Annotated in this window: 40 protein-coding genes, 1 tRNA gene and 1 pseudogene; 29 read left to right on the top strand and 13 right to left on the bottom strand. The window is 57.7% G+C overall.

The annotated features are described in order from the left end of the window. Positions 1 to 212: 212 nt before the first annotated feature. From ACTQXI_RS07745 to metK, 6 genes are all read right to left on the bottom strand, one after another. Complete coding sequence (locus tag ACTQXI_RS07745) at positions 213 to 1427, bottom strand: ABC transporter permease (protein ID WP_441537478.1); 1215 nt, start codon at positions 1425 to 1427, stop codon at positions 213 to 215. Continuing rightward, positions 1424 to 2197, bottom strand: coding sequence for an ABC transporter ATP-binding protein (locus tag ACTQXI_RS07740; RefSeq protein ID WP_427717357.1), 774 nt, complete (start codon positions 2195 to 2197; stop codon positions 1424 to 1426). Before ACTQXI_RS07740 ends, ACTQXI_RS07745 begins: the two co-directional genes overlap by 4 nt. Continuing rightward, entirely contained in the window at positions 2197 to 3630 is a 1434-nt protein-coding gene (locus ACTQXI_RS07735; RefSeq protein WP_441548483.1) for an efflux RND transporter periplasmic adaptor subunit, read from the bottom strand. Before ACTQXI_RS07735 ends, ACTQXI_RS07740 begins: the two co-directional genes overlap by 1 nt. A 129-nt stretch (positions 3631 to 3759) precedes the next feature. After that, entirely contained in the window at positions 3760 to 5217 is a 1458-nt protein-coding gene (locus tag ACTQXI_RS07730; RefSeq protein WP_441548482.1) for a L,D-transpeptidase, read from the bottom strand. Between the two features lie 416 nt (positions 5218 to 5633). Then, positions 5634 to 7241: an L-serine ammonia-lyase, iron-sulfur-dependent, subunit alpha gene (gene sdaAA, locus ACTQXI_RS07725; RefSeq protein WP_441548481.1), complete on the bottom strand. Its 1608-nt coding sequence runs from the start codon at positions 7239 to 7241 to the stop codon at positions 5634 to 5636. Between the two features lie 311 nt (positions 7242 to 7552). Continuing rightward, on the bottom strand, positions 7553 to 8833 hold the full coding sequence (gene metK / locus ACTQXI_RS07720; protein ID WP_427747377.1) for a methionine adenosyltransferase: 1281 nt from the start codon (positions 8831 to 8833) through the stop codon (positions 7553 to 7555). Between the two features lie 326 nt (positions 8834 to 9159). On the opposite strand from metK, the gene gltX reads away from it, so the two are divergent. From gltX to ACTQXI_RS07695, 5 genes are all read left to right on the top strand, one after another. Beyond that, complete coding sequence (gene gltX, locus ACTQXI_RS07715; protein WP_441048458.1) at positions 9160 to 10635, top strand: glutamate--tRNA ligase; 1476 nt, start codon at positions 9160 to 9162, stop codon at positions 10633 to 10635. An 88-nt stretch (positions 10636 to 10723) separates the two neighbouring features. Next, complete coding sequence (gene priA / locus ACTQXI_RS07710; protein ID WP_441548480.1) at positions 10724 to 13177, top strand: replication restart helicase PriA; 2454 nt, start codon at positions 10724 to 10726, stop codon at positions 13175 to 13177. A gap of 18 nt (positions 13178 to 13195) precedes the next feature. Beyond that, on the top strand, positions 13196 to 13732 hold the full coding sequence (gene def, locus ACTQXI_RS07705; protein WP_441048456.1) for a peptide deformylase: 537 nt from the start codon (positions 13196 to 13198) through the stop codon (positions 13730 to 13732). Positions 13733 to 14094: 362 nt separating this feature from the next. After that, entirely contained in the window at positions 14095 to 15015 is a 921-nt protein-coding gene (gene fmt, locus ACTQXI_RS07700; protein WP_441048455.1) for a methionyl-tRNA formyltransferase, read from the top strand. Continuing rightward, positions 15012 to 16412, top strand: coding sequence for an RsmB/NOP family class I SAM-dependent RNA methyltransferase (locus ACTQXI_RS07695; RefSeq protein WP_441048454.1), 1401 nt, complete (start codon positions 15012 to 15014; stop codon positions 16410 to 16412). The genes fmt and ACTQXI_RS07695 overlap by 4 nt, the downstream gene beginning before the upstream one ends. A gap of 460 nt (positions 16413 to 16872) precedes the next feature. Here the strand turns inward: ACTQXI_RS07695 and ACTQXI_RS07690 are convergent, their stop codons facing one another. The 7 genes from ACTQXI_RS07690 to glgB form a co-directional block, all read right to left on the bottom strand. Beyond that, positions 16873 to 17109 (bottom strand): FmdB family zinc ribbon protein, encoded by a 237-nt coding sequence (locus tag ACTQXI_RS07690; RefSeq protein WP_154518065.1) that lies wholly within the window; start codon positions 17107 to 17109, stop codon positions 16873 to 16875. An 88-nt stretch (positions 17110 to 17197) separates the two neighbouring features. Beyond that, positions 17198 to 20494, bottom strand: a complete 3297-nt coding sequence (locus ACTQXI_RS07685) for a 4-alpha-glucanotransferase (protein WP_441548479.1) — start codon at positions 20492 to 20494, stop codon at positions 17198 to 17200. Positions 20495 to 20713: 219 nt separating this feature from the next. Beyond that, positions 20714 to 23095, bottom strand: a complete 2382-nt coding sequence (gene glgA / locus ACTQXI_RS07680; RefSeq protein WP_441548478.1) for a glycogen synthase GlgA — start codon at positions 23093 to 23095, stop codon at positions 20714 to 20716. A gap of 90 nt (positions 23096 to 23185) precedes the next feature. Next, a complete protein-coding gene (gene glgD / locus ACTQXI_RS07675) occupies positions 23186 to 24313 on the bottom strand; it encodes a glucose-1-phosphate adenylyltransferase subunit GlgD (RefSeq protein ID WP_441548477.1) in 1128 nt (375 codons plus the stop codon). A gap of 4 nt (positions 24314 to 24317) precedes the next feature. Next, positions 24318 to 25466, bottom strand: coding sequence for a glucose-1-phosphate adenylyltransferase (locus ACTQXI_RS07670; RefSeq protein ID WP_154518056.1), 1149 nt, complete (start codon positions 25464 to 25466; stop codon positions 24318 to 24320). A 105-nt stretch (positions 25467 to 25571) separates the two neighbouring features. Then, positions 25572 to 27998, bottom strand: coding sequence for a glycogen/starch/alpha-glucan phosphorylase (locus tag ACTQXI_RS07665; RefSeq protein ID WP_441048450.1), 2427 nt, complete (start codon positions 27996 to 27998; stop codon positions 25572 to 25574). A 94-nt stretch (positions 27999 to 28092) separates the two neighbouring features. Beyond that, entirely contained in the window at positions 28093 to 30372 is a 2280-nt protein-coding gene (gene glgB, locus ACTQXI_RS07660) for a 1,4-alpha-glucan branching protein GlgB (RefSeq protein WP_441548476.1), read from the bottom strand. Positions 30373 to 30704: 332 nt separating this feature from the next. On the opposite strand from glgB, the gene ACTQXI_RS07655 reads away from it, so the two are divergent. The 24 genes and pseudogenes from ACTQXI_RS07655 (at position 30705) to ACTQXI_RS07540 (ending at position 54501) form a co-directional block, all read left to right on the top strand. Then, a complete protein-coding gene (locus tag ACTQXI_RS07655) occupies positions 30705 to 31394 on the top strand; it encodes an HAD family hydrolase (RefSeq protein WP_441548475.1) in 690 nt (229 codons plus the stop codon). A 9-nt stretch (positions 31395 to 31403) separates the two neighbouring features. Continuing rightward, positions 31404 to 32045: a thiamine diphosphokinase gene (locus ACTQXI_RS07650; RefSeq protein WP_441548474.1), complete on the top strand. Its 642-nt coding sequence runs from the start codon at positions 31404 to 31406 to the stop codon at positions 32043 to 32045. Between the two features lie 166 nt (positions 32046 to 32211). Next, positions 32212 to 32287 (top strand) — tRNA-Ala (locus ACTQXI_RS07645). A 788-nt stretch (positions 32288 to 33075) separates the two neighbouring features. Then, entirely contained in the window at positions 33076 to 33621 is a 546-nt protein-coding gene (gene loaP, locus ACTQXI_RS07640; protein ID WP_441548473.1) for an antiterminator LoaP, read from the top strand. A gap of 73 nt (positions 33622 to 33694) precedes the next feature. Beyond that, on the top strand, positions 33695 to 36142 hold the full coding sequence (locus ACTQXI_RS07635; protein WP_441548472.1) for a glycosyltransferase: 2448 nt from the start codon (positions 33695 to 33697) through the stop codon (positions 36140 to 36142). Continuing rightward, the gene (locus ACTQXI_RS07630; protein WP_441548471.1) at positions 36126 to 37196 is read left to right on the top strand and encodes a polysaccharide biosynthesis protein; all 1071 of its coding nucleotides are present in this window, start codon (positions 36126 to 36128) and stop codon (positions 37194 to 37196) included. The genes ACTQXI_RS07635 and ACTQXI_RS07630 overlap by 17 nt, the downstream gene beginning before the upstream one ends. A gap of 1 nt (position 37197) precedes the next feature. Then, positions 37198 to 38415: a polysaccharide biosynthesis C-terminal domain-containing protein gene (locus ACTQXI_RS07625; protein ID WP_441548470.1), complete on the top strand. Its 1218-nt coding sequence runs from the start codon at positions 37198 to 37200 to the stop codon at positions 38413 to 38415. A 4-nt stretch (positions 38416 to 38419) separates the two neighbouring features. Then, positions 38420 to 39604, top strand: coding sequence for a non-hydrolyzing UDP-N-acetylglucosamine 2-epimerase (gene wecB / locus ACTQXI_RS07620; protein ID WP_441548469.1), 1185 nt, complete (start codon positions 38420 to 38422; stop codon positions 39602 to 39604). Further along, on the top strand, positions 39586 to 40737 hold the full coding sequence (locus ACTQXI_RS07615) for a glycosyltransferase (protein WP_441548468.1): 1152 nt from the start codon (positions 39586 to 39588) through the stop codon (positions 40735 to 40737). The genes wecB (ACTQXI_RS07620) and ACTQXI_RS07615 overlap by 19 nt, the downstream gene beginning before the upstream one ends. Next, complete coding sequence (locus ACTQXI_RS07610) at positions 40724 to 41959, top strand: hypothetical protein (RefSeq protein WP_441548467.1); 1236 nt, start codon at positions 40724 to 40726, stop codon at positions 41957 to 41959. The genes ACTQXI_RS07615 and ACTQXI_RS07610 overlap by 14 nt, the downstream gene beginning before the upstream one ends. After that, on the top strand, positions 41910 to 42416 hold the full coding sequence (locus ACTQXI_RS07605) for an acyltransferase (protein WP_441548466.1): 507 nt from the start codon (positions 41910 to 41912) through the stop codon (positions 42414 to 42416). The genes ACTQXI_RS07610 and ACTQXI_RS07605 overlap by 50 nt, the downstream gene beginning before the upstream one ends. Position 42417: 1 nt before the next feature. Next, positions 42418 to 43581 carry a glycosyltransferase family 4 protein gene (locus tag ACTQXI_RS07600; protein WP_441548465.1) on the top strand — a complete coding sequence of 388 codons (1164 nt, stop codon included), beginning with the start codon at positions 42418 to 42420 and terminating at the stop codon, positions 43579 to 43581. Then, complete coding sequence (locus ACTQXI_RS07595; RefSeq protein WP_441548464.1) at positions 43568 to 44704, top strand: glycosyltransferase family 4 protein; 1137 nt, start codon at positions 43568 to 43570, stop codon at positions 44702 to 44704. Before ACTQXI_RS07600 ends, ACTQXI_RS07595 begins: the two co-directional genes overlap by 14 nt. An 11-nt stretch (positions 44705 to 44715) precedes the next feature. Continuing rightward, the gene (locus ACTQXI_RS07590) at positions 44716 to 45816 is read left to right on the top strand and encodes a polysaccharide pyruvyl transferase family protein (RefSeq protein ID WP_441548463.1); all 1101 of its coding nucleotides are present in this window, start codon (positions 44716 to 44718) and stop codon (positions 45814 to 45816) included. Next, positions 45813 to 45965 (top strand): annotated as a pseudogene (locus ACTQXI_RS07585) (NADH-quinone oxidoreductase subunit I); the annotation flags it as partial. The gene ACTQXI_RS07590 and the pseudogene ACTQXI_RS07585, both read left to right, overlap by 4 nt. Before the next feature lie 144 nt (positions 45966 to 46109). Then, positions 46110 to 47024 carry a Coenzyme F420 hydrogenase/dehydrogenase, beta subunit C-terminal domain gene (locus ACTQXI_RS07580; RefSeq protein ID WP_441548485.1) on the top strand — a complete coding sequence of 305 codons (915 nt, stop codon included), beginning with the start codon at positions 46110 to 46112 and terminating at the stop codon, positions 47022 to 47024. Beyond that, the gene (locus ACTQXI_RS07575) at positions 47024 to 48466 is read left to right on the top strand and encodes a lipopolysaccharide biosynthesis protein (protein WP_441548462.1); all 1443 of its coding nucleotides are present in this window, start codon (positions 47024 to 47026) and stop codon (positions 48464 to 48466) included. Before ACTQXI_RS07580 ends, ACTQXI_RS07575 begins: the two co-directional genes overlap by 1 nt. Before the next feature lie 193 nt (positions 48467 to 48659). After that, the gene (locus ACTQXI_RS07570; RefSeq protein WP_441548484.1) at positions 48660 to 49721 is read left to right on the top strand and encodes an acyltransferase family protein; all 1062 of its coding nucleotides are present in this window, start codon (positions 48660 to 48662) and stop codon (positions 49719 to 49721) included. Positions 49722 to 49761: 40 nt separating this feature from the next. Further along, on the top strand, positions 49762 to 50868 hold the full coding sequence (gene wecB, locus ACTQXI_RS07565; protein ID WP_441548461.1) for a non-hydrolyzing UDP-N-acetylglucosamine 2-epimerase: 1107 nt from the start codon (positions 49762 to 49764) through the stop codon (positions 50866 to 50868). Positions 50869 to 50946: 78 nt separating this feature from the next. Continuing rightward, on the top strand, positions 50947 to 51672 hold the full coding sequence (locus tag ACTQXI_RS07560) for a hypothetical protein (protein ID WP_441548460.1): 726 nt from the start codon (positions 50947 to 50949) through the stop codon (positions 51670 to 51672). Between the two features lie 10 nt (positions 51673 to 51682). Further along, positions 51683 to 52240, top strand: a complete 558-nt coding sequence (locus tag ACTQXI_RS07555) for a hypothetical protein (RefSeq protein ID WP_441548459.1) — start codon at positions 51683 to 51685, stop codon at positions 52238 to 52240. A gap of 241 nt (positions 52241 to 52481) precedes the next feature. Beyond that, positions 52482 to 52949, top strand: a complete 468-nt coding sequence (locus tag ACTQXI_RS07550; protein WP_441548458.1) for a hypothetical protein — start codon at positions 52482 to 52484, stop codon at positions 52947 to 52949. Between the two features lie 95 nt (positions 52950 to 53044). Continuing rightward, a complete protein-coding gene (locus tag ACTQXI_RS07545) occupies positions 53045 to 53947 on the top strand; it encodes a hypothetical protein (RefSeq protein WP_441548457.1) in 903 nt (300 codons plus the stop codon). A gap of 20 nt (positions 53948 to 53967) precedes the next feature. After that, positions 53968 to 54501 (top strand): hypothetical protein, encoded by a 534-nt coding sequence (locus tag ACTQXI_RS07540; protein WP_441548456.1) that lies wholly within the window; start codon positions 53968 to 53970, stop codon positions 54499 to 54501. Positions 54502 to 54805 lie beyond the last annotated feature (304 nt).

Genomic DNA, 54805 nt, shown 5'->3' with positions numbered 1-54805 from the left:
TCGAGCTTGCGGACAGGGTCGAGGCGGCATAGGATATCAACCGTATTCCAGATTCTGGGACGCCGGGCCGACTCGCTTCGGATCGGGCACTACACCAACTTTCTCGACACTGCCGCCTTATCCCCTCCGAGTTGCGGTGAAATAAGGACTGAATAGGCCTTTTAACGGCTAAAACACTCCCTATTTCACCGCAACTCAGGGGGGGGATTGCATTACTGGTAGCGCAGGCACTCCACGGGGTCGAGTTTTGCGGCCCGGCGGGCGGGGTAGAAGCCAAAGATTACGCCGATGCCGACGGAGACCGCAAAGGCCAGCAGCACCGTGGCGATCGAAAAACTCGGCGTTATGGTACCGCTGGCACCGAGTTCGCCAAGCACGCCGGAACCCGCGGCGAACATCGCTAGGCCCCAGGCAAGCAGGTAGCCAATCAGGACACCTAGCAGACCGCCGGTGATGCACAGCGCCGAAGACTCGGCCAAAAACTGTGCGGTGATATCGCGACGGCTGGCACCCAAGGCTCGACGAATACCGATCTCGCGGATGCGTTCGGTCACATTGGTGAGCATCATGTTCATGATGCCGATACCGCCCACGAGCAGCGAAATGCTGGCAACGGCGCCCATGATGAGCGAAAACGCGCCCATAAAGGAGTTGAGGGCGTCGATGGCGCTTTTCATTGAGGTCGCCGACACGCTGTCATATTCGTCGTCATCCGCGATGTCCTTCATGCTGCGCACCTTGGATTCAATCATCTTGCACAGCTCATCCATGTCCGTACCCTCGGCGGCGAGCGCCGTTACGCTGGGAAAAGACGGGTTCTCGTCGCCAAAGAGGCCCGAGATGGTCTCGCGCGGCATGTAGAGCGTGAGTGAGCCCATGGAGTCGCTGCCGCCGTCGATAACGCCGATAATCTGCACCTCGCCGTTCGACACCTTGATGGTCTTGCCGAGCGCGTCCTGTTCGTTGCCGTACAGCTGGTCCGCGCCGCCGCGGCTGATGAGCGCCACGCGTGCGCCAGATTGGGACTCAGCCTGGGTATAGGTGCGCCCCGCGACGAGCTTGCTGGCTCCCACTGCGTCGAGCATGTCGCTATCGACGCCCTGCGCCATGACGTTATAGCTTTTGTCACCGGCCTTGTACTCGGTATAGGCACTGTCCACGATACCGATCTGCTCGATCTGCGGCACCATCTTGCGAAGCTTCTCAACGTCCGACTCGGTGAGCTCTTGCGACGAATAAATCTGCACCATACGCGCGGCGTTGAGGCCCAGGCTGTTGACCAGGCTGTTTTGGATGCCGCCGATAAGCGAGGTCATGGCAATGACGGAGGCGATGCCAATAACAATGCCCAGGATGGTGAGTAGGCTGCGTCCCTTGTTGGCCTCGAGGGAGTGAAGGGCTTCTTGGATAAGGTCGCACGTGCTCATGCCTTCACTCCTTTCGTCGGATTGGCGTGTGCGGAAATCATGGGCAGGTTATCAATGGCGCCGTGCAGGGTCTGCGGTGCGTGCGCGATGTACGCGCCGTCGTGGATTCGGCCGTCGCGAATGGTTACGGCACGGTCGGCCTCGGCGGCGATACCGGGATCATGCGTGATGAGCACAATGGTCTTGCCACGTTCCTGGAGTTTGTGGAAGGTCTCCATCACGAGCGCTCCGGTGGCGGAGTCCAGGTTTCCCGTCGGCTCGTCCGCCAGGATGATGGGCGGGTCGTTGACGAGGGCGCGCGCGATGGCAACCCTCTGCATCTGTCCGCCTGAGAGCTCGGAGATGCGGTGGTCCCAGTGGTCGACCGGCAGCGTGACGGCTTGCAGCGCATGAACGGCGCGCATCTCACGCTGAGCCCGCGGCACGTTGGTGTACGACAGCGGCAGCATGACGTTTTCGATGACCGATAGGCGCGGCAGCAGGTTAAAGCTCTGAAAGACAAAGCCGATGCTCAGGGCGCGGACTTCGGTGAGCTCGTCATCGTCGAGCTCCGCCACGTTGAGGCCCTGCAGGTAATAATCGCCTGCCGTTGGCTTGTCCAGGCAGCCCAGGATGTTCATGAGCGTTGACTTGCCCGAGCCAGAAGGGCCGGTAATGGCCACGAATTCGCCGGGATTCACTGCCAGGCTCACGTTATGCAGGATATGGGCGCAGCCGGCCTCGCTCTCAAAAATGCGATGCACGTTGCGGATGTTGATGACGGGACGCATTACAAGCCCTCGTCGGCAGACATGCTGCCAGAGTCGTCGCCGTCGGCCGTCATGCCTGCGCCGGTGTCCACGATGAGGGTGTCGCCGTCGCGCAGCTTGGTAACCGGTACGTCTGCGTTGATCTCATTGCCCTGGTCGTCGCGCTTGACCTGCGTCTTGCCGACCACGGCGTCGTTTTCGTTTTGCGTCACAATGGTCACCTTCACGCGGCGCATCTCCTTGCCTTCACCGTCGGTTGCCACGTTGACGTAATAGTGCTCGCCATCCTCGGTCATGAGCGCCATGGTCGGCACCATCACCACATCGTCGAGCTGCTCGGTTACCACCGAGACCTCGGCGGTCATGCCCGGCTTGAGGCGCGCGTCGGGCGCGTCAATCAAAATATCGACGTTATAGGTCACGCTACCGCCGCCACCGTAGGTGGAGTCGGAGTTTGCCACCGAAGCGATTGTCGTGACCGTTCCCTGGCTCACGATATCGGGAAAGGCCGGATAGGTAACGTTGGCGCTCTGGCCCACTGCGATCTTGGCGATATCCTTTTCGCCCACCTGAACGGTGACCTTCGTCTTGGAGAGGTCAGCGATCTGCATGCACTGCTTGCCGCCGGTCGTATCGCCTTCGCCCATAATCATGCCGCCCGTCACCGTGGCGCCGACCTTGGCGTTGAGCTCGACGATGCTGCCCGAGCTGGGCGCGGTCACAGTGCGCTCGGCGGCTTTGGCGTTGGCCTGGTCCAGGGTCGCCTGGGCCGAGGCCAGGTTACGTTGGGCGCTCGAGATGGCGCTCGTGTCGGCACTCGTGCCGGTGCTACCGCTGGCGCCACTTGCGCCTGCCGCATCTGTGTCAGTCGCCGGAGCGGCTTGGGCGGCAGCTACCGCTTTCTGCGCGTTGGCGAGGTCTTCCTGTGCCGCCGCCACCGCGCGCTGCGCCTCGGCAACGTTGCGATCGAGCTCGTCATTTTTAATGGTCATGAGCACATCGCCCTCGTTAACGGACTGGCCGGCTGATACGTTGATCGATGCCACCGTGCCGTCGACAGAAGGGGAGACCACCGAAGCCGAGATAGGCTTGAGCTGGCCTTTAGCCTCGACGGTGGTCGTAAATGTACCCTCGGTGACCATGTCGGTCACCGGCCCGTTGGTACCTGCGGGCCGTGCGTTAATGACGAAGGTTACGACAACGGCGATGAGCACAATGGCGGCCACGACGCCGGCCGCAATGCCGCGTCGGATGAGCTTTTTGCGCCGACGCTCGGCACGCTTCGCCTTGAGCTTGGCGTAGGCCTCTTCGTCAGAAATCTCGGTTGCATCGCTTGTGCTGCCGTTTTGCTGTGTGGCGCGCATGTTTGTTATGAGGGGAAGCGTTTCGGTGGCACCCTCGGGCGCTCGCTCGGTATCATTCGGTCCCGGGGTGATGGTGGGGACATTCGACATGGCGTCTCCTTTATAGAAAGTTCTTCGATAAGTATATGCGCCCGTCGCGAGAAGCGGGTGCATATGGCGGATTCTTTCGGAACTGTTAGATTGGAGCGTCAGTTCCCCGTTGTGCGAAGGCGTGTTTCCCTACGAGTGCACGACCACGCATAGGCCTACGTTGATGCAATCGTGGAGTGCCTTGGCATCGGCCAGACGCAAGTTGATGCAACCGTGGCTGCCGCACCATTTGTACGAATTTGGGTCGTCAAAGCTCTGATCGTTTTGCCATGTTGCATCATGGAAACCAACCATGTTGCCTTCAAACGGCATCCAATATGACACGGGGCTTTCGTATTTTGGTTTTCCGGTCTTTGGGTCTTTGGCACCGATGAGCTTGCTTGCGCCGTCATTGCTATTGATCTGCCAAACGCCCTCGGGGGTGGCATCCTCTCCCGGTTTGCCCGAGATAAAGTTGGCCTCCCAAACGATATTACCGTTCTCGTCATAGTAGCGCGCGTGCTGCTCGGACAGGTCGACGTCGATATACGCCTTCCAGTCGGGCTCTCCCTTTGCGGTATAGGTGTCGGCCTTCTGGGAGTACTTAATCTCGATTTCGCCGGTCTGCTTGTTGTTAATGGCGTCCTCGACCTGCTTGGCGAGTGCGTCGCTATCGACGGACCAGCCAAAGTCACCGCCCTCGACGGCACATTCTTTGCCGTCGGCACGCGTCCACCAGCGGGTGGTGCCCACGGTATTAAAGCCGTTGGCGAGCTCGGCTGCCCAGCTACCGATCTGCGACGTATCGAGTGTGGGGTTGGCCGGATCGGCAAAGCTGATCCACTGCAACACGGAGCTGCCGTCGACCTTGCCGGCATCCTCGCCGTTGAGCTTGAGGGTCACGTTGACGCCCAAGAAGTTGTTGGCGGCATCGCATGCGGCCTGAATCTGATCATTGGTCAGCGTTCCGTTGAGCGGCTCATAGGCATCGTTGCCGAGCTTGGAAAGATCTACGGTCTCGGCCAGCGAGGCAAGCTCGAGCTCGGCATACTTAATGACATGCTCGCGGTTGAGTTTTTCGTTGGAGCGCGCCTTCTCGACGGTAAACTTGCCGGCTTGCTCGTCATAGGAGCTATTGGCCTCGAACGTACCCGAACGGCCCTCGTTAAACTCGTCAATGGCGGCGCCCAGATCCTCCTCAAACTTCTTTTGGTCAAAGGTGTCAGAGAGCATGGACAGGTCGACGTCTTGTTCAAGATCGACTTCGTTGGAGGTGGCGGTTGTTTTGGTCTTGCCGCTTAAGGATTCCACAAGGCGGACCGGCCATATAAAGGCTTCGTTGCGGCTGATGATTTCTTTTGCGGCAGCTTCGCCGTCGACGATGGGTTCATCGGACTCGGGCTGATAGCTCCAGTTAAAGTCATCGCCTGTCACCGTGAGTTTATAGTGCTTCCATGCCGAGTTGACCTTAGTGGCAGCAGACGAAGCGTTGGAGAACGAGACGTCGACGCCGGCAATGGTGGTGTTGGGGTAGGCTACCTGCGAAAATGCGACAACGCCAACAATGTAAACGACAACAATGAGGCCCAGAGCAACGAAAAGGGTCATTTTGGCCCCGGATTTTTTCCCGTTGGCGTGGTTCTCTGACCCACGGGGGCCCTTATGATGGTTTTGCGTGTGTGAAGGCGCGTGCTTAGTCGCTTTATTGCTCTGACGCTGCTGATATGCATGGGGGTTCTGGCGCTGTGAGGTGTTTCCCGAACCATGCTTTGTGCTACGCGTTGGCGTAATGGGGCGCGGCGACTGGACGCCGCCGGTGTGCCTGCTCGGCTGCTGCGGATCGGGAATCAGTTGGGTGCGGTCGTTTTGCGACATCGTATGCATATCCTTCGAATTTCGCCTTGCGGCTCATCGTGTTTTTACTGGGCTTGCATTATAGCGATTACCTAGTTGTTTGTGGTATTGAAACGGTGGCATTGGCAAGAGGTTGGACATTTGTCCCACCTCTTGTTTTGGACTGGTCTTTATCCGCACACGCCGCATTTAGCGCAAGCCGAAAGCGCGGCCGGAGCCTGCGCGATGCCGCCCTTTGCCGTCTCGCGCAGCGTGGCCGGCAACGCGTGGCCCACCGAGAGCATGACGTGTGCCATCTGGTCAAACGGCACCAGGCTCTTAATGCCGGCAAGGGCGAGCTGCGCCGAGCTAAATGCGGCCGCCACGCCGATCGCGTTGCGGTTTTGGCATGGCACTTCGACAAGGCCGCCCACGGGATCGCATACAAGACCAAGCAGATTGCTCAGTGCGATAGAGCTAGCGTCGAGTGCCTGCTCGGGCGTGCCGCCCAGCATCTGGACTAGCGCGGCAGCGGCCATGGCGGCGGCGCTGCCCACCTCAGCCTGACATCCGCCTTCGGCACCGGCGACGCAGGCACTTGTGGTGAGGTTGAGACCAATCGCGGCAGAGCAGTAGAGTGCGTCCATGACCTGTTCGTCATCGAGCTGTAGATGGTCGGCGAGCGCCAACACGCAGCCGGGCACGACGCCCGCAGAGCCGGCCGTGGGGGCGGCGACGATGACGCCCATGGCGGCAGAGCGCTCAAGCACGGCCATGGCGCGGGCTACGGCTTCGGTTTGGACGGCGCCCATCAGGTTTGTGCTCAGATCGTTGCGGCATGTGGCGTCGACGAGTTTTGCCTCGCCGCCGATAAGCCCGCCGAGCGAGCGCTGCGGTGCGGCGATGGGCGCCGTTGTCTCCTCGCGCATGACCTCGAGTACGCGGCGCATGGCGGCGACGGCGTGCTGCTCGCCGGTCAGGCGGGCTTCGCGTACGGCCATGACGGCGCCAATGTTGAGGCCCAGCTCGGCGCAGGCGTCGAGGAGCTGTTCGCCATCGTCGAAGATTTCCTTGGCGGAAACGCCGGGGGAGAGCGATGAGGCCGAGCCGGGAAGCTCAATGAAGGTGGCGTAATCGACATTGTCGAGCATGCGTAGCATGGGAACGACGATGTCATCGGGGGTGCCGTCGGTCTCAAAGACGGAATAAGCTTGGCCGCCTACCTCGGTTCGGTAGGTGCGGCAGAAGGCAATGTTTACGTGTGCGTAGGCGAGCTGGTTTGTGAGCGCGGCGAGAACGCCGGGGACATCCTGGTGCGCCACAAACAGGGTGGAATACATGCCCGAGATATCGACGCCGACGCCGTTGATGCGGCTGATGCGCATCTTGCCGCCGCCAAGGCTCTCGCCGCGGACCTGCGCCGTGGCGCCCGTGTCATCGACCATGTCGATGTCGACGGTGTTGGGGTGGATGGAGGCGTCGTCGCCCTTAATGTCAAAGTGATAGCTGAGGCCCCGCTCGCGCGCGAGGTCAAAGGCCTGCTTGATGTTTTCGTCGTCGGTATCGAGGCCCAAGATGCCCGCGACGAGTGCGCGGTCGGTGCCATGGCCGCGGTAGGTGTGGGCAAAGGAGTTCCACAGGCCAAAGGTGACCTTGGTGATGCGGCCTTCCAGCAGGCTGGCGGCAACCTGGGCGCAACGCAGGGCGCCGGCGGTGTGCGATGAGCTGGGGCCGACCATGATGGGGCCCAAGATCTCGAATGCCGAGGTCGTAGCTAGTGTTTGCGGCTTTCCTGCCATGGCTGCTCCTTTGCCTTGTCTCGTCGTCCCGAGGAGCGGGGCATAAGGTCGCCTGCTCGGACAGTCCTGCTCGCACGGAGAGCACATTAAGTGCTCTCCGGCTCGTGCGGAACTCGCGATCGACCTTATGCCCCGCCCCTCGGGACTAAGGATACATGGTTGGAGCTGCTAGATGGCAAAATTCATTAGCTAGGGATGTGTCTTACCTTGCGTATCGACACATCTTCACCACCGTGTAAATAAAAAGGTACCGGTTGTTCCGGTACCTCTTTTTGGTGCGTTTTTATTTGGCTGTGGCTTTTCTCGTTAGCTTACAGGCCGCAGGCTGCTTTGAGTTCGTCGATGCGGTCCGTTTTCTCCCAGGTAAAGTCGGCGTCTTCGCGGCCAAAGTGACCGTAGGCTGCCGTCTTTTCATAGATGGGGCGACGCAGGTCCAGGTCGCGGATGATTGCGCCCGGGCGTAGGTCAAAGGTCTTCTCCACGGCCTCGACGATCTTGTCCTCGGCAACATGCGCGGTGCCAAAGGTGTCGACCATGATCGACAGCGGCTTGGACACGCCGATGGCGTAGGCCAGCTCGACCTCGCAGCGATCGGCCAGGCCGGCGGCGACTACGTTCTTGGCGACCCAGCGAGCGGCGTACGCGGCAGAGCGGTCGACCTTGGTGCAGTCCTTGCCGCTAAAGGCGCCGCCGCCGTGACGGCCGTAGCCGCCGTAGGTGTCGACGATGATCTTGCGGCCGGTCAGGCCCGTGTCGCCCATGGGGCCGCCCACGACAAAGCGGCCGGTGGGGTTCACATAGATATCGGCGCCATCCCACGGCATGTTCTCGGCATCCATGACGGGTGCGATGACATGCTCGATGAGGTCGGCCTTGATCTTGCCCATGTCCTCAACTTCGGCAGCGTGCTGCGTGGAGATGACGATGGTTGTGACCTCCACGGGCTTTCCGTCCTCGTAGCGCACGGTGACCTGGGTCTTGCCGTCGGGGCGCAGATAGGGCAGGGTGCCGTCGTGGCGCACGGCGGACAGGCGTTCCGCCAGGCGGCTTGCCAGGTAGTGCGGCATGGGCATGAGGGTCTTGGTCTCGTTGGAGGCGTAGCCAAACATCATGCCCTGGTCGCCGGCACCGATCAGGTCGATCGGGTCGGTGGTAGCGCCGGTCTGGGTCTCAAATGACTCGTCGACGCCCTGGGCGATATCGGGGGACTGCTCGTGGATGAGGCTCATGACGCCGCAGGTATCGCAGTCAAAGCCAAACTTGGCGCGGTTGTAGCCGATGCGGCGGATGACGCCACGGGCGATTTCCTGCACGTCGACGTATGCTTGGGTGCGAATCTCTCCGGCGACGATGACGGTGCCGGTGGTCACGAGGGTCTCGCAGGCGCAGCGGACGTTTTCCACATTGGCGGGCACGCCGTTGGGCGCAATATAGCCCTGCTCCTGCAGCTCTATTTCTTTGGCGAGGATTGCGTCGAGGACGGCATCGCTGATCTGGTCGGCGATCTTATCGGGATGGCCTTCGGTCACCGACTCCGACGTAAACACAAAAGACCCCTGCTGGGGCGGGATGGAACGAAGCTCTTCTGACATGATTGTCCTTTCGAATAACGTGTCCCAGCGACCGTTACCATTCCGCTGGGCTCTGTATGCAGGGGCACATCATAGCGCGTAAATCCAACATTCACACCCTTTCCGCACCTACTCATTAGGTAGCTAATTTGGGACGGGGCTTTTTTAGCTACCCCGGCTGATTGTTTGCTGGTTTAGCCGATAGCCTGCCGGGGCAGCTAAAAAAGCCCCGTCCCAAATTAGCTACCCGGCTTCGATGACTGGGTCGGTGCCCTTTGTGCGGAGGTGGGCATTGTTGCTTTATACTGGTGCGGTTAGACATCCATCCTGCAATCGAGGAGATTTCCATGGCATCAGACGTTCGCGTCCGCTTTGCACCCTCACCGACGGGCAAGCTGCATATCGGCGGCGCCCGCACCGCTATCTATAACTGGGCTTTTGCCCGCGCAAACGGCGGCACGTTCATCCTGCGCATCGACGACACCGATCCCACCCGCTCTACCGACGAGAACACGCAGATCATTCTGCGCGCTATGCGTTGGCTGGGCCTGGACTGGGACGAGGGCCCCGAGGTTGGCGGCGACTTTGGCCCCTATGCCCAGACCGAGCGCCTGGACCTGTACAAGCAGGCCGCCCAGAAGCTTTGGGACGAGGGCAAGGCCTATCCCTGCTTCTGCACCAAGGAGCAGCTCGAGGCCGACCGTAAGGCCGCTCAGGAGCGTAAAGACCCCTTCCAGGGCTATCAGCGCCGCTGTCGCGATCTCGATCCCGAGGAGGCACGCCACCGCATCGAGGCCGGCGAGCCCTACGTCCTTCGCATCAAGGTGCCCGAGGACCGCGGCGATGTCGTCATCCACGACGCCGTCCACGGCGAGGTGACCTTCGACGCCAAGGAGCTCGACGACTTCGTCATCTTCCGCTCCGATGGCACGCCCACCTATAACTTCGCGACCGTCGTCGACGACGCCATGATGAAGATCACCCATGTCATCCGCGGCGACGACCATCTGTCCAACACCCCGCGCCAGGTCATGGTTTACGAGGCCCTCGGCGCGCCCGTTCCCACGTTCGCCCACATCTCCATGATCTTGGGTGCCGACGGCAAGAAGCTCTCTAAACGCCACGGCGCCACCTCGGTGGAGGAGTACCGCGACGCCGGCTACCTGTCCGACGCGTTCGTTAACTACCTGGCGCTGCTCGGCTGGTCGCTCGACGGCGAGACCACGATCATCCCGCGCGATGTCCTGGCCAGCAAGTTCTCGCTCGACCGCATCTCCAAGAACCCCGCGACCTTCGACCCCAAAAAGCTCGACTGGGTCAATGCCGAGTACATCAACAACATGTCCGACGCCCAGTTTGCCGACGAGGTCATGATCCCCGAGCTGCACGAGGCCGGCATGATCGAGGGTAACATCGAGTACGGCGAGGACTGGATCGACGCGCTTGCCGCCATCGTCAAGCCGCGCACCAAGATGCCGGTCGACGCCGTGACCGTCGCCGCCCCCATCTTTGCCACGGCCGAGACGCTCGAGTATGACGAGAAGTCTGTCAACAAGGGTTTGGCCAAGGAAGGCATGGGCGCCATTCTGGATGCCGCCAAGGCCGCGCTCGAGGGCGTGGATGAGTGGACGGCTGCCAACATCGACGCCGCGCTTGAGCCGCTGCCCGAGCAGATGGACCTCAAGAAGCGCGTGGTGTTCCAGGCTGTGCGCGTCGCCGTCTGCGGTAACATGGTGAGCCCCCCGCTGGGCGAGACCATGGCGCTCGTCGGCCGCGACGACTGCTTGGCGCGCATCGACCGCGCCCGCACGATGGCGCTGTAGCAGCTGCGTAAACGCATGTTTCTGAGCCCCGTTCACCCGAGCGGGGCTCTTGTTTCTAAAGACGTATGGGATGGGAGGTACAGAGACCATGGCCGAGCAACTGTCGCTGTTTGGTTCGCCGGAACCGGATGAAGCTCCGAGGTCCGCGGTCCCTGCCGCCGCCCCGGCGCAGCCCGAGCTCGCACCCGAACCCGTCTCCGCCTACGCGAGCGTGGTCCTCGACATCCCGACCCGTGCGCTCTCCGAGCCCTTCGACTACGGCATCCCGCAGTCCTTTGCCAACGATGCCCAGATCGGGTCCACGGTCCTGGTCCACTTTGGCAACCGTGCGGCCGCGGGCTATATCGTCGATATCGCGCCCGGGCTGGGCGACCTGCAAGGCAACGACACTCTCGACCCCTTGCGCATCAAGCCCATCGAGGCCATCCTCAGCAAGCCGCTCTTTACCGCCGAGGCTGCACGCATTGCGCGCTGGATGAGCCACGAGTACGTCGCGACGCTTTCCGAGTGCCTGCGTCTGTTCTTGCCTCCGGGAGGCAGCCCGCGTGTCGTGAAAGGCGATGACGGCGTGTGGGCCGTTGAGCGCCCCGCCGTAAAACCCATCCAAAACCGTTGGGTCATGCTCACGCCCGAGGGATTCGACTACACGCCGCCCAAGGCAGCGGTCCGTCAGCGTCAGCTCATCGACGCGCTCCAATGCGGCCCGGTCACGACGCGCGACCTCAACCTGCTCTACAACAGCATGTCGGCGACCATTAAAGCGCTTGAAAAACGCGGCGTCGTGGTGGTGGAGGAGCGCCGCGCCTGGCGTGGGTGTAGCGAGCAGACCACGTTGTCCTCGGCAAGCGGCAAGGCGCCGGTCTCTCTCACCAACGGCCAGCAGCAGGCGCTCGCCCAGATTGAACGCGCCCGCCTTGATGCCCATGGCGACGTGGTCCTTGTCGATGGCGTCACCGGTTCCGGCAAAACCGAGGTTTACCTCTCGGCGATTGAGCGCGTGCTGGCGGCCGGCCGTTCGGCCTGCGTGCTCGTGCCCGAGATCTCGCTGACGGCCCAGACCGTCGGCCGCTTCCGCTCGCGCTTTGGCGAGTCGGTCGCGGTCTTCCACTCGCGTCTTTCGGCCGGCGAGCGTCTGGACCAGTGGGATATGGTTGCCAGCGGTGCCGCGCGCGTGGTCGTGGGCGCCCGCTCGGCGCTCTTTTGCCCGCTCAGCGATCTTGGCCTCATCATCATCGACGAGGAGCACGAGACCAGCTACAAGCAGGGCTCCAGCCCGCGCTACCATGCGCGCGAGGTGGCTGCCGAGATGGCGCGCCGCTATCGGTGCCCGCTCGTGTTGGGCTCCGCCACGCCCTCGGCCGAGGCCCTCGACCGCTGTCGCCGCGGTATGTACAACGGTGCCACCTGGACGCGTGTCGAGATGCCCGAGCGCCCGGGACACGCCGTGCTGCCCACGGTCCGCATTGCCGATCTGCGCCGCGAGTTCGCGCACGGCAGCCGCTCCATGTTCTCAAAACCGCTGATGGAGGGCTTGGAGCGTGTGATCGAGCGCCGCGAGAAGGCCGTACTGCTGCACAACCGCCGCGGTTTTGCGCCGTTTTTGATGTGCCGTGAGTGCGGCTGCGTCCCCACCTGCAACCACTGTTCTACCGCGCTCACGTACCACGAGCGCACGCACACACTGCAGTGCCACACCTGCGGATCGTCCTGGCGCGTGCAGCCCTATCCGGCGCCCACGAGTCGTTGTCCCAAGTGCGGCAGCCGCTACCTGGCAAAAATGGGGCTGGGTACGCAGCAGATCGAGGACGCCCTACACCAGATGATGCCCGACGATGTCGCCATCATTCGCATGGACGCCGATTCCACACGCGGCAAGGATGCGCACAAAAAACTACTCGAGCAGTTCGATGCCGCCGATTGCGCGGTGCTGCTGGGTACCCAGATGATTGCCAAGGGCCTCGATTTTCCCGAGGTCACGCTCGTGGGCGTGGTCAATGCCGACTTTGCGTTAAAGCTGCCCGATTTTAGGGCAGGGGAGCGCGCCTACGATTTGCTGGAACAGGTCGCCGGTCGCGCCGGTCGCGGCGATCGTCCCGGCGAGGTTATCATCCAGACATATCTGCCCGAGGACCCGGTCATTCGCGCCGTCGCCGAGCACGATCGTTCGATCTTTACCGACTACGACCTGGACCAGCGCCGCGACGCCCTGTACCCGCCTTTCGTGCGTCTTGTCAACATTTTGGTGTGGTCGGCGAATCGTGATAATGCGCAGGACTACATTGGGCGCATCGCAAAGCTCCTCAAGCGCCGCTGGCATGCCGCCGCGCCCGACTTTTTGCGAGCGGGGAGCGCCGTGCCCCAGGTGCTGGGCCCCGCTTCGTGTGTAATCGAGAGAGCCAAAGACCGTTATCGCTTCCATCTGCTTGTAAAGTCGCCGGTAGGGTACCATGTCTCTGATGATATCGACGCCTGCCTCAAAGAGGTGGGCTCCGTGCGCGGCGTGAGCGTGAGCGTTGACGTCGACGCCTATGATTTGATGTAACAACCCGAAAGGATGGCCATGGAAGCCAACGGAATCGTATTGTCGCCTGACCCTCGTTTGCGCCAGGAGTGCGCCGTCATCGATGAGATCACCCCGGCGATTGAGGCGCTTGCCGAGAAGATGAAGAAGATGATGTTCGACAACGGCGGTTGCGGCCTGGCTGCCCCGCAGATCGGCGAGCTCATCCAGCTCGTCACCATCGACTGCGACTACACCGACAAGAACGACTATGACCCGTACGTGCTCATCAACCCTGTCATTGTTGAGCAGAGTGACCATCTGGTGCCGTTTAGCGAGGGCTGCCTTTCCATCCCTGGCATTAGCTGCGAGATCGAGCGTCCCGACCATGTCGTTGTCGAGGCATACGATCTGGATGCCAACCTGATTCGCTATGAGGCCTCGGGCGACCTATTCTGCGTGTGCCTGCAGCACGAGATCGATCACCTGCACGGCAACACCATGTTCGAGCGACTCAAGCCGATGCAGCGCATCAAGGCCGTCAAGGAGTACCAGGACGCCCTGGCCCGCGGCGCTCGACCGGGCGAGACGGAGTAGGTCCCACCGTCCCCTTCCGCCGCAGGGCTTAGGTTTTGCTCCATGCTCAAACAGTCCTGCTCGCACGAAGAGCACATTAAGTGCTCTTCGGCTCGTGCGGAACTGCGCGTGGAGCAACAACCTAAGCCCTGCGGCGGAAGGGGACTGCGTTTTCGTGCTCCTTTTCGCTCGGGTGCCGTCGGGCCAGGGAGGGGCGTCTTCGCTGATAATTGCTTTGTCGGAAGAGCTGCTTTTATTGCGGCTCTTTCTTTGGTTTTGGGTATATTTGTTCTTGTTGAATTGTTATTGCGGATGGGCTGGCGACTTGGCTTTCCGCTGTTATTTGTAGCCGTCTCGGTTTTGTTTGAGGGGAGACGTTCTTTATGCGTATTGTGTTTATGGGTACGCCCGATTTCGCGGTGCCGTCACTTACTTCGCTTGTTGAGGCTGGGAATGAAATTACGCTGGTAATTACGCGTCCCGATGCTGTTCGCGGGCGTGGTAAAAAGCTGGAGCCGTCTCCTGTTAAGGCCAAGGCGCTTGAGCTTGGTCTGCCCGTTGTTGAGGCAAATCGTATGACGCCGGATGTTATTGATCGGCTTAAGGCTGCTGATGCCGATATTTTCTGTGTGGCTGCCTATGGCTGCATTTTGCCCGATGAGGTGCTGCATATGGCGCCGCTCGGTATTGTGAATGTTCATGCTTCGCTGCTGCCCCGTTGGCGTGGCGCTGCTCCCATTCAGCGTGCCATTCTTGCTGGTGACGAGGTTGCCGGCGTTTCCATTATGCGCATTGGGCATGGCGTGGATACGGGCGCTTATTGCGCGCAGGTGTCGACCTCGGTTGCCGGTAAACATGCCGAGGCGCTCACGATGGAGCTTGGTGAGCTGGGCGGCAGGCTGCTGGCCGATACGCTTCCCTCGCTTGCCGATGGCTCGGCTGTTTGGACTGAGCAGGATGAATCACTCGTCACGCATGCTGCCAAGATTTCCAAGCAGGAGATGCGTCTGGATCCGCAGATGGGGGCACTTGATTGCGTGCGTCATGTGCTTGCCTCTTCCGACACCGCTCCCGCTCGCTGCGTGATTGCCGGCAAGACCGTGCGCGTGCTCGATGCCGCGCCGGCAGATGTATCGCTTGGCGAGGGGCTCGTCGCTGTTCAGGCCAAGCGCGTCTACCTGGGCCTGTCCGATGGCGCGGTCGAACTGCTCGAGGTTAAGCCCGATGGTAAGCGTGCTATGGCTGCTTCTGCCTGGGCTGCCGGCCTGCAGGGTGCGGATCTTTCGTGGGGTGTTTTGTCATGAGTAAGCTTTCCCCCGCGCGCAAGCTCGCGCTTGATGTTTTGATGGAGGCCGATCGCCGCGGCATGTACGCGCGCGACGTGCTCTCGTCCCGCGCCTCGGCCAAGGCCATCGACCAGCGCGATTCTGCTTTCGCTGCTCGTTTGGCACTGGGCGTTGCAGCCACCCAGGGCATTTTGGATGAGCTGCTCGACCAGTTTCTCGATAAGCCCAAAAAGGTTGCGCCTCGTGTGCGCATGGCACTTCGCATCTCGGCCTTCGAGATGCTCTACCTGCATACCCCGGGTCGCGTTGCGGTGAGTCAGGGCGTTGAGCTCGTGCGCAGCGGTGCTAAGTCTGCCGCCGGTCTGGCGAACGCCGTGCTGCATAAGGTTGCGAACAACGTCGAGGACTTTGCCACTGCGGCGGATGCCGATGAGTCCGAGCGTCGTTTGGTTCGCCTATCTCGCCTGATGGGCATGCCGCGCTGGCTGTGCGCTCGCATTATGGCGTCGTTCGATACACCCGAGGGCGCGCTCGGCTTTGCCGGCAATCTGGCGCCCGCGCCGCTGGCTTTGCACGAGAATGCCTTTGCAGCCAAACCCGATCCGTACATTTCGCAGCTTGTGGCACCCGTGTTCCCGGGTTGCCATGCGCCGGTCGACGCGCAGGCCACGGTTGCGTCGGGTGTGTTTGAGCGCGCAGCCGCCGTGGCCTCGGACCTTAACGCCCAGCTCATCGCTACCGCGGCGACGCGTCCCGGGCGTTGTCTAGAGATTGGCGCCGGTCGTGGCACCAAGACCTATGTGATGATGTGCCAGGCCAAACGTGCCGGTTACGACCGTCAGCACACCGCACTCGATTTGCACGACCGCAAGTGCGACCAGAATCTCGCACGTCTGCATAAGGCGGGTATTACGGGTGTTCGTACGGTGTCGGGCGATGCCTGCGAGCTCAATGAGGTGCTCACGTCCTTTGACGCGATGCTTGGCGAGCCTGCCCTGTTCGACACGGTGTTTATCGATGCTCCGTGCTCGGGCACCGGCACCATGCGCCGTCATCCCGAGATACCGTGGCGCCTTGCCGAGGGCGACATTACGACTGAGTTGCCCCGCCTGCAGCTGACGATGCTCAAGGAAGCAGCCGCGCGCGTGGCTGCCGGCGGTGAGCTTATCTATGCCACCTGCTCGGTCTTCGACGAGGAGAACACGCAGGTCGTTGATGCCTTCCTAGCCTCTCCCGAGGGCGCCGGCTTTAGCGTGGCACCGCTTTCCGAAGCCCAGATTCTGCAGCTCCCCGAGTACGACCATGCCAAGAGCCTCGTCACCCTGCGCCAAAACGCTCGAGGCCTCTTCCAAAGTGTGCCCGTTAATGCGGACTCCTACGACGGCCACTTCTGCGCCAGACTGGTCCGCAAGTAAAACGGATTCCAAGGGTAGCTAATTTGGGACGGGGCTTTTTTAGCTGCCCTGGCCGTCAGTCGGCCAAACATTTGCGCCATCAGCTGGGGCAGCTAAAAAAGCCCCGTCCCAAATTAGCTAAAGAGTGGGAAAAATAGCCCCTTTTCATACTTGCTGCTATCAAAAGTAGAGCGGATTACGGGGCAAGATTGGTGATGCCTGACCACAGCAAAAATGGCCTAAATAAAACCGCAGGTAGATGGTTTGTTGAAATTTGCAAATTACCGGAATGGATAGAGGTTGCCAATTCGGCCCCGTAATCCGGCAGGGTTTTGAAATGTTACAAACTTAGCATCAGCCCGAAATCCGATCTAAAGAAAAGTTGCGGTGAAATGGATCCTGTTTGGCCGTTGAAAGGGCTGATTCAGGAACTATTTCACCGCAACTCATCAGGAAGCCTGGGTGTCGGGACCGCTTGTCGCTAGTGGTTATGTGGGCAGTCGGCGCAGCAACCGCTTGTGGCGCTGGTGCTGGACCCGCCACTGCGCTGGTCGGTGTTGTAGAAACCGCTGCCGTCGAACTTAATGCCGCTGGCCGAGAACGTCTTGGATGCCGGGGCGCCGCAGCTGGGGCATACGACCTCGGGAGTCTCGGACATGGGGTGCTCAACCTCAAAAACGTTGCCGCAGCTCGTGCACTTATATTCGTAGCGCGCCATAATACTTCCTTTTCAGCACAAAGCGGGCAGATCGCTCTGCCCGCAAAAATTCAAACAGCTGTAACTGTACCCCATATCGGGGGTTTTATCACGCTTCGCCCCAGAATCTATGGGTGCTGCGCAGGAGCTTCGCAGTTTTCTCTTCGGCCTCCGCAACGTCTGCCTCTTGTGCCTGCCACGTCCAGTTGCCTGTGGCTACACCCGGCACGTTCATACGTGCGTCGTCCCCCAGCCCAAGCACATCCTGCAGCGGCATCATCACCAGGGGGGCGTCGCTTGCGAGCGCGTCGCCCATCAGCTTGGCCGCCATCTCAACACCGCTCGGCTCGTCGCCGCCTGCAAAGGAGCGCGTGCACCAGCCAGCGAGCGTCGAAGTGTCGTGCGTCGAGGTGTACAGGATTTTGCCCGGCGTGGGATGAATTCGGCAGCGAACGTCGTAGTCACTAAACTCCAGTACGTCCATGCCGGGAAAACCGCAGGTCGAAGCCATAGCGCGAACGCCAGGCGTCAGATAGCCCAGATCCTCGGCAATAAAATTGAGCGGACCCAGCTCGTCGTAGGCGGTCTGGAACAGATCCTTGCCCGGACCAGCAAGCCAGCGGCCGTCGGCACAGGCTTTGCCAGCGGGAATGCTAAAGTAGTTGTGGAAGCCCAGGAAGTGGTCCAGGCGCACGCGGTCGTAGAGCGCGAACGCTCGGCGCAGGCGATCGAGCCACCAGCGATAGCCGCTCTCCTTCATGTGATCCCAGCGGAAGGTGGGGTTGCCCCACACCTGACCTTCGGGCGCAAAGTTGTCGGGCGGCGCACCGGAGATCTCGATTGCCTTGCCGGTATCGGACAGCCAGAAGTTCTCGGGCTCGCTCCACGCATCTGCCGAATCGTCCGATACATACATCGGGATATCGCCGATGACCTCGATGCCCTTCTTGTGCGCATAGTTCATGAGCTCGCACCAAGCCAGGTCAAAGCGGTACTGCATGTAGGCCTGAAGCTCGGCCTCGTCGTGGAAGCGCTTGTCGTCGATCAGATGCTCGTTGTAGCGCGCGACATCTGCCGGCCAATCGTGGCGCGACTCGCCCTCAAAGTATTTCTTAACGGCCATGTAGACGCAGTACTTCTCGAGCCAATCGGCATTGCGATGTTTAAACGCGGTGTACAGCGGGTCGGCATCTTCGCCACCGTGGGCCTTCCAAGAAGCGAAGTCGGCGGCCAGCTCCTCGTGACTCTCGGGCAGCAGGTCGATGTTACCCGCAAAAGCCGAGGGTCCGGCATAGGGGGAGCGGAAGAAATCCGTCGGGTTGACGGGCAGGACCTGCCAGTAGCGCATGCCCATGGCGGCCAGGTGGTCGATAAAGCGGCGCGTGGGTGCGCCGATCGTACCCGGCTTGCCATCGTCAGTCGGAACCGAGGTGATGTGGCACACGACGCCCGCGCCATGATCGAGCGGCTCTTGCAGGCGCCTCTCGGCATGGTGATAGATGATCGAAGAGCCCAGCGGGTACAGATCGAGCGTGACCGTACCGTTGTGGATCTCGCACTCGTGGCCGCTGATCACGTCGCTCGCACATTCACCGAGCGCCGGAATCGTCACGCGGTGCGAATTGCGCAGGCTGCGGTTGGTGATAACAGTCGCAGCCTCGCCGTCTTTGCCCGTGCGGGTGTAGGCTAGGACGTCGTCGTTAAGCGCGAAGGCCTTGATCTCGCCGTCAACCATAAAAGGCAACGCGCGGCGCAGGGCGGATGCGTTCTTCACGATGGCCAACGTATCGAAATCGTGGAGCTGGTCCTTTGTCGGCAGGGTACGGCGGTTGCCCGGATCGGTGAGGCCCTCCAGGCCGTACTCATCGCCATAATAGATCGAGGGCACGCCGGGGAAGGTCATCTGCATGAGCGTCGCCAACCAAAAGCGCCTCTTGGCCAGGTCCATGGAGTTCTCGTCCAAGCGCCATTTGCTACGCTCGCTCTCGGGTAGCTGCGACTCGTCGGGACCACCGCCGAGCACCGAGATAATGCGCGGACGGTCGTGGCTCGAAAGCAGATTGAGCGCGCAGGCCAGTGCCTCGCGCGGGTAGTTCTCGCGCAGTGTCTCGATGTCCTCGGCAGCCTGATAGGCATCTCTGTAGCCCATCAAAAAGCCGATGACCATGTCGCGGAAGGGGTAGTCCATGGCGGAATCGAGTTCGGAGCCCTGCAGATAACGGCGCAGATGGCCATAGCTGATCTTGTTGGAGGCGTCCTCCCAGACTTCGCCGAGCAGCAGCGCATCGGGCTTCTCTTCGAGCACGGCGGCCTTGATATCGGCCAGGAAGTCATCGGAAAGCTCGTCGGCCACATCGAGTCGCCAGCCGTGGGCACCGGCGCGCAGCCACTTGCGAATGACGCCGTCCTTGCCCAGAAGCTTTTTACGCACGAGCTCGGAATTCTCGTTGAGGGCGGGCATATTGCGCACGCCCCACCAGCAGTCATACGTGCCGTCCTCGTGGAAGGTAAACGCATCGCGCCACGGGGAGTCCTCGCTCTGCCACGCGCCGACGCCGGGATAGTTGCCGTAGCGGTTAAAGTAGATCGAGTCGTCGCCCGTATGGTTGAAGACGCCGTCCAGGATGATGGAAATGCCGAGCTTCTCGGCCGCCTCGCATAGCTCCGTAAAGTCTTGCTCGGTTCCCAGAATCGGGTCGATCTTGGTGTAATCGGCCGTGTCGTAGCGGTGGTTGCTCGCGGCCTCAAAGATCGGGTTGAGGTAGATGGCCGTAAAGCCCAGCTCGGCGATGCGGGGCAGGTCATTTTGGATACCCTTGAGAGAGCCGCCGTAAAAATCCCAGGTCTTGATGGATCCGTCCTCGGCACGCTCGTACACGGGCGGCTCGTTCCAGTCCTCGACCATGCGACGCTGGATTCCCTTACGCGGTTTTTCGACCTCAGCCAGCGTGCGTTCGCGCCAGTTTTCGTCGCGGGCGTAGCGGTCGGGGAAGATCTGGTAGACCATGCCGTGCTCGTACCAGGTGGGACGGTTCTCGCGGTGCTTGTAGACGGTAATCTGGAAGGACGGAACCTCGGCGTAGTTGTATACAACGCCCTCGCCGCCGGTGCGACCCTGCGGCGCACCCAAACGGACCTCGGACTGGCCTTCGATATTGCATATAAAGCTGTACCATACAAGACAGGGCTCGGCGCAGTTGAGCTCACCGGTAAAGATGCCATCGCCCTTGTGCTCCATGGGGATCAAGGTCTCTCCGATGCCGTCGACCCAGGTGCGCAGGGTGAGCGTTGCCTGGTTGGGGTCGGCATCCTCCAAAATCACCGAAAGCGAAACGGAAGTTCCAGTGGTCACAGCGCCAAAAGGAGTGCGAAACTGCGTCAGGCGGCTGTTGTGTATCAATCTCATAGTACGGTCCAGTTCTATACAATCATGGCCAGCGGGTCATGGGCTTAACGCACAGTGCATAAGTATATCCGTTGCACTTTAGTTGTATAAACTACAGTCGCTTACTATCGGCGAACGGTTGTCCTAGAAAATCGTTTTACCAACTATCTACAGAGTAGGGGCGCCCGGTTGGAGCGCCCCTTGTTTAGGGTTTTTATTAGGTTTTAGATCGTCTGTGGGCTAGTGGCGCTTGCGGGTGGCCGTTGCCTTGCGGACGGAGGTCTTCTTGGTCGGAGCCTTTTCCTCGGCTGGAGCGGCGGGGGAGACCGGGGCCTTCTTGGCGGGTTCGGTTTTTGCCGTAGCCTTCGGAGCGGTCTTGACCTCGGCGGCCTTCGGTTCCGGCTCGGCCTCTACTGCGGGTTTGTCCTTGGCTTTAGCCTCTGCCTTGGGAGCGGCTGTCTTGGTCGTAGCCTTTTTGGCCGTTGTCGTGGCGCGCTTGCGTGTGGTGGTCTTGGCGGCCGGCTTTGCCTCGACCGTTGCCTTGGCCTTGGGCTCGGAGGGTGCCTCCTCGACCTTGACGGCGGGCTTTGCAGCAGCCTTCGGGGCCGTCTTCGCGGTGGCCTTCGTCGTAGCAGCCTTGGTCGCCGGCGACTTCGTAGCCGTGGCCTTCTTGGCGGTCGCGGTCTTGGTCGCGGTCTTGGTCGCGGTCGTCTTCTTGACAGCGGTCTTGGCCGGAGCCTTTGCCGCGGTCTTAGCCTCGGCAATGGTAGCCTCAGCGGTGGCCTCGGCCTTTACCTCGGGAGCGGCCTCGGCTTCGACGGCCTTCTTGGCAGCGGCGGTCGTACGCTTGCGCGTGGTGGTTGCCTTGGCAGCGGTGGTCTTGCTCGTAGCGGCCTTCGTGGTCGTGGCCTTCTTAGCCGTTGTCTTGCGGGTCGTCGTCTTCTTGGCGGCAGGCTTCGCCGTGGGCTTTACCTCGCCATCGTCAGCCGGCTTCTCCTCGGCCTTGGGTTCCTCGGCCTTGGGCTCCTCGGCCTTGGGCTCCTCGGCCTTGGGCTCCTCGGCAGCAGCGGGCTCCTTAACGGGTGCCGCAGGCTCGGCCTCAGCGGCAACCGGCTCCTCCACAGCCACAGCAGCTTCCACTGCCACCGGCCTCTCAATCTCTGGATGCATAAAGAAGTACAGGTCCAGATACTTATCGGCCGAACGTGTCCAGCTAAAGTCCTGGCTCATGGCCTGCGTGACCAGCTGATCCCAGGCCTTGCGGTTATCCCAGAACAGGCGAGCCGCGCGGAACACCGCGTCACCCATCTCGTCGCCGTTAAAGTGACTAAATGAGAAGCCCGTGCCCTCGCCGGTAAACTCGTTGTACGGTTGCACGGTGTCCTTCAGGCCACCGGTCTCGCGCACAATGGGCAGGGTGCCGTAGCGCATGGCGATGATCTGTGACAGGCCACAGGGCTCAAACTTCGAAGGCATCAGGAACATATCGGCGGCGGCGTACATGCGCTGCGAAAGCGCCGGGTCAAACTCGATACGCGCCGCCATGGTGCCGGGGTATTTGCCCTGGAAGTAGCGCAGTCCGTCCTCGTAGTCGCGGTCGCCGGTGCCCAGCACGGCCACCTGAACGCCACCGGACAGGATGCGGTCGAGCGCGTACATGACCAGGTCCATGCCCTTCTGTCGCGTCAGGCGCGTGACCATCACCATAAGCGGGCGGTCGTCGCGAATCTCGAGCCCCAACTCCTCCTGCAGTTTGGCCTTGCATACGGCCTTCCCCGCACGGTCATCAACCGTGTAGTTGGCGGCAATGCGCTTGTCGGTCGCCGGATCAAAACCCACAACGTCAATGCCGTTGAGGATACCCTGCAGAGCGTACGAACGCTCGCGCAGCACGCCGTCCAGGCCCTCGCCAAACTCGGGCGTCTGGATCTCGCTCGCATAGGTGGGGCTCACCGTGGTGATGGCATCGGCATAGTGCAGCGCGCCCAGCATATAGTTAATGCTGCAGGCGTCACAGCGCAACTGCGTGGCGGCTGCCGGAATATGCGCCATACCCAGTATGTCTTCCATCACGGTGTCGCTAAACTGGCCCTGGAACGCCACATTGTGGATCGAGAACACGGTCTTGACGCGGTCGTACAGCGGCAGGCCTTGGTAGAACTCTCGCAAGAACACGGGCGCCAGCGCCGTCTGCCAGTCGTTGCAGTGCAGGATGTCGCACTCAAAGCCTTCGGGCAGGTGCTGCAGGCTCTCGGTGATGGCCTTGGAGAAAAACGCGAAGCGCTCGCCGTCGTCAAAGAAGCCGTAGGGATAGTCGCGCGCAAAGTAGTGCTCGTTGTCCACGAACATATAGGTGACGCCGTCGTGCTCGAGCTTCTCCAACCCGCAGTACTCGTTGCGCCAGCTCAGGCTCACGTAAAAGTCGGCAAAGTGCTCCATCTGCGCCTTGTACTCGTCCTTGATGGTGGCGTACTTGGGCACCATCACAATGACTTCGGCGCCAGCGCGCACGAGTGCCGCAGGCAGCGAACCCGCCACGTCACCCAAGCCACCGGTCTTAACAAACGGCGCGCACTCTGCCGAGGCAAACACGATCTGCATCTTTTTGCTGGTTTGTGCCATTATGTCTCCCATGTTGCAATTCGAGAATAGTCGCCTGGCGCTAACCGGGCGACTATTCTACAAGTTACGTGCGATTATGTGGTGCCAACGTTAACGAGCGATGGTGGTATCGGAAGTTAACGGAGCCTTGCCCAGCACCAGGATGTTCTCGGGCGTACCGCGAAGCTCGGTGTTGGTGGGAACCACGTTGTTCTTGTCCAGGATGGCGTTCTCAACACGGGCGCCGCTCTTGATGATGCAGCTCTGGTTGATGATCGAGTTGGTCACCGAGGCGCCTTCCTCGATCACAACGCCGCGCGACAGGATCGAGTTGCGCACGGTGCCCTTGATGATGCAGCCGGCCGAGATGATCGAGTTGCAGGCGTGGCTGCCGGTCGCGTAACGCGAAGGCGGCACGTCGTGGGCCTTGGTCAGGATCGGGCGCTCGGGGTCAAAGAGCTGATCGGCCACGGTCTGGTCGAGCAGGTCCATGCTGCGACGGTACAGCGACTTCTCGCTAAACACGCCCACGACCTCGCCCTTGTACTTGTAGCTGCACACGTCGATGTTGCCAAAGTCGCCCTGGAGTGCCTCGAGCAGGTCCAGATAGTCGGCGGCCTGGTAGTGGTCGATGATCTCGAGCAGCGTCTCGCGGTTGACGATGCAGCAGTCCATAGAGGCGTTGTCGCCGTACGCGACGCCGGCGCTCACGCCCGTCAGGCGGCCGTTCTCGTTGATATCGAGCTTGGTCTCGTCTTCGATGTTGTGCGTGGCCTTGCAGTACACCACGGTCATCTGGGCACCGGATTTCTCGTGCGCCTCGATGATGGTGTTGAGGTCCATGTTAAAGATGACGTTGGTGCCCATCATCACAACATAGGGCTTGTCCGAGCGCTGGAACAGCGTCTTGTTGGAGATGATGTCGCGGAGCAAGAAGCGCATGCCGCCCTTGGTGGTGCCATACGCGTTGCCGGGCACCATGAACAGGCCGCCGTTCTTGCGGTCCAGGCCCCAGTCCTTGCCCGAGCCCACGTGGTCGATCAGCGAGCGGTAGTTGCCCGGCATGACAACGCCGACGGTCTTAATGCCGGCATTCATCATGTTGGACAGCGGAAAGTCGATCAGGCGGTAGCGGCCCAAAAACGGAACGGACGCGATGGGGCGATCCTTGAGCAGCACGCTGCCGTAGGTCGAAGAGTAGTTAGCGGTGATATAGCCGATGGCCTTGCGATTGATCATCGGATCATTCCCCCTTCCCGACAACGACGTCATTTCCAACGACGGCCGTATCCTTGGTGGTATCGACAGAGCCGAGCTTCACGCCCTCTTCGACCGTGGAGTTCTCGCCCAAAATAGCGCGGCAAATGTGCGCGCCGCTCTTAACGTGCGCACCCGGCAGCAGCACGGAGTCCTCGACCACGGCGCGCTCCTCGATGATGACATCGGTCGAAAGGATCGAGTGGCGAGCGGTGCCGTAGATCTTGCAGCCATTGGAGACCAGGCAGTCGTCCAGGCGACCGTCCGGGCCAATGTAGTGCGGCGGACGCGTGGTGATGTTGGACATGATGGGGAAGCTCTTGTCAAACAGATCGAACTCGGGGTTGTTGCCCAGCAGGTCCATCGAGGTCTCGTGGAAGCTGGCGATGGTGCCAACATCCTTCCAAAAGCCGTGGAACTCGTAGCTGTACAGGCGCTTGTCCTCGCCGAGCAGCTTGGGGATGATGTCCTTGCCAAAGTCGTGGCTCGAGCGCTGGTCCAGAGCGTCCTCCTCGAGCGCCTTGACCAGCACGTCGGCCGAGAAGATGTAGATGCCCATGGACGCGAGGTTCGAATCGGGCTTCTCGGGCTTCTCCGTGAACTTGGTGATGCGGCCGTCCTCGGGGTCGGTGGTCAGGATGCCAAAGCGGCTGGCCTCCTCCCACGGCACGGGCATAACGCTCACCGTGAGGTCGGCGTTGTTCTCAATGTGCGTCTTGAGCATCTTGCGGTAGTCCATGCGATACAGATGATCGCCCGAAAGAATCAGGACGTACTTGGGGTCGTTGGACTTGATGTAGTCGAGGTTCTGCGTGATGGCGTCGGCCGTGCCCGCATACCATGCGCCACCGGTTTGCGTCTCGTACGGCGGCAGGATCGAAACGCCACCGTCGCGGCTGTCCAGATCCCACGCCTCGCCAGAGCCCACGTAGGCATGCAGCAGATAGGGACGATACTGCGTCAGAACGCCCACCGTGTCGATGCCCGAATTGGAGCAGTTGGACAGCGAAAAGTCGATAATGCGGAACTTGCCACCAAAGCTAACCGCCGGTTTAGCGATCTTTTGGGTGAGTGCCCCCAATCGGCTTCCCTGTCCTCCTGCGAGGAGCATCGCGATGCATTCTTTCTTACTCATCGGTTTCTCCTTCTGTCATCGATGTTCCTAAACCCATTAGCGACGGGCGCGGCGCTCGGTCGCGCCCGTCGAGTAATGCCGTGCGGCAAAGGGAACTCGCGGCCTTTAAGCGTGCCAGATCTCGTCGCGGTACTCGCGAATGGTGCGGTCGCTCGAGAACCAGCCGCTCGAGGCGGTGTTGAGCAGCGCCTTGCGGTTCCAGGTCTCCTGGTCGCCATAGCTGCCCGTGAGCTTCTCCCATGCATCCACGTAGCTGCGGAAGTCCGCCATGACCAGGTCGGGGTCGTTGTTGTTCATAAGCTCGTTGTAGATGCTCTCAAAGTTGCCCGAAAGGCCGGCAAACGTGTTGTCCTTGAGCTCATCCATCACGCGGCCCAGACGTTCGCGATCATTGTTGAGCGTATCCCACGCAAAGTAGCTGTTCGATGCCCAGAGCTGCTCGACCTCGGGAGCGGTCAGGCCAAAGATCGCCTCGTTCTCGCGGCCGGCCAAATCGGCGATTTCGATGTTGGCGCCGTCGAGGGTGCCCAGCGTAATGGCGCCGTTCATCATGAGCTTCATGTTGGACGTGCCCGAGGCCTCCTTGCCAGCCGTGGAAATCTGCTCCGAAATCTCGGCGGCAGGGTAGATGAGCTGGGCGTTGCTCACGCGGAAGTTGGGGATAAAGCAGACCTTCATGACTTCGTTGACGCGCGGGTCGTTGTTGATGACCTCGGCCACCGAGTTGATCAGGCGGATGGTCTCCTTGGCAAAGGTGTAGCTCGAGGCAGCCTTGCCGCTAAAGATAAAGGTCGTCGGTGTCACGTGGAAGTTGGGATTGGCGATGCGACGGTTGTAGATGTCCATCACCTTCATGATGTTCATGAGCTGGCGCTTGTAGGCATGAAAACGCTTTACCTGAACATCGAAGACGGTGTTGGGGTCAATAACCAGACCGGTCTCTGCCTTAACGTAGGCGGCAAGACGCTCCTTGTTGGTGCGCTTGGAGGCACCCACGGCCTTCAGGAACTCGGTGTCGTTCTGAAAACCTTTAAGTTTCTCCAGCTCAAAGGCGTCCTTCAGCCAGCCGTCGCCAATGGCCTCGGTCACGAGCTTGGCGTAGGTGGGGTTGGCCTCGGCAAAGAAGCGACGGTGCGAGATGCCGTTGGTCTTGTTGTTGAACTTCTCGGGCGTTAAGGCATAGAAGTCCTTGAGCACATTGTTCTTGATGATATCGGAGTGAATCTTGGCCACGCCGTTGACGCTGTGGCTGCAGATCACGGACAGGTTGGCCATGCGAACCTCGCCGTCCCATAGGATGGCGGTCTGGCGCAGACGCTCCTGCCAGCCCTCCTGCGTCGTATCGAACGACTCATGCCAACGACGGCTGATTTCGTCGATGATCTGGTACACACGGGGGAGGAGCTTGGAGAACGTGCCGATGGGCCACTTCTCCAGGGCCTCGGGCAGGATGGTGTGGTTGGTGTAACTCACGACCTGCGTCACGATGTTCCAGGCGTCATCCCACTCGAGCTTCTTCTCGTCGATGAGGATGCGCATGAGCTCGGGGCCGCACATGGCGGGGTGCGTATCGTTGGTGTGGATGGCCACAAACTGCGGCAGCAGCTCCCAGTTCGCGCCGTGCTCCTTCTCAAAGGTGTCGAGCAGGCTGTAGATACCGGCCGAGACAAACAGGTATTCCTGCTTCAGACGAAGCAGACGGCCGTGCTCGCCGGCGTCGTTGGGGTAGAGGATGGCGCTGATGGCCTCGGCCTCGGCGCGCTCGGCGTCGGCCAGGGCGTAGTCGCCGCGGTTGAAGGCCTCAAGGTCAAAGTGCTCCTCGACCGGCTCAGCGGCCCAGACGCGCAGCTTGTTGACGGTCTCGCCGGCATAGCCCACCACGGGGATGTCGTAAGGGACGGCCAGGATGTCCTGCGTGTCCACGGTTCGATAGAACGTGCGGCCGTTCTCCTCAAAGCCCTCGACGCGGCCACCAAACTTAATGGTCACGGCCTTGTCCTGACGACGGACCTCCCAGGGATAGCCGTTGGTAAGCCACTCGTCGGTGGTTTCGACCTGGCTGCCGTTGACGATCTCCTGTTTAAACAGGCCGTAGCGGTAGCGCATGCCGTTGCCGTAGCCGGCAATGCCCTCGGCTGCCATGGAATCCAGGAAGCATGCGGCCAGACGACCCAGGCCACCGTTGCCCAGCGCCGGATCGGGCTCCTGGCTCTCGATGACGGACAGGTCAAGACCCATATCGTCGAGCGCCTCGGCGACCATGTCGCGCACGCCAAAGTTGAGCAGGTAGTTGTCGAGCAGGCGGCCGATCAAAAACTCGATCGAGAAGTAGTACACGCGCTTCTTGCCCTCGGCGGTGGCGCGGGCGTCGCTCTTGGTGGCAACGGTGCGGGCCTTCTCGGCCACGAGCTTGGCCAGAGCGTTAAAGCGATCCAGATCGCTGGCTGCCTCGACGCTCTTGCCGCTAATGCTCATGACGGCATCGCGATAGAGCTCGGTAAACTCCTGCTTGTTGTCGAAGATCTTATTCATACGTTCCTTTCCCCCGGGGATGTTTCTCCCGGAACGGTTGTGACTTGTATCCTACGCCCCGCTGGGGCGGGTAATTACAGCTGTAACGGCTTTGTTACGCATCCTTAGGTGATGACTTAACAGAAGCAGACTTGGCTTTGGTAGCGGCCTTTTTGGCAGCAGGCTTCTTGGTCGCGGTAGCCTTGGCAGCGGGCTTTGCGGCGGCCTTAGCCTTGGCCTTGGTCGTCGCAGCCTTCGCCTTGGCCGGGGCCTTCTTGGCGGCCGCTGGCTTGGGCTTTACCGAGGACGCACGCTTGCGGGTCGCCTTCTTGGGCTCCTCGACCACGGGCGGCTTATAGCTGCTGGGGCCGCGACGCTTAAGCACCACGCCTGCCAGGCTGGGCACCTTAATCACGATAGAGTCCATCTGCCCGTTCCAGGGATAGGGCTCGCTCGAGCAGGTGTAGGGCTCCTCGCCAGCATAGCCGCTGCCGCCAAACTCGGGACGGTCGGAGTCAAAGATGACCTCCCAGTCGCCCTCACGCGGCACGCCCACACGGAAGCTCTCGTAGGCCGCCGGGTCAAAGTTGATCAGGATCACGAGGTCGTCATCGACGTTTTCGCCCTGACGCACAAAGCTCACGATGGACTGCTTGGAGTTGTCCGCGTCGATCCAGGTAAAGCCGTCGTCGTTGTAGCCGCGCTCGTACAGGGCGGGCTCGGCGGTATACAGGTGGTTGAGCGCCTTAATGAACGCCTGATGGTGTGCATGGGTCTCATACTGCTCGGTCAAGAACCACTGAATAGATTCGTAGTAGCGCCACTCGATAAACTGGCCGATCTCGTTGCCCATAAAGTTGAGCTTGGCACCGGGGTGCGTCATCTGGTAGAAGGCGAGCGTACGCAGGCCGGCAAACTGGCGCCACCAGTCACCCGGCATGCGGCCGATGAGCGAGCACTTGCCGTGCACGACCTCGTCGTGGCTCAGCGGGCAGATAAAGTTCTCAGTAAAGGCGTACATGATGGAGAACGTGAGCAAGCCATGGTTGCCGGGGCGCCACGGAAAATCGGTCTGCATGTAGTGCAGGGTGTCGTTCATCCAGCCCATGTCCCACTTGTAGTGGAAGCCCAGGCCGCCGTCCTGCGGCGGATAGGTCACAAGCGGCCACGCGGTGGACTCCTCGGCCATCATCATCACGTCGGGGTAGTGCGCCTCAACAGCGCAGTTGACCTGACGGATAAACGCGCTGGCGTCCAGGTCCTCCTCGGTACCGTACTTGTTGAACTTCTTTTGGCCAGGATCGTCAATGCCAAAGTTGAGGTACAGCATGCTGGACACGCCGTCCATGCGAATGCCGTCCACATGGAAGTTCTCGATCCAGTACAGCACGTTGGAGACCAAGAAGGAGCGGACCTCGCCGCGGGCGAAGTCAAACTTGTGCGTGCCCCAGTTGGGGTGAATCTCGTGCTCAAACAGCATGTGGCCGTTAAAGGTGGCAAGGCCGTGGGAGTCGGCGCAAAAACCGCCGGGTACCCAGTCCATGATCACGCCGATGCCCGCCTCGTGGCACGCATCGATAAAGTGCATGAGCTGCTGCGGGTTGCCGTAGCGCGACGTGGCGGCAAAGTAGCCGGTCGTCTGGTAGCCCCAGGAGCCATCGAAGGGGTGCTCCATAAGCGGCATGACCTCGATATGCGTGTAGCCCATATCGCGCACGTAGTCCACGAGCTCCACCGACAGGTCATCATAGGTGTAAAACTCGCCGCGCTGCGCAGGGAAGGGGTCCATGGGGCCGGGGTAGTTGCCGTACTCGTCCGGCTCGCCCTGTGGCTCGTCTCCGTGGCGCTTCCACGAGCCAATATGCACCTCGTAGATGTTGAGCGGCTGCGACATGTGGTTGTGGCCGGCGCGGCGCTTGAGCCACGCGGCGTCGTTCCACTGGTAGCCATCGAGGGTCCACAGCACGCTCGCCGTTCCCGGAGGGCACTCGGCCTTAAAGGCGTACGGATCGGCCTTGTAGAGCTTTTCGCCCTCGTTGGTCTCGATGAGGTATTTATAGAGCTGGCCCTGCTCGGCGCCAGGAATAAAGCCTTCCCAGATAGCGCTCGTGTGTACGGGCACCAGCGGGTTGGCTTGTTCGTCCCAATTGTTAAATTCACCGATAACGTGGACGCTCTTAACGTCGGGCGCCCAAACGCAAAAACGCCAGCCGCGCGTGCGCTGCTGCGTGTCGGGATGCGCGCCCATCTTTTCCCAGCTGCGCTCCCACATTCCAATGCCAAACAGATAGACATCGTCCTTGGTGAGCTCCGGTGCGTGCGGGGCGGCTTTACGGGTAGCGGGCTTTTTGGTTGCTGGCTTTAGCTTTGTATCGCTCACGTTTGATCCCATCATGACGCGGCAGCGTGTTGCCTTGGTGACTAGATGCGAAAGGTCCAAGGCTGCACGAATCGAAGGGACGGCGATAGCTCTATGAGTCGTCCCACCTCGCGTGCACGGTGGAACTTTCGGCAAAAACCACAATAACACCTGTCCGTTACTTTTATGGACGAAAGTGGATTTACGGTGGCGTTTAATCGGTGAGCGCCATGTTTATGCCACTGACAGAATTGCGATGGTAAAACTCTTGACAGTTTTACCAATTAGGGTTTTCAAGATATTTAGATTTACGTTTGGTAAAACGTTTTTAGCAGGTTGTTTACCATTTGACATTGAAAGGTTTGCGAATGAACCACACAGCCGCCTCTAATGTTGCTTTTATTTTTGATTGCGACGGCACACTGGTAAATAGCACCCCCGTTTGGGACTATGCGTCGCCCGAGTTATTGCACCGTCACGACATTGATGTAACGATTGACGATTTTGCCCAGTTTGAGCATTTGTCGCTCGAGGACGAGTGCCAGGCCTACCACGACACGTGGGGCATTGGCGAAAATGGCGAGGAGCTGTATCGCGAGCTGAGCGACATCCTGATCGATGGCTACTCCAAGGTGCCGCCGCGCGAGGGGCTCCTGGCGTTTTTGGAGCAGGCGAAATTGGCCGGCATTGCTATGTGCGTGGCCACGTCCACGCCGGCCGAGCTGGTGCAGTCCGCACTCGCGGGTGCGGGGCTCGACGCCTATATGGAGTTTATTACCACGACGGGCGAGGCGGGCCGTTCCAAGCAGTTCCCCGATGTGTACGAGCTGGCGCTGCGCCGCCTTGAAGAGCGCCGCGGTCACCAGTTTGAGCGCGCGTGGGTGTTTGAGGACGCCGTCTTTGGCCTTAAGAGCTCTGGCACTGCAGGCTTTAAGCGCGTGGGCATTTATGACCCGCACGGCCGTATGGAGCGCGACGAGGTTCGCGGTAACTGCGATATCTTTATCGATAGCTATGAGGACCTGAATCTGGCCCGTGTGCTTGCGTTTGAGGGCTAGGCGAGGGCTGTGGCTTGTAAGGTATTAGTTGTTTGCGGCTCACCGGTGGTGGCGAGCGCGGATCTGTTGCGTCGACTAGCGGGGGAGTGCGACCACGTTGTCGCCGTGGACCGCGGGCTCGACGCGCTGCTGGGCGCCGGCCTGGGCTGCGACGTGTATGTAGGAGATGCCGACACGGTGAGCGACACCGGTCGCGCGTTGGTCGATGCCGCCGAGGCCTTTGAGGTAGAGCGCTACGACCCCTACAAGGACTATACCGATCTAGCGTTGGCACTCGATTCGGTCCGACGTCGCTGGCCGGGTGCCGAAGTGGTTGCGACCTGCGCCACCGGCGGCCGCCCCGACATGGCCCTGTCTGTGTTAGGGCTACTGGCAGGCTACGAGGATGCCCCCATTTGGATTGCCGAGGACAAGGTGGTCGCCCGCATCCTTCACGCAGGCGAGTCGTGGATCATCGAGGGTGCCGAAGGCAAAACCTTCTCCATCATCGCCATAGCCCCTGGGACAGTAGTAAGCGAACACGGCCTAGAGTGGGAGCTAGACCACAGCCCTCTAGGCCTGTTAGCTGACACGGGCATCTCTAATGTCGTAAGGAAAACGGCCAAGATCCAAGTCCACCAAGGAACGGCAATCGCCTACCTCTACAAGTAAGGTGCCGCCGCGTGAGGGTTTTATTGGGACGGTGGGTTAATTAGCTGGTTTTGGCTAAGCCAAAACCAGCTAATTCAGCCCCGTCCCAGGAAAACCCGTAAGAAAAAGTTTCAACAAAAATCTCTTGCATCAAGTAAAACATTCCCCTATAGTACTACCTCGTCACGGGGGCGTAGCTCAGCTGGGAGAGCGCTTGACTGGCAGTCAAGAGGTCAGGGGTTCGATCCCCCTCGTCTCCACCATCGTGAATGCAAAGGCCTTCGGAAAACCGAAGGCCTTTTTTCATGCGTGTTCACGCCACAAACCAAAGTGACGCGCGTATCAACCTGTAAAAAGTTGCGCAATTACCTCCCCGTTTTGTACAAAGTTTGTTAGCCAAACATAATAGTTTGAGCAATTCACGCCGCCAGTAATACAACTCAGGCAGTGCTCACTAACCAACACACCCCTATAAACCTGCGGTAATGTGTGCAAGACGGCACAATATCTCCCATAACTACGGCAAATAAACAATATGTTGCTCAACATACCCCAAAACGTATGGGCTAGCGGCTGTGCTAGGATATTTTACGTTACATGGGTTCAACTGTGCTCACGGCTCCAGCAAGCCGCAAAGCGCAGGGTCGATCAGTATCCGGCCGTAACGGCGGTGCCAGAAACACCACGAACTCCAATAGCGTCGTCATACGTATCGCATCGAATGACTTTGTGCTTGTCTACGGGCAAGCTGTTCTTTCGATTCGATATTCTACGACTCATCGCAGCAGCCCTACAGCTGTTTGCGTGCGATTCAGTTTTGTTCCCGCTTGACTGGATCGCACGCAGCCAGCTGGGGTCGCGGTTATTTTGCGATACACGTCCGCGACTCTAGCAACTGCACTTATACATACCGTTCACGGTGGGGCAGAGCCACGCGCTTGTCTAACTGGACTCAGGGTTTGAATATGGAGCGCCTTCACGCACAAACGCCCTGGCGAAGCCATACCTAAACCCCGTGAGCCACACGTAAGACAGCAAGGGGGTGGTGCTCGTGTGGTATGTGATCCAGGTCATTAATGGTCGCGAAAATGTAATGCGCGAGCGCATTGAGCACGTGGTGTCGGCTGGCACCATTCAGGAGCTCTTTTATCCCCAATTTCAAACCGAGATCAAAGTACACGGCGAATGGGTCAATACGACCAAGCCGCTCTTTCCCGGTTATCTTATCTGCGACACGGCAGATCCCCGCACCGTGCAACAGTACTTGCTTCGCATGGACGACTTTGCCCGGGTGCTTTCCCAGGACGGTCAGTTTGTGCCGCTGGCAAAAGAAGAGGTTCAGCTTATTGGCAGCTTTACTCATGCGGGAGACCGCGTAGTGCCCATGAGCGAGGCCTTAAAAGACGGCGACCAGGTCGTAGTGACGGCAGGTCCGCTGCTGGGCCACGAGGGCCTTATCAAAACCATTAACAGACGCAAGAGCACTGCTTATCTGGAGCTCGATCTATGCGGTCGACGTGTAACTACGCGCGTTGGCCTTGCCGTGCTTTCTGCCGAGCAGCGCGCAATGCGAAACCTTAAAAAGGCGATCGCCTAGCTGCAGGCGACTATTTAACGGGACAGGGAGGATCCCCGGGGGCGGGGACGTAGGCTAAGAGAGAATGTATTTAATGGGCGAAATCAAAACTGCTGCACTATTGCTGTTTATTACCGCTCTGGTGGTGACGTTGTTTACGGTGCCACTTGCGTCAAAGATTGCATGGAGGGTCGGCTCGATTGATTATCCGAGCCGACGTCGTGTAAATACCAAGCCCACTCCGCGTATGGGCGGCATTGCTGTAATGCTTGGCATGGCAGTTTCCTTCCTTATTTGGGTCTTGGCTGCTCCTTCTCTTGGTATGCCTTCTGCAATTCAAGTTTTGTCTTCCAATGGGGTAAATCCTTTGGGAGTGGCTTTGGCTATAGCGGCAATGTTTACCGTTGGCGTTGTCGACGACGCAATTCAACTTACTGCCCTCAATAAGTTCTTCTGGCAGATTGTTGCCGCTTGCATTGCGGCTGCGTCGGGCGTGGTTATTGGAGAAATTGCAAGTCCGCTGAACGGTGGTTATCTCGATCTTGGCATCTTTGCCTATCCTCTCACGGTTATTTTCTTGGTCTCCTTTGCCAATATCATTAACTTAATTGATGGCGTTGATGGCCTCGCGTCTGGAATTACTGCTGTTTGCAGTGCTGCACTATTTGCTATGTCGGTTTTGACCTTCCGTTTTGAAACCGCCGCTTTGGTTGCCGCACTTTTCGGTGCAACGCTTGGCTTTTTACGCTGGAATTTTAACCCTGCTAAAATATTCCTTGGAGATTCCGGCTCGCTACTTCTTGGATTCTCCCTGGGTTTGGCCGTCATGTTGCTTAATACGGGCCATACTTCCCTCTCGATGATCCTTGCTCCGATTGTTATGGTCGGTGTCCCCATTCTGGATACCTTTGCTGCAATTGTTCGTCGCTCTCGAGTCGGAGTTAGTATCGGTACGCCCGATAAGGGGCATATTCACCACCGACTTCTCAAACGTGGCTTTGGGCAAAAGGCTCTAGTTGCAATTATTTATGCCATTACTGCCTTGCTGTGTGTGTTTGCATTCATCATTACCCAGGTCCCGCTCATCTGGAAGCTGCTTATCTTTGTTGTCTTGGCCGCGCTCGCCATTCTTTTGGGCGTGTATCTGCAGATGTTCGTTCCTGTTGTGCGTAGGAGATTTGATCCTGAGACCGGTGAAAACGAAGTTGTTCCCATCAATGAAGTTGACGAGTCCGAGGATTATACAAAGGACGAAATTGCATCTGCACTTGTTGGTGCGGTCGATGTCGATAAGGTGTCTGCTGGCCCCTCATTTAAGACCGAGCGCCCCCTGCGCGTTTTGGCCGTTAGCCAGCATTATTGGCCTGAGCCGTTTGCAATTGCCGATGTCTGTGAGGGACTTGCCGCCATGGGCCATGAGGTTACGGTACTCACTGGCACCCCAAATTATCCTGATGGCGATATCTATCCTGGTTATGAGCGCGGTGCTCGCGGCAGTCAGGAGCGCAACGGCGTTCATATTAGACGTGTTGAAATCATTCCTCGTGGACGTGAAATTTGGCAGCGAGTGATCAATTACTACAGCTTTAGCTCTAGGGCTACTAAAGAAGCTCTTAGGATGAATGCAGAGTATGACGTTGTCCTTTCGTTCCAGACTTCACCCGTTATGATGGCAAGACCCGCTCTTGCATACGGCGAAAAGCATAACGTGCCTGTTTTTTTGTGGTGTCAAGATCTCTGGCCCGAAAGTCTGACTGTTGGCAATATCAAGCGTACGTCCCTCATTTTTAAAGGTTATGCACGGGTTTCTCGCAAGATTTACAACGCGGCCACCGTTTTGGCTGTTACGTCGAGAAACTTTAGCGACTACTTTAAGTCCGTTCTAAAAATGAATCGTGATACGGTCTATCTTCCGCAATATGCAGAGGATATCTTCAATGAAGAGGCTCCTAAGCGTTCAGAGTATGATTCCGCAAAAGTAAATCTAACGTTCGCTGGCAACGTCGGAATTGCTCAGGCTGTGAATACATTTGTAGAAGCCGGTCACTATCTTGAAGGTGACCCGAGATTTGCGCTGCACGTTGTGGGTTCGGGATCTGAGCTTGAAACTCTTAAGAAATATAAGAGTGAAATTGGAGCTTCTTGCGTTGAATTCCATGGACGCCATCCGTTGGCTGAAATGCCGTCGTTCTATGGCTCAAGCGACGCAATGGTTGCCACTTTTGCTAACAATTCAATTCTTGGCTATACGCTTCCTAGAAAAGTCACTTCCTATATGGCAGCAGGAAGGCCCATTTTGGGCACCGTGACCGGCGAGGCCCGTCATGTAATCGAAGAGGCTGGATGTGGCTTGTGCTGCGATCCGGAGGATCCAGAGGGTCTTGCCTCTATTTGCAGACAATTTGCCGATATGACGCCCGGCCAGCGCGAGGAGATGGGTAAGCGCGGCAGGCGCTATTACGAAGAGCATTTTGCAAAAGACAGCTTCTACACGATTCTCGAGAAGGAGCTTCAGACTATGAAGGATGGCAAAAATGAATAGCTGCGGCGGAGCATTTACCGGCAAGACCTTGATGATCACGGGCGGCACCGGATCGTTCGGCAACACCGTGCTCAAGCACTTCATGAACACCGACCTGGCGGAAATCCGCATCTTCTCCCGCGACGAGAAGAAGCAGGACGACATGCGCCACCGCCTGCAGGAGAAGTCGCCCGAGCTCGCCTCCAAGGTGCGCTTCTTCATCGGCGACGTCCGCAACGCCCAGAGCGTGCGGGACGCCATGCACGGCGTGGACTACATCTTCCACGCCGCCGCCCTGAAGCAGGTGCCCTCCTGCGAGTTCTTCCCCATGGAGGCCGTGCGCACCAACGTCATCGGCACGGACAACGTCCTGCACGCTGCCATCGACGAGGGCGTGGACCGCGTAGTGTGCCTTTCCACCGACAAGGCCGCATACCCCATCAACGCCATGGGCAAGTCCAAGGCCATGATGGAGTCCATCATCTACGCCAACGCCCGCAACGGCGCCGGCCGCACCACCATCTGCTGCACCCGCTACGGCAACGTCATGTGCTCGCGCGGCAGCGTCATCCCGCTGTTCATCGACCGCATCCGAAAAGGGGAGCCGCTCACGGTCACCGACCCTAACATGACCCGCTTCCTCATGAACCTGGACGAGGCCGTGGACCTGGTTCAGTTCGCCTTCGAGCACGCCAACCCCGGCGACCTGTTCATCCAGAAGGCGCCGGCGTCGACCATCGGCGACCTCGCCGAGGCCGTGCAGGAGGTCTTCGGCCGCGTTGGCACCCAGGTGATCGGCACCCGCCACGGCGAGAAGCTCTTCGAGACCCTCATGACCCGCGAGGAGCGCCTGCGCGCCGAGGACATGGGCGGCTACTACCGCGTCGCCTGCGACTCGCGCGACCTGAACTACGACAAGTTCGTCGTCGACGGCGAGGTGGAGACCCAGGCAGACGAGTCCTACACGAGCCACAACACCGAGCGGCTCGACGTGGAGGGCACCATCGCCAAGATCAAGACGGCCGAGTACGTGCAGCTGGCCCTGGAGGGCCGCGAGCACGAGGCGGTGCAGTAGGGTGCGCGTCCTCGTCACCGGCGCCAGGGGCTTCGTCGGGAGGAACCTCTGCTGCGCGCTGAAGAACATAAGGGACGGCAAGGACCGGCGCTCCAAATACCAGCCTCTCCTTCCCCTCGAGGTCATGGAGTACGACCTCGACTCGGCGCCCGCCGAGCTGGAGGACTACTGCTCCCGCGCCGACTTCGTCTTCAACCTGGCGGGCGTCAACCGCCCCAAGGACCAGTCCGAGTTCATGGAGGGCAACTTCGGGTTCGCCTCGACGCTGCTGGAGACCCTCGAGCGCCACGGGAACACGTGCCCCGTCATGCTTTCCAGCTCCGCACAGGCGAGCCTGTCGGGCCGCTTCGAGGGCTCGGTCTACGGCGAGTCGAAGCTCGCGGGGGAGGGCCTGTTCCGGGAGTACTCGGAGCACACGGGGGCGCCGGTGCTCATCTACCGCTTCCCCAACCTCTACGGCAAGTGGTGCCGCCCGCGCTACAACTCCGCCGTGGCGACCTTCTGCGACGCCATCGCCAACGGCCGCCCCTACACCGTGAACGACCCCTCGGTGGAGCTGGAGCTCCTCTATATCGACGACCTGGTCGACGAGATGCTGGGTGCGCTGCTGGGCGAGGAGCACCGCTGCGGCTACGAGGGCCTCGAGAGGGTGGAGGGCGAGGAGTTCTGCTACGTCCCCGGTACCGACGTGAAGACCCTGGGCGAGATCGTCTACCTGCTGGACGCTTTCCGCGACAGCCGCGAGACGCTTTCGGTGCCCGACCTTTCGGAGGGCTCCTTTTCCAAGAAGCTCTGGAGCACGTTCCTGTCCTACTACGAGCCGGGGAACTTCGCCTATAGCCTGAAGCCCAACACCGACGACCGCGGCTCGTTCACCGAGTTCCTGCGCACGCCGGAGCGCGGCCAGGTCTCCATCAACGTCTCGAGGCCCGGAATCACCAAGGGCAACCACTGGCACATGAGCAAGTGGGAGAGGTTCCTGGTGGTCTCCGGCACCGCGTCGATCAAGTTGAGGAAGGTGGGGGAGGACTCAGAGGGCAAGCTGTTCCCCGTCGACGAGTATGTCGTCTCGGGTTCCGACATGCGCGTGGTCGAGATGGTCCCCGGCTACACGCACTCCATCACCAACCTGTCCGAAACCGAGGACCTCGTGACGGTCATGTGGGCCAACGAGCCCTTCGACCCCGAGAACCCCGACACCTACTACGAGGAGGTCTAGCCGCATGGGCAAGGACTATTCCGATATCGCATTCAAGGACGACGGCCGCCTGAAGCTGCTCATCATCGTGGGCACGCGCCCCGAGGTCATCCGCCTGTCCGAGGTCATCAAGAAGTGCCGCCGCCACTTCGACTGCCTGCTGGCGCACACCGGCCAGAACTACGACTACACGCTCAACGGCATCTTCTTCCGCGACCTGGAGCTCGCCGACCCCGACGTCTACCTGGATGCCGTGGGCGCCGACCTGGGCGAGACCGTGGGCAACATCATCGCCGCGAGCTACAAGCTCATGGTGCAGGTGCAGCCCGACGCGCTGCTGATCCTGGGCGACACCAACAGCTGCCTGTCCGCCATCGCGGCCAAGAGGCTCCACATCCCCATCCTCCACATGGAGGCCGGCAACCGCTGCAAGGACGAGTGCCTGCCCGAGGAGACCAACCGCCGCATCGTCGACGTGATCTCCGACGTCAACCTGGCCTACTCCGAGCACGCCCGCCGCTACCTGAAGGACACCGGCTGCGCCCCGGAGCGCACCTACGTCACCGGGTCGCCCATGGCCGAGGTCCTTCGCGCCAACCTGGAGAAGATCGAGGCATCCGACGTCCTCTCCGAGCTCGGCCTGGAGCCGAAGAAGTACATGCTGCTCTCCGCCCACCGCGAGGAGAACATCGACACCGAGGCGAACTTCACGAGCCTGTTCACCGCCATCAACGCGCTCGCGGAGAAGTATGACATGCCGATCCTGTACTCCTGCCACCCGCGCTCCCGCAAGCGCCTGGAGGCCACCGGCTTCAAGCTGGACCCCCGCGTGCGCATGCACGAGCCCATGGGCTTCCACGACTACAACTGCCTGCAGATGAACGCCTTCGCGGTGGTGTCCGACTCCGGCACCCTGCCCGAGGAGTCCAGCTTCTTCGCGAGCGTCGGCCACCCGTTCCCGGCGGTGTGCATCCGCACCTCCACCGAGCGCCCCGAGGCCCTGGACAAGGCGTGCTTCACGCTCGCCGGCATCAGCGAGCGCGGCCTGCTGCAGGCCGTCCGCACCGCCGTCGAGCTCGACGCGGAGGGGTCGCTCCCCGAGGCACCCGTGCCCGACTACGCCGACGAGACCGTGTCCACCAAGGTGGTCAAGATCATCCAGAGCTACACCGGCGTCGTGGACAAGATGGTGTGGAGGAAGAGCCTGTAGTGACGGTCTATGCCCACATAAACACCGTGCCGAACGGCTCGACCGGCGGCATTATGATGAAGGAGCACCGAGAGCTTCTGGCTGCCGGCGAAGAATCCTATGTGTTCTGGGGTCGTGGCCGCGAGGCGGAAAAGCCGAACGAAATGAAGTTTGCCTCTGATGCAGAGGTTAAGCTCGACGTGCTTCAGACTCGCATAGATGGTAAAGCGGGTTTTCATAGCAAAAACGCTACTAAACGTCTTCTTGCTCGACTTGATGAGATTAAGCCTGATATAGTGCATCTGCATAACCTGCATGGCTATTACGTCAACATCGAGATGCTGTTCAAGTGGCTCGCAAACCATAAATGTAAAGTCGAATGGACCCTACACGATTGCTGGGCGTTTACGGGCCACTGCGCGCACTTCACATATGTGAAGTGCGAAAAATGGAAGGCTGGTTGCGGTAACGGTTGCCCGCAGCTCGGCACATACCCGAAGACATACTCCAAGGCCTCCTGCGCGTGGAATTTCGACCAGAAGAGGCGGCTCTTCAACCTGGTGCCGGCCGGGCGCATGAAGCTCATCACGCCCTCCCAGTGGCTCGCAAACCTGGTGGGAGAGAGCTTCCTGTCTAAGTACCCCGTGGAGGTGCGACATAACACCATCGACACCAACGTGTTCAAACCCACCCCGAGTGACTTCCGCGAGAGGTACGGCATAGGCGACAGGTTCATGATTCTCGGCGTGGCGAGTCCCTGGACCGAGCGCAAGGGACTTTCCGACTTCGTGCGTCTGGCGGGAGAGCTGGATTCCGAGAAGTACGCAATCGTGCTTGTGGGGCTTTCCGAGAAGCAGATGAAGAAGTTGCCCGAGGGCATTGTCGGGCTGACCCGCACAGACTCTCAGATTGAACTTGCGAGCATATATACTGCTGCTGACCTTTTTGTACACCCGGGAATTGAAGAGACGTTTGGAATGACCGTTGCTGAGGCTCAGGCTTGTGGAGCAACGGTAATGGTCACTGCTGGCTCTGCCTGCGTTGAGGCTTGCTCTCCGATTGGAAAGAGCTATGAAATTACTTCATATGATGAGATGGCAGAGCGTATTAAGGGCTTTAGATCTTGCTGGGGTGTAAGAAATGGCTCTAGATAACAGCACTATGTGGAGAAGTGGGGCTCTATACGCTCTCGTGGTGTTCTCGGGATTAATGATTATTAGCGACTGTGACGCACTGTTCGGAGCGGTGACGCTTTATTTTAAGTATTTTGCTTTGATCGTTTTGGCAATCTATATGGCGGCTAATGCCTGTCGAAAAGGCTTGTCAAAATATGCGCTGGTTCTTTCCCTTGTTGGGCTCGCGCTGCTTATTGTTAGTGTTCCCTTTCAGACGGCGTCTTTTTCTATCGTACAATCTTTCGGTCTATATCTTCTTGTCTTTTGCTTCGCTGCGTTTTCGAGATCGCTTTCGGCAACACGAAGAGAGATTGCGGTTGTCTCTATTTTCTCTGCTGGGCTCGTCTTGGTTTTGTGCCTTGTCTCTTTCCAGGATTGCATCTCTCAGCTCTCGTCTGGTTTTTCTCGTTTGAGGATGAAAGGATGCTTTTCGAATGCTAATTCACTTGGACATATCTGTTCAATTTTGATTATTCTGCATGTTGCATTGTATGAATTGGGTTTAGAAAAGAAGTTAAAAAAAGTAATTAGTTTTGATATTTTCTTTTTAACTATAATTTTGCTTTTGACAGGAAGTCAGACTGCCCGCTATGTCACACTTTCTTATATCGCACTCAGGTTGTATTTTAATAAGATTATTGAGAACCCTCTCTGTTCAAAAAACTTAAAGGCGCTGGCAACCATAGCATTGATTGCAGGCATTATTAGTCTATGTTATCTAGCACCTATAAACTTGGCAAAGTCCAATACATTCATGCTGCGGTTCGAGACTCTTGTTAAAATGAACTTACAGGATCCACGGTTGCTGTTTGGCTTCGGTTATGTCTCCTCAGATGGTGTTGCAGAAATTACCACTGAGGCCGGCGGCGCGGTAGAAATGCTCTTTGTTTCGCTAATCTACCGCGTTGGAATCATCGGCCTCTTCGCTTATTTGCTTCTTTGGTCGGCGTGCTTTGTTGGCTCTGATTGGCGATCAAGTCATGGTGTTCTGATCTCCGTTATTGTTGCCCTGTTTTTGCAAAGCGTTGGAGAATCCTACATGTCAAGTGTTATGTCTTTTGTATCAGCCTGGGACTGGCTCCTTTTGTCCCTTATTCCGAGCATGTATTTACTTTCTTTAAAAAAAGGGCAGATGCGGGAGGAGTCTTATAATGAATACTCGAAAAAAGATAATACGGCCCTTTGCACTCGGCATTATTAACATATTTTTATCCGGGAATCATTTTTTTGCTCTGAAAAGCGTGCTGTTAAAGCTCTCGGGTTTTGAAGTTGGCGACAATTTGAGACTGGTTGGACCTTTATATGCAGGAACCTGTATTGATGTGAGCTTTGGCGACGATGTTTGGATCGGCAGGGACGTATCTTTTGATGGAAACGGCAGTGTTGTAATTGGTGATAGAGTTGATGTCGGTCCAAAATGTACCTTCGCCACGGGCGGGCATGTTATCGGAGACCGGTCCAGAAGGGCTGGAGAAGGAGAGACGCATGCTGTAAAGGTGGGTGATGGAACTTGGCTTTCAATTTCTGTTACAGTTTGCGGTAACACGCGAGTTGGTTCGGGCTGTGTTGTTGGTGCTGGCTCGGTCGTTTTGAAAGAACTTCCTGATAACACTTTATGCGCCGGAATTCCCTGCGTCGTAAAAAAGGCCTTGAATTAATATGCCTACAGTTACTTTTTTCTCTAATTATCTGACTTCCCACCAACAGCCGTTGTGTGAAGCATTTGAGGAATTTCTTGGTGCAAATAATTATCATTTTGTTGCCGAAACAGAATATCGCGCATCGGTAGATAGCAGTGCAGCCGGTCATGTTGAGAATGTCCTTACTCCCAGTTATTTAGTCGAATCATACTCATCAAATAAAAACATGGAGTTTGCAAAGAAACTTGCTCTTGAGTCTGACGTCGCAATATGCGCCGGCTATTCTACATTCTTGGAAAAAAGGATGAGTGCCCGTAAAGGTTTGACATTTGTTTACGCCGAGAGACTGCTAAAGCGCGGACTTTGGTTCCGTTATTTCCCTCCTAAAAGATTGCGCGTCAAACGCGGGTTTGGACAGTACGCTGACAGAGACGACTTTTATGTTCTCTGCGCCTCTGCATTCACTTCTTATGATTTGTCCTTGTTCGGTTTTCCAGATGCGAAGTGTTTCAAATGGGGTTACTTTCCCAAAGTGCCTTCGCTGATGCCAAAGAAAGAGCCCTCAGAAACGCTAAGGGTGCTTTGGGTTGGCAGAATGATTGATTGGAAGCGGCCCGATCTTGCAGTGAGCATTGCCCATGCTCTTAAACGGTCTTCAGTTGAATTTTCTTTAACTATGGTGGGAGATGGTCCTCTTAGGGGCTCAATTGAGGGCCTCGTAGATAAATGCGGCCTACATGACTGTGTTTCCGTTGTCGGGCAGCTTGCCAACTGCAAGGTCTACGAACAGATGCGCGAGGCGGACGCTCTTCTTGTTACTTCTAACCGTAAGGAGGGTTGGGGCGCCGTTGTTAACGAGGCAATGGGTATGGGATGTGCGGTTATTTGCGGGGATGCAATAGGGGCAGCGCCATACCTGATTCGCGATGGCGAAAACGGTTATGTTTGCAAAGATGGGGATGTTGCTTCCATGGCTTCGCGATTGGAGACGTTGGCAATCAACAAAGAGCAGCTCGCCAGATTGCAAGATGCCGCTTTTCAGACGGTATCCAGAGAGTGGAACGCTCGTGAGGCCGCGTCACGTTTCATCAAGCTTTGCTCACGGCTTAATCTCGGTCGCGGCGCCGATTTCTCTAGCGGTCCCTGTTCACCCGCGATGTGTATTTCTGATGAATGGATTTAATGTGATTGGGCAAATAGCGCGAAATGTGCAAGTTGTTGTTTCGAATTGCTTCGATTTTGCTAGTGGTAAGTTTACGATAGGAGGCGTTCAGACTTATATCGCTATGCTTGCCGAGGTATTACTTAGCAATGGATATGGCGTCAACGTATACATGCCCAACGGTGAAAGACGCAGCTATGTCGATGCGAATGGAATGACTGTTGTCGGTGTTCCTAATGTGCCGACAATTAAAGAGCTTGTGCGCATTGTCGAGTCTGAAAGCGATTGTAAAAGGGACATTCTGGTTTTTGCCACAAGTACACAGATTGTGAAGACGTCTTTTAGGCACAGCATCGGGATACAGCACGGTATTTATTGGGATACTACCACCATACACGGCAGGTCTTTTCGGAGCCGTCGAGCTTCAACGCTAGCACGTGCTGTTCAGGCGTACCAGATTCTGAAACAGCATTCCTGCGTTTCCCACATGGTGTGTGTTGACTTGAATTATGTAAATTGGATGAGGGCGCTGAGTGTTGCTAATAGGCTCTCCTATACCTACATCCCTAATTTCGCTAATACCTCGCTATCTGTCCTTGAACGTAAAGACGATGGTAAAACCCGTATAGTTTTCGCGCGGCGTTTTGAGGAGATTCGCGGTTGTGGGTTGCTTATCGATGTGATGCCGAGAATTCTTTGCGATCACCCCGAGGTGGAGTTGACCATTGCGGGCGGCGGTTCCCTGGAGGCCGAGCTGCACGAGGCTTTCGACGGCAACGGTTGCGTTTCCTTTGCTCGCTATGACGCGGACGAGAGCATCGCTTTCCATGGGCAGTTTGATATCGCGCTTGTGCCCACCATCGGTTCTGAAGGCACATCTCTCTCTCTTCTCGAGGCCATGGCTGCTGGCTGTGCCGTGGTCGCTACGGATGTGGGCGGCATGTCGAACATCGTTCTTTCTGGGCATAACGGTCTTCTGGTGCGCCCCGAAGCCGACGACCTCTATCGCGCGGTCAGCGCGCTCGTTGACGACGCTTCTCTGAGGGAGAGACTCGCACGCAATGCCAGGCAGACGGTGGAGGACTCTTTCACGCGGGAGCGTTGGGCGGATAGTTGGACGGGCATCCTGAAAGAATTCGTATAGGGAGCGTTTTGGTGACAGAGAATCGCGGAAAGGCCAGGGTTGGAATCCTGACCTGGCACTACTACAGCAACGTGGGCAGTAACCTCCAATCTTGGGCGATGCAGCGCGTGCTTTGCGGCATGGGCCATGACGTTTCTTTCGTTAACTATAGGAGGCGCGAATTCGACGGGGAGAGGTTCCCCAAGGGGGCGGTCAAGCTGGTCCTTGACACCCTGCCGTTTGGGCCCTGCTTCGATACATGGAGATTCCAACGAGACGAGCTGAGACAGACGCGCAAGACCTACGATCCCGAAGAGGCCCGATCGCTTTGCAACGGGTTCGATGCGCTCGTTTGCGGCAGCGACCAGATCTGGGCCCCGAACGTCTTCAACCCCGTTTACATGTTGGACGGTGTGGACGACGCCGTACGTAAAGTCTCCTACGCCGCCAGCATCGGTCTTCCTGACATTCCCGTTGCGATGCGCGGGCGTTATAAGGAACTCCTCTCGCGCTTCGACGCGATCGGCGTTCGCGAGGAGCAGGGGAGAGACCTGATTATCAACGAGTTGGGCCTTAAAGCTACTGCGGTACTTGATCCAACGTTCCTCGTCTCTCGGGATACCTGGCTTTCCCTTGCCGATGGCTTCCGTTCGGCTGATGAGCCTTACATTTTCTGCTACTTCCTCGGGGCGCCCTCTCGCTATGCCGATGCGGTCGCGGAGGCCGCTCGGGAGACTGGTCTCCGTGTTGTCGCCTATCTGCCGGAGGCGGGGGGCGCGGAACTTTCTGGTTGCGAGACGATACGTAAGATGGCGGTTCCCGAGTTCCTCGGTTACCTTTCGGGGGCGGCGTTAGCCATGACCGACTCCTTCTACGGTATTGCGCTCTCCGTCAACCTCGGTGTAGACTTCCTCGCCTACAGGAGATTTGACGATGGGGACGCGATTAACCAGAACTCTCGCGTTCTGAACATTCTGGGAAAGCTCGGCCTCCTCGACCGGCTCATGCCGCTTGACGGGGTCGGCCTCGCGGGCATTGATTGGGATGCGGCGAGAACCAGGCTCGACGCCGAAGTCGACGCTTCTAGGTCCTTTCTTGCCGATGCGCTTCGAGGCGTGGGGTGTGGCGTATGATGCCCAATCTGGCGTGCGGGGATCTCTGCACCGGTTGCACTGCCTGCGCCGCGGCATGCCCTAAATCATGCATCAAAATGGAACGCGATGAGGAGGGTTTCCTTCAGCCCGTCGTTGGAGACGACTGTATTGGATGCGGCGCCTGTGAGCGCGCTTGCCCGATAGTCTCCGGCGCCACCGGTAACCCCACCGTGGGACAGACTGCCGTCGCAGCCGTAGCGCGAGACTGCGGGCTCTGGCGTGCGAGCTCGTCGGGCGGCGCCTTCTCGTGTCTCTGCGATGTGTTCGCCCAGATGGGCGATGAGGCCGTGACCGTCGTGTATGGCGCAGCCATGGACTTCCCAACGGTCAGGCATGTCGGGTGCGAGATGCCCGTTATCGCGCCCCTGCGCAAGTCAAAGTACGTTCAGAGCGACAAAGGGCACACGTTCAGGCAGGTCCGCGATGACCTCATGACCGGGCGACGCGTCCTTTACTCGGGCACCCCCTGCGAGATAGCGGGGCTCAGCGCCTATCTGGGTAGGCTTCGTGACTCCGAGAACCTCCTCCTTGTCGACCTCATTTGCCGCGGCGCGGGTAGCCCCGCCGTTTTCGAGGCCTGCATGGAGAGGGCGTCTGCCAAGCTCGGCGAGGTCGTCGACTACGAGTTCCGCTGCAAACTTCCCGTCATGGGCAACTACGAAAGGCACTTGTCCATGTACAAGTACCTGGACAAGCATTTCGATGCCAAAACCAAGTTCGTGAGGGTCGACGACTACAACAAGCTATTCCTGAACCAGGCATGTCTTCGCCGGTCGTGTATGGAGAACTGCCGCTTCAGGAACCGTAAGCGATTCGGCGACATCACCCTGGCTGACCTCAACGGCAAAGGCGCGCTTTACCCCGAGCACGATGACGGCCGAGGCTGGTCCTCGATAGTCGGGAATACCGAGAAAGGACGTGCCGTTATTTCCCGCCTTTCGGATGCGATGGAGGTCTACCCGTCCTCGCCGGATGACGTGGCGCGCTTCAACCCGCTCTTCGATCATACGACACCCGGTAACCCGAGGCGTGACGAGTTCTTCGCGCGCTATACCGCCGGGGATGATCTCGGAGAATTGGTTAATGAGTTTGGGCTTCACGCGTCCTTGAAGTCCTCCGTTCTCATTTTCGTCCCGAGGGCGTTCAAGCGTTTTGTCAAGAGGGTCGTTAGGGCGGTGAAGCGCTGATGGCTGATGTCTCCAAGCACACCGTTGTCACCTCGCTTGCTTGGAAGTTCCTTGAGCGCGGCAGCGCCCAGGTCGTGTCGTTCGTTGTCTCTCTGGTGCTCGCGCGTTTGCTGGGACCCACCGACTACGGAGTGGTCTCGCTGGTGCTCGTCTTCACGGCAATTGCACTTGTCTTTGTCCAGGGCGGGTTCAACACAGCGCTCATCCAGAAGGAAGGGGCCAGCGAGCTCGACTACTCGAGCGTGCTCGTCTTCTCCCTCGGGATGTCGTTTGCGATCTACATCGTACTTTTCCTAGCCGCACCCTCGGTTGCGGAGTTTTATAACAACCCAGAGGTCTGCCTGATACTCCGTGTTATGGCCCTCGTGCTCCTGCCGGGAGCTTACAACTCCGTGCAGATCGCCTATGCCGAGAAGACTTTCCAGTTTAGAAAGCTTTTCGTTGCAAACCTCGCCACGGCGGTCTGTTCCGGAGCTGTGGGTATTGCTCTTGCCTTTGCGGGGGCGGGCGTCTGGGCGCTCGTGGCGCAGCAGCTCGGCAATCAGGCTTTCGTGTGCGCCGTGCTTGTGTTCACCTTGCACTGGCGTCCGAGACTCGGCTTTTCCCTGGAGTCCATCAAGGGTCTCTTCGCCTTTGGCGCAAATGTCCTTGTGGGCAACCTGTTGGTTTCGGTCTTTCTCAACCTTCGTAACCTCATCGTCGGTCGCCTCTTCGATACGTCCACCCTCGGCCTCTTTAACCGCGGCCATCAGTTCCCATCGACGGTCATGAGCGCCATCACCGGCAGCATGCAAGAAGTCATGTTGCCGACGTTTTCGGGTGTCCAGGAGTCGCCGGAGCGAGTGCTCTCTATCGCGAGGAGGTCTGTTCGCGCAAGCTGCTTTGTTATCTTCCCGCTTCTGTTCGGTCTCGGCTCGTGCGCCTCGACGCTTGTGTTGGTCGTCTTGGGGGAAAGCTGGATTTGTTGCGTGCCTTATCTGCAGATCTTCGCTGTCTCATATTGTTTCCAACCGATTCAGCTAATCACCGCCCAGGCGATGAGGGGGCTGGGGGACAGTAAGACGACGCTGAAGCTTGAGATCGTCCGTAAGACTGCCGAGTTCGCTCTCATGTTTCTCAGCATCGCCCTGGGCCCCGTCGCCCTCGCGGCGAGTTCGGTCGTTGCTGGCGCTGTGTCGTGCGCTGTGGCCCTCGTTCCCAACGTGCGCGTACTGGGCTACAGCCTGCACGATCAGCTTTGCGACCTCCTTCGTCCCCTCGTGGGCTCGGCTGTCATGGCTTTGTGTGTTCTGGCGATTGGAATGTTCCCGCTACCCGGCGTGGCCGTTCTCGCCTTTCAGATCTTGCTTGGAGCGGTGATCTATGCCGTTTTCATGTGGCTGATGAGGGACGACACGATGATGATGCTCGTAGGTGGTTTCAAGAAAGTTCGCTCTCATTGATTTGAGATTTTTTGAATAGTGAACTTCAGAAGTCGAGCTAGAAGGAGACTCGCTTTTCGGCATACGCGTGCTTAGGGTTGGGTACCAGGCCAAGTCGCCTTAACGTCCCTGGGTATACTGCCTATAAGACGAACGAAGTTAGGAAATAATCTTATGAATGACGCAGCTAAAATAGCCCCCCAAAGCAAAGTGGATTACTGCTATTCAAGGTTTGCGGGCCATCTCGTTTTTGGCCATTTTCGTTTCCCATTCAAACCTAGGCTCGTTTGGCTGCCTCGGAGCCTGGGGTGTTTCCGTTTTTCTCATGCTCTCGGGATTCCTGATGGCTTACCAGTACCTGCAGAAGCCGTCCGATCTAGTGTTTGGTTTACGTTTTGCGTGGAATAAGGTCAAATCGCTCTACCCTCTCCATCTCGTGACCATGGTGGCAAAGATTCCCGTTGCCATTTTCGATGTGCTTACCGGTACCTTGAGCCTAGTAGCTTTCGTCGTCGCCGTAATCCTGAACGTTGGCATGGCGCAGATATGGGTCCCTTGGCAAGCGATGTACTCCGCGCTGAACGGCCCCTCATGGTTCATGTGCGTCATTGCCTTTTCCTATTTTCTGTTCCTGCTTCTCTTGAAGCAGCTTAAGAGGCTACGAAGTGTGAAAGACGCGATTTTGTTCATGGGGGGATTCGTCGCTGTATACCTTATTGCCGCCATCTTCGCGTATATTCTAAAGGAAAGCGGCGCTACGGCTGGAGTTGTCCAATGGTGCACCTATTACTTCCCGCCGGTGAGGTTTTGCGACTTCGGCATCGGTTGCGCCTTGGGCTGGATGTTCCTGAACGTCGATAAGTCAAGCTTGCGCTGGTTGAGCGGCAGCAATGGGGGCGCTCAGCTTATTTGTTTCGGCCTTATCCTCCTTTCGATGTGGGCTTACACCAACGAAGCGCCCTTATTTGGGTCCATGCCCATTCGTTACTCCATTCTGTTCTTGCCTACTACCGCAGCATTGATATGGCTGGTCTCATCGTGTTCTGGGAAAGTAGAACGAGTGTGGAGCTGTGGATGGTTGACTTGGATTGCTGCGCTTAGCCCCTACGCATTTCTTATCCACGCTGTTGTCCTTAAGTATGTTGGCAAGGCTTTTACTGTGGTGTTGCCAATGGACCCCAAAGTCTTTGTCGCTATATTCGCCCTTGCGGTTACGTTGACGCTTTCTGCCTGTTGGAAAAGTTTCGACAAAGCATGTAAAGCTAAACACGCGTGACATAACTCTTAACGGCTATTCGAAAAGGAGTAGACGGTTCATGTCTATTAATACCAAGAAAGTAATGCTCGTCTTCGGCACCCGCCCGGAGGCAATCAAGATGTGCCCGCTCGTCAACGAGCTTAAGGCGCGCAGGGATGAGTTCGAGACCGTCGTGACAGTGACGGGCCAGCACCGCGAGATGCTCGACCAGGTGCTGCGCGTCTTCGACGTGACTCCCGACCACGACCTTGCAATCATGAAGCCGGGCCAGACGCTGTTCGACGTGACGTGCGACGTGCTGGTCAAGCTCAAGGCCGTCCTCGAGGACGAGAAGCCCGACGTCGTCCTGGTCCACGGCGACACCACGACCAGCTTCGCCGCTGCGCTCGCCTGCTTCTACCTGCAGATCCCCGTGGGGCATGTCGAGGCCGGCCTTCGTACGCACGACATCTACAGCCCCTGGCCGGAGGAGTTCAACCGCCAGGCCGTCGACATCGTGAGCGAGTACTACTTCGCCCCCACGGAGGCCAGCAAGCAGAACCTGCTCGGCGAGGGCAAGCCCGAATCCAAGACCTGGGTCACCGGGAACACCGGCATCGACGCCCTGCGCACCACCGTGCGCGAGGGCTACTCCCACCCCGAGCTCGAGTGGGCCGAGGGCTCCCGCCTCATTCTCATCACTGCGCACCGCCGCGAGAACCTCGGCGAGCCCATGCACCGCATGTTCCGCGCCATCCGCCGCGTGATGGAGCAGCACCCCGACACCAAGGCGATCTACCCCATCCACATGAACCCGCTCGTCCGCAAGGCGGCGCACGAGGAGCTCGACGGCTTCGACCGCCTGCACATCATCGACCCGCTCGAGGTGCTCGACTTCCACAACTTCATGGCGGCGAGCCACCTCATCCTCACCGACTCCGGCGGCATCCAGGAGGAGGCCCCGAGCCTGGGCAAGCCGGTGCTCGTCATGCGCGACACCACGGAGCGCCCCGAGGGCGTTGCCGCCGGCACGCTGAAGCTCGTCGGCACAGAGGAGGATGTCATCTACCGCGAGTTCAGCCGCCTGCTCAGCGATCAGGCCGAGTACGAAGCCATGAGCCATGCGTCGAACCCGTACGGCGATGGACATGCGAGCGAGCGTATAGCGGACGTGCTTGCGCAGTAGTTTTCTCCGAGCTGTTTTATGAAGCTGCTCTTTTGGAACATAAATAATAAGGACAATGCCGACCTTGCCCTCGCGTGCATGCGAGAGAAAGAGGTCGGCATTGCTGCTTTTGGTGAGTTTTCTGGAACTGAATTCTCAGATGAGCTCTTAAAGAGCTCTGGATATCGCCCAATAGGTTATGGTGGGTGCGACAAAGTCAAAATTATTGCTCAGGAGTCCATTGAAGTTATTGACTGCTTCGAGGAATCTCGGTTTACCGTACTGCCAATGAAAATCGACAAGATTTGCTTCGTCATGGCCGCCGCGCATCTTGTTGACCGTATGTCCTCAGCCGATCCGGAACCAAGGCTAGTAGATATACGCAAGATGATGGACGTGATTCACGGGTATGAAAACGAGCTATCAATTAAAAGGACTATCGTGATGGGCGACTTAAACGCAAATCCTTATGACAAGGAGCTACTTCTCCCTAACGCATTCAACGCGATGCTATTTAAAGGAATAGTCAGGAATAAAACCGGAAGAACGTGGTGCGGAAACGAATATCCCTTTCTGTATAACCCAACTATTCATTGGCTATCTGAGGAGTTAGAAAACTACGGCTCCTTTTACTATTCCGGGGATTGCACTAACCCTATTTGGAACTGTTATGACCAAGCGTTGGTAAGTCCAGAATTGATGGATCGCATCAATTCCTACAGCTATCTAAAGAAGATAGGGGATGAGGACTTGATAACAAAAGTCCGTCCCAACAGCAAGATTAGCGATCATTTACCGCTGTTAGTTGATATCGATTTAAGTTAGGTGAGCTGTTATGACTTCCAGTGCAAACCCGTGGTTAGAGGTTCTCTCTCAGCCTCAGCAAAAGACAACAGACGGAATTATCCCTTATTTTAATAAGCAGACCAAAATGCTATCTGACGCATCTGGAGGCAAGGTTAAAGGGTTGTTTTCACGGACTTTCGATGTTAACAGGACTCTTGTCCCAGCGCTTGATTTGGCTGAGAGCGCATCTACTGTAGTTTCAAGAATTATCTCAGGTAGTACAGTCCACTTTGCCTCAGATTCTGATCTCAAAGATGCCGGTGATCTGTATAAGAAAAATGACTTTTGCTTCGAGATTCGTACTGATGGTTACCGGTTCAGGCTATTCACCATTGAATTCGATCCGTCGTACCCTGCCGTCATGACCATCGACCGAGGCGTGTGCAAAGATCTTGCAAGGATCTACGACCGTTATAAGTTCAAAGAGGCCGAGCCGTGCAATATCACGATACAAGACGATGAAGATCTCGACATTGTTTTTAACCAACTCCTAAAGAGCGAAAAGCTAATCTACATCTGTAACCGGCTTATGAACGAAGCGTCGTAACTGGATATCAATTAACTGATCTGTCTAACCTTTCTATTTGTTATTTCGCCTTTCATGCCATCCATCTTGTTGCAACTTATTATGGATCGGCACTCAACACGAGACGTAGGAAATGGACCGCTGATAGCTGCGATGTAGCGGGGCTTTCATCTTGAACCCAGGAACGATTTTGGGGTCATTTTAGGTTTAAACTGAACGCGGTTAACGAATGGATCATGCTTTCATTTGAGGAGGGCATTCATTGAGCGACAACCTAGACAATCAAGTTGAGTATGTGCGATCACTTGCAATCGCCTTTCGCATGGCGATTGGTCGTGCCCAAGAGTCTGGTGAACTGTCTCGAACTGTAATCGCATCCTTTCCTATAGGTTGTTGCGGATACACAAGTGACTTACTGAAAAGGTATCTAGACGAGCATGGCATAAAAACATGGTATGTATCTGGAACGTATCGCGACCCATCAACAAATTACTCGCAATCTCATGCTTGGCTTGAACTTGCCGATGGCACCGTAATCGATATTACCGGGGACCAGTTCCGGTTCGAGCTGCATTCCTTACAGAATGACTGTCCAGTTTACTGTGACAAGCCGAACGAGTTTTACAATCTTTTCGAACTTGCCCCGCCCTGTCAATGCGAGGGCACCTATTCAATGGATGTCAAACGCAAAGAAAAGTTGGCGTACGATATTATCTGCAAGTTTCTTTAGGTCTGCGTGTCCGTATCTTTATAGTTGCGCGATTTGCATTGAGTAATTTTCGCCGAGCCTAAATTAACTACGACTTTAATCCTGAGGTGTTATTTATGCCTGTTACTTCTCGAAGGTCGCTTGTTGCCTACAAATTGACTTGTCATGAAGCTCGTAAACCCGACAAGCTGTTTGAACTCGATTCAATCTATAAAGGTGGATTCACTCGAGCGTTCGTTGAATTTTGCGGATCAGACCAAGGTACAATCCAGCAAAAGGATGTTGGGAAATACTGCCATCTTGAAAAGCCAAAAGTTCAAGATGAAGGTGTTCTGCTTGAACTTCAATCTGGTTCAAACGGTGAAGATTTTGCCATTCTTGATCCTGGATCAGATTCCATAGTTGGTGAATATGATAGCGAAAAGGCACCCATGGTTCGTTCGAGGGTATACCTTAGAAATCCTGTTGGAAACTATGCAATTTTATGCGTTGAACATGTAAACGGATCTGCCGGCGACACATTTCTGAAGACACCATTTAAGAACTGGTTAAAAGCGGCGGTCCCAGGATGCCTTTTAGATTGGGAGCCTATAGCAGAAGAAGAATCGCTTGATGCCTTTAAGAGCATCGAAGATTTCGAAGTTCGTAAATATCTTAGGTCAAGCGACATGGCGGATTCGTTAATTACTGGTGCTAATTACATTTCATATAAGTTGGCCCATAAGAGAAGGCAACCTTTTCCAATCGCCCTACTTAAGGAAGCTCTTTCTGATTTCACCAAAGCAAAAACAATTTTTGGCCTTGTTGAGTCTGACATAACTGATAACAAGGTCGATGTGTTTGTTCGAGCAAATAGCAAAGATGGCCGAACCGTAAGATTCGACATTTCATCATCGTTCGACATGAAAATCAGAGAGCTCCTTAACGACCGTGGCGAAGCAGTCTTGAGTGATTCGGCTTTCATAAAGAAGTGCAACGAAAAGTGCGAGGTGATTGAGCATCGTCTTGGACGGGCTTAATTAGTGAATGGCGGTTTCGCATGGGGAAGATTTCACTTAGGGATATATTTTTTCGCTATTTAAGAACGCTTCATTCGGTTGATGACGACTCCCTTTATAAACCAGATATTTTTGTTCATTTTGTTATTCCTATTGGATTGTTTATTTGGGCAATCATTCAAACCGATAATGCCGCTAATGTTCGTGCTTATTTTGCAAATGCAATGACTGCCATATCGGTTATTTCTGGCTTTATGTGTGGTCTTGCAGTAATGATCTTTGAGCTTAGGATTAACTTGAACCAAAGTAATGGCGAACTGGGAGAAAACGCTCAAGAAATTAAGTTAATTGATGAGCTGTTCTCTGATGTGTTGTGGTCGGTCGTTGTTGGTTTTCTAACGGTTGGCTGCATGGCTTTATCTGGTGACGCTACTGATTCCTCAATGGTGAACAACTTATTCACTGCTTTCTCGTTGGCTCTCTGTTGCAACTTTATTTTCGTTACTCTTATGTGCCTTAAGCGTATCGACGTTTGTTATCAAGTCATATCTCGCTTTTGGGGAAGGAAGAAGTAGAGGGGCATCTTGCCTTCTTCGCTCCGACCGCTTCGGCGGAGACTGTCTACCAACCGCCTTTTTCTCGGTCTTTTTCTATCTTTGCATCGGCATTGATCGCACTTCCGTGTGTTGGCCCGATTTTGTCCTTCTGATCGCGTCGAAAATGTTGGTGTAAGGGTGACACCCTAGCGCTCGTTTAACGAAGAACGGTCTTCGTCCTAGAATCTGAAATCACCACAACAACAGGTTCTAGGAAAGGACGAAGACCGCTATGGAAATCTTATCAGACCCGACGCCGGACATGCTCGCTATGCCCCGTTTC

Source organism: Collinsella sp. LCP19S3_C9 (assembly GCF_052121575.1).
Lineage (GTDB): Bacteria > Actinomycetota > Coriobacteriia > Coriobacteriales > Coriobacteriaceae > Collinsella.
The sequence above is the reverse complement of the archived record's forward strand: the minus strand, read 5'-3'. Positions and strand labels throughout refer to the sequence as shown.

Bases quoted from the DNA above. Each gene is read 5' to 3' on its own strand.
- ACTQXI_RS07540 (WP_441548456.1), top strand. From the start codon at position 53,968: ATGGGGAAGATTTCACTTAGGGATATATTTTTTCGCTATTTAAGAACG.
- ACTQXI_RS07670 (WP_154518056.1), bottom strand. From the start codon at position 25,466: ATGAGTAAGAAAGAATGCATCGCGATGCTCCTCGCAGGAGGACAGGGA.
- ACTQXI_RS07595 (WP_441548464.1), top strand. From the start codon at position 43,568: ATGAATGGATTTAATGTGATTGGGCAAATAGCGCGAAATGTGCAAGTT.
- ACTQXI_RS07735 (WP_441548483.1), bottom strand. From the start codon at position 3,630: ATGTCGAATGTCCCCACCATCACCCCGGGACCGAATGATACCGAGCGA.
- glgB (WP_441548476.1), bottom strand. From the start codon at position 30,372: ATGATGGGATCAAACGTGAGCGATACAAAGCTAAAGCCAGCAACCAAA.
- ACTQXI_RS07555 (WP_441548459.1), top strand. From the start codon at position 51,683: ATGACTTCCAGTGCAAACCCGTGGTTAGAGGTTCTCTCTCAGCCTCAG.
- gltX (WP_441048458.1), top strand. From the start codon at position 9,160: ATGGCATCAGACGTTCGCGTCCGCTTTGCACCCTCACCGACGGGCAAG.
- ACTQXI_RS07635 (WP_441548472.1), top strand. From the start codon at position 33,695: ATGGGCGAAATCAAAACTGCTGCACTATTGCTGTTTATTACCGCTCTG.
- metK (WP_427747377.1), bottom strand. From the start codon at position 8,833: ATGTCAGAAGAGCTTCGTTCCATCCCGCCCCAGCAGGGGTCTTTTGTG.
- priA (WP_441548480.1), top strand. From the start codon at position 10,724: ATGGCCGAGCAACTGTCGCTGTTTGGTTCGCCGGAACCGGATGAAGCT.
- ACTQXI_RS07655 (WP_441548475.1), top strand. From the start codon at position 30,705: ATGAACCACACAGCCGCCTCTAATGTTGCTTTTATTTTTGATTGCGAC.
- ACTQXI_RS07685 (WP_441548479.1), bottom strand. From the start codon at position 20,494: ATGAGATTGATACACAACAGCCGCCTGACGCAGTTTCGCACTCCTTTT.
- sdaAA (WP_441548481.1), bottom strand. From the start codon at position 7,241: ATGGCAGGAAAGCCGCAAACACTAGCTACGACCTCGGCATTCGAGATC.
- ACTQXI_RS07695 (WP_441048454.1), top strand. From the start codon at position 15,012: ATGAGTAAGCTTTCCCCCGCGCGCAAGCTCGCGCTTGATGTTTTGATG.
- ACTQXI_RS07560 (WP_441548460.1), top strand. From the start codon at position 50,947: ATGCGAGAGAAAGAGGTCGGCATTGCTGCTTTTGGTGAGTTTTCTGGA.
- ACTQXI_RS07610 (WP_441548467.1), top strand. From the start codon at position 40,724: ATGGCTCTAGATAACAGCACTATGTGGAGAAGTGGGGCTCTATACGCT.
- fmt (WP_441048455.1), top strand. From the start codon at position 14,095: ATGCGTATTGTGTTTATGGGTACGCCCGATTTCGCGGTGCCGTCACTT.
- ACTQXI_RS07630 (WP_441548471.1), top strand. From the start codon at position 36,126: ATGGCAAAAATGAATAGCTGCGGCGGAGCATTTACCGGCAAGACCTTG.
- ACTQXI_RS07600 (WP_441548465.1), top strand. From the start codon at position 42,418: ATGCCTACAGTTACTTTTTTCTCTAATTATCTGACTTCCCACCAACAG.
- ACTQXI_RS07545 (WP_441548457.1), top strand. From the start codon at position 53,045: ATGCCTGTTACTTCTCGAAGGTCGCTTGTTGCCTACAAATTGACTTGT.
- ACTQXI_RS07730 (WP_441548482.1), bottom strand. From the start codon at position 5,217: ATGACCCTTTTCGTTGCTCTGGGCCTCATTGTTGTCGTTTACATTGTT.
- glgD (WP_441548477.1), bottom strand. From the start codon at position 24,313: ATGATCAATCGCAAGGCCATCGGCTATATCACCGCTAACTACTCTTCG.
- wecB (WP_441548469.1), top strand. From the start codon at position 38,420: ATGGGCAAGGACTATTCCGATATCGCATTCAAGGACGACGGCCGCCTG.
- ACTQXI_RS07605 (WP_441548466.1), top strand. From the start codon at position 41,910: ATGAATACTCGAAAAAAGATAATACGGCCCTTTGCACTCGGCATTATT.
- ACTQXI_RS07665 (WP_441048450.1), bottom strand. From the start codon at position 27,998: ATGAATAAGATCTTCGACAACAAGCAGGAGTTTACCGAGCTCTATCGC.
- glgA (WP_441548478.1), bottom strand. From the start codon at position 23,095: ATGGCACAAACCAGCAAAAAGATGCAGATCGTGTTTGCCTCGGCAGAG.
- def (WP_441048456.1), top strand. From the start codon at position 13,196: ATGGAAGCCAACGGAATCGTATTGTCGCCTGACCCTCGTTTGCGCCAG.
- ACTQXI_RS07575 (WP_441548462.1), top strand. From the start codon at position 47,024: ATGGCTGATGTCTCCAAGCACACCGTTGTCACCTCGCTTGCTTGGAAG.
- ACTQXI_RS07745 (WP_441537478.1), bottom strand. From the start codon at position 1,427: ATGAGCACGTGCGACCTTATCCAAGAAGCCCTTCACTCCCTCGAGGCC.
- ACTQXI_RS07690 (WP_154518065.1), bottom strand. From the start codon at position 17,109: ATGGCGCGCTACGAATATAAGTGCACGAGCTGCGGCAACGTTTTTGAG.
- ACTQXI_RS07580 (WP_441548485.1), top strand. From the start codon at position 46,110: ATGGGCGATGAGGCCGTGACCGTCGTGTATGGCGCAGCCATGGACTTC.
- ACTQXI_RS07740 (WP_427717357.1), bottom strand. From the start codon at position 2,197: ATGCGTCCCGTCATCAACATCCGCAACGTGCATCGCATTTTTGAGAGC.
- wecB (WP_441548461.1), top strand. From the start codon at position 49,762: ATGTCTATTAATACCAAGAAAGTAATGCTCGTCTTCGGCACCCGCCCG.